Below are 57,671 nucleotides of genomic sequence, written 5' to 3'. Positions count from 1 at the left end.
ATCCTCTCCAGATTCATAGGTAGTCAATTTTTCATGACCTGGTCTGTTGGGGCGTAATAAACTAGAAGCGATTAAACCGCCTAAAACAAAAATGACACCTACTATGACGAATAAAGCTATATTCCCGAAGTCTGTTAGGATTTGATTGCTCATAAAAATAGAAAATTCGAGGTTGAATTATTTCTTTTGTTTAAATTTCGGGATAAAAATACTAACCATATAAACACTATCATAACATGGCCGTACTTTTTGAAACATTTTTAGAATGGAAAGAGTATTGTGTAAAGAAAAATATTCCTCTTTATCAACCTGTTCTTGAGTATGAAATCAGAGAAAAGGAGCGCACCAAAGATGAAATCCAAACTGCACTAAAGAACGCTTTCCTCGTCATGAAAGATGCTGTAAAAACAGGTCTTCATGAAGATATGACCTCACGATCTGGCATGATCGAAAATGGAGGTAAAAAGGTAATGAAAACTCCAATCAACGTACTTTCTGAAGAATTCAAACTTTTAGTAGCACGTGCTTTAGCAGCCAAAGAAGTCAACTCCTGCATGGGCAGAGTAGTAGCTGCTCCAACTGCTGGTGCATCTGGGATTTTACCTGGCGTACTTGTCACTTTACAAGAGTTACACAACATTGAGGATGAAAAAATCTATGAAGGATTGCTCATCGCTGCTGGTATTGCTCTAATTATGGAGAAAAAATCGGGTATTGCAGGTGCTGTTGGCGGTTGTCAGGCTGAAACAGGAACTGCTGCTGCAATGTCCTCTGGTGCAGTGGTACATTGCCTCGGTGGTGATATTGACATGATTTTTAATGCAGTAGCCATCACTACTCAATGTATGTTGGGCTTGGTATGCGATCCTGTAGCAGGCCTTGTAGAAGTTCCTTGTGTGGTAAGGAATGCTAGTGCTGCTGCGATTGCCAACTCTTCAGCTCAAATTGCGATTGCAAATGTCAGTGGTGTTATTCCTGTTGATGAATGTGTAGACGCAATGGGAGAAGTAGGACAAAGTATGGAAGACCGCTATAAAGAAACTGCTTTAGGTGGTTTGGCGGCTACTCCTACAGGAAAGAGTATTTCCAAAAAAGTACTAATTTCGGATATTGATATTATTGACTCTACAGAAGAGTAATAAACCCAATTTCCTTAAACACAAAAAGGTTGCTTGTAAAGTTATTGACTCACAAGCAACCTTTTCAGTATACATAAAAAGTATACTTTATCTATAGTTTTCGATTGACAATGAATTAGAGGATATATCCCTCAAATTTCTTATTCAATTCCATCTTATTTCTAACTTTTTCCTCCTCAACATACAAGTCAAGATTTTTGATTGCAGTCTCAAAACGGTCTGCATAGTTTTTATGCTTTGTAGAATGAGATGAATTGTTTTTCTTTTTAAAGTTAAAAGTTACCATAACACCATAATTAACGAATAACAAATTGGACTAAAAACTTATAAATATCCAGATAAAGCTTTTGTATAGATTAGACAATTAGATTTAAGATGTAGACAAAAAAGTTTTTATTTTTTTTCATTTTTTTTGATTTCTTCCCAATACTTATCCATCTCTTCTAATGAAAGCCCCTCAAAATCAACATTATCATGTCCCATTTTTTCTTCCATTTTATTGAATCTATCTATAAATTTTTTATTCGTTCTCTCTAATGCATCTGAAGGGTTCACATTCAAGAAACGGGCATAATTGATCATTGAGAACATTACATCTCCAAATTCATCTTCAATTTTATCCAAATTATCTGCTCCATTATCGTGAGCAACAACCTCTTCCTGCAACTCTTGTAATTCTTCTTCTACCTTTTTATAAACATCTTCCTTGTTATCCCATTCAAAACCAACCCCTGCTGATTTATCCTGGATTCTTAATGCTTTCAACAGTGCAGGCAGTGATTTTGGTACTCCTCCCAACACTGTTTTATTTTTATTTTCTTTCTCTTTCAGCTTAATCAATTCCCAATTTCGGCTTACCTCCTCAGCATCTGCCACCTCAACATCACCGTAAATATGCGGATGTCTTACGATCAATTTCTCACAAATAGAATTAAGCACACTCTCAATATCGAAATCTCCTATCTCAGAACCGATTTTGGCATAAAAGACCAAATGAAGCATTACATCACCTAATTCTTTTTTTATTTCTGCTTTATCGTCTTCAATAATAGCATCAGAAAGTTCATACACTTCCTCTATTGTAAGGTGTCGTAATGACTCTAAAGTTTGTTTTTGATCCCAAGGGCATTTTTCCCTCAAATCGTCCATGATATCCAATAACCTTTTAAATGCTCTTAACCTTGGATCTTCAATCGTCCTATCTCCTTTCATTCTTTTTTACTTTTATTTCAAAAGATTCCGTTTAATATTGTCAATTAGAAACACATTATTGTACTAATCAAGTAAAAATTGAAGAAAGAAATCAGAAATCAATAAATTCTATATGAAAACGAAATCAGCACACCCTCAAAATCAATCAATGACCCATACCGAAATTACAGAACGTTTATCTAAATATACGACTCCTGAGGCTGCAACGATTTTTGCCCATTGGATATTGAAATATCAGATTTATGTGACTATAAAAGGTGGAAGAAAAACCATCAACGGCGATTACAGGCCTCCACAAAGAGGACATGGCCATAAAATCAGTATTAATTCTACTTTAAACCCTTATCAGTTTATTATTACTTTTACACATGAAGTGGCTCACTTGCTCACTTGGAACAAGTATCAAAATCATGTTGCCCCTCATGGAAAAGAATGGAAAAGTAATTTTAGAAGATTATTGGATATACTATTGAACAATAAAATTTTTCCTTCAAACTTGATCGAAGAGGTTAAAGAACATAAAAAAAATCCTTCTGCTTCGAGTGGAAATGACATTTCTTTGAAAAAAGCACTGGCATTTTATGATCATGAACAAGACCACTCTACCCTGTATTTAGAGGATATTCATGACAATGATGCCTTTTCTATGGAAGATGGAAGAATTTTTATCAGAAATAAAAAATTGCGTAAATATTATTTATGCACTGAAAAATCAACGGGCAAGCAATTTAGAATCAACTCCTTAGCCAAAGTGAAACTTCTCAACAACTTAAATCACGAGAAAGCTTGTTAACGACTGTTTAATTAAAAATGAAATTTTCTTTGGCAGATAGTTTGATTAAACAACTTTTTTCCCCACTTTTGCATCGCTTTAAGCGAAAAAGGTACTTTTGAAGTATCTGGTGTTGTAGCTCAGTTGGTAGAGCATCGGACTGAAAATCCGTGTGTCGGCGGTTCGAATCCGCCCAACACCACAAGTCTAAAGGTTAAACAAGACTCTAAAATAGTTTCCCGGTGTTGTAGCTCAGTTGGTAGAGCATCGGACTGAAAATCCGTGTGTCGGCGGTTCGAATCCGCCCAACACCACAAAAGCAAAGCTTATCCATTTGGGTAAGCTTTTTTTGTATCCTATAGTTAGTTTTTTATGTATTTAGAAAATTAATTTCTATTTTATTTATAATTTAAATCACTAAAAAACAACAGATTAAAACTAACATCAAAAATAAATTCAAAATATGTTTGGCGAATTCAAAATTATCCCACATATTTGCACCCGCTATCACACAAAGATAGCACATAGAGAGTTGGCAGAGTGGTCGAATGCGGTGGTCTTGAAAACCATTGTACCGCGAGGTACCGGGGGTTCGAATCCCTCACTCTCTGCAAACGCAAAGCATCAAATCATACGGTTTGATGCTTTTTTTATGCCCTTTTGAAAATGACAGTTGAATATTTTTTATTTTGTAAAAAGTAATCAAATCAGTAACTCATTACTATGTCATCTCCTCTCCGAACATTTACTATTCTATTCTCCTTAATTATTTATTTAAATATAGCTAATGCCCAAAAAGGTGATTCACTTTGGGGTGTTTGGATTGATGAATCTATTGATCAAAAAGAAAGGGTAAATGCACTGAATGAATACTCCGAACATTATCTAAAAATTAATGCAGACAGTGCCCTTCACTTTATCGAAATGTCTGTCGCTTTTGCCAAAGAAAACGGAATTATTGAGCAGCAAACCTATATGCAGTTGGGAAGAGTTTTAAGAAGAAATTCAAAAAATGAAGAAGCTATACAAGCCTACAAGGAGGCACTAATAATCGCAGAAAAAACGGATGATAGTCTCTCTATCGCCAATTCGCTTTACCTTATAGGTGTGAGTTATTATTATATGGGAGACTATGACCATGCTATTTCGTATTACAAGGAAAGCAAAAAGAGGGTAGAAATGATGGGTAATAAAAGAGGAGTAGCCAATATCTCTTCTAATATCGGTATCATCAATATGAGTCAAAATCAGTATGACAGTGCCGCTGCTAATTTTGAAGAAAGTATTAGACTTTACATTGAAGTCGATCTACCACACAAGACAAATATACCTATGCTTAACTATGCTTTACTCAAAGAAAGATTAGGGGATTACCAAGGAGCAATGGATTTATATATGAAGAGTTTGGCAATTAACGAGAAGGAAAAGGATGAAAGCTCTATCGCCTATGTTTATACTAACATTGCTCAGATGTATCAAAAATTAGGTGATAATGATAAATTTTTTGAATACAATGAGAAAAGCCTTGAGGTATGGACAAAACTCAACAACAAAAGAAATATTCTCTATAACCTCACCAATGTGGGTTCTATTTATTTTGAAACAGGGGAATATGATAAAGCATTATCGGTTTTCAATAAATGTGTTCCCCTATCTGAAGAAATTAAGGACAAAAATGGAATTGCGAATGTTCTTCTCAAACGAGGAGTATTGTACATTACAATCAATCAACTTGATAAAGGAATAAAAGATATCAACACTGCTTTTGACTTATATAAGCAACTGAAGGATGTTGCAGGGATAGCGAAATCACATCAGGCTCTAGGAAGATATTATACTGTTATTGGTAAAAATAAATTGGCGATCACCAACTTTGAAAAAGCCTATGAACTAGCGATTGATTCTGATATTGAAATCCAAAAAAATGTAGCCGAAGACCTTTACAAAGCGTATGAAAAAGCTGGTAATAAAACCCTCGCTTTTGAAGCTTACAGAAATTATATTATTGCTAGAGACAGCATTGGTAATGACAAAAACCAAAAAGAAATTGTACGAAAAGAATTAAAGTATAATTATGATAAAAGGGCACTAGCGGACAGCCTTGCTTTTGAAAAGCAAAAAGCGATTCAAACGGCAAAACTTGAAAAGAGTACTACACAACTCCGTCTTTCCTTAGTTATCCTTCTGATTGTAATCATATCAGTAGTTTTACTTTATAGAAGGAATCAGACTATCAATAATCAAAATAACACTATCACTTCACAAAATAAAAAACTTACCACCCTTACCGATGAGTTGAAAGGGCTGAATGAAAATTTAGAGAAAAAGGTAGAAGAAAGAACCTCTGAAATTACAAAGATCAACAAAGAACTAAAGGCAAGTGATGAACGCTACAGCTATGCTTTGGATGCTTCTAATGATGGTATATGGGATTATAATGTAAAAGATGATAAGATTTCTTTTAGCCCTGCCATTTATACAATGCTGGGGTTTGAACCTTATGAGTTTCCTGAAACGAGAGATAGTATTTATGACTTACTGCATTCTGAAGAAAAAAAGATAGCAACCCGAAAAACTCACCACTTGTTTGCCATAAGACAAAAATCCGATTTTCTGGAAGATGAATACCGCTTGATAGGCAAAAATGGAAAAATAGTTTGGGTGCAATCGAAAGGAAAAATTGTTGAAAAAGATGAGCAAAATAAACCACTCCGAATAGTGGGCACGCATACCGACATCACTGTTCAAAAGCTGAAAAATCAAGAAATGCTTGAAGCCATTTTAAGAACGGAAGACGCTGAAAGAAGTCGTATTTCTAAGGAAATCCACGATGGCTTGCAACAGACGCTAATTATCAGCTTTATGAACATCCGATATTTTAGAAGTAAAATGAAAGATATTCCAGAAAGCATTAAGGAGAAGTTTGAATTGGGGTGGAAATACTTAGAACGATCTATAGAAGAAGCCAGAGGAGTCGCTCATGTTCTGATGCCGAAATCCATTGTGGATTATGGCGTTTTAGCGGCTTGTCAGATGTTGATAGATGATATGAATAATTCAACGGATGAAATTACTTTTGATTTTCAACATAACTTAGCGTCTGAACGACTTCCAAACCAACAGATAGAAATTACGCTTTACAGAATATTACAGGAAAGTCTGAATAATGTCATGAAATATGCCAAGGCTTCTGAAGTCAATATTCAGTTGTATGATTATGAAGATACCTACTCATTGACGGTTGAAGACAATGGAATTGGTTTTGACACTTCCAAATTAAAAGACAAAGAAGGGCATGGTTTCAGAAACATCAGAAACAGACTAGATGCCATCAACGGTTCCTTGGAAGTAGACAGTAGAGAGAATGAGGGTACAACTATTATTGTTGAAATTTCAAAGACGATTTAAAAGTCAATCAAGTTGGTTCCTATTACGTAAAGGATTAATCCTGCAATATTTTTACTCCCTGTTTTTACCAAAAGGTTCCGTTTGTGTGCCTCCACTGTTTTCATACTTACAAACAAAGCTTCTGCAATTTCAGTATTAGAATATTCTTTTAGAATCAGTTCCAACACCTCTTTTTCTCTTTTGGATAATTTCACCTCAGTAACCATTCTTTTAGCGTGAGGCTTTGTTTTTTGGATACTATTGATGATTATTTCCGTGACTTTAGGAGAAAAATAAGTACCGCCAGTTGCTACTGTTTTAATTGCCATCAATAACTCTTCCTGCTTACAGTCTTTCAGTAAATAACCACTTGCCCCTTCAGCTAAAAACTGTTTCACATGTCTATGGTCATCCATCATGGTCAAACCTAAAACTTTTATAGCAGGGTGAAGACTACTCACCTGTTTGGCTAGTTCTATACCGTCCATTTCCGGCATATTCAAGTCAGTCACTACAATATTGGGTTGGGATGATTTTAATTTTTCAAGACAATCTAAACCATTCTCTGCTTCTCCGATACATTCTATTTCTGAAGATTTTTCAAAATAGGTTTTTAAACCTTCACGGATCATTTCATGGTCGTCTACTAAAAATATTTTAATCATAGTGTTTTTTAAAATGGAAGAGCTTTTAATTTTCTATTAAATATAACCATCACTTTTTAATGTTGTTTGAAAAAGTAAGGGAAACCCTAGTTTTTCTATTTTCAGAATTTCACCATCGGTTAAGGTGAGCACTCGCCGTAGCTTTGTAATATCAAAAATCAATCAAATCATCAAGAAAATGAAAAAAGATATCATTGCTAAAGTAGCGTTAGCTTCAGTGCTATTATCTGGCTGTAATACGACCCTGCCAACTACTGAAACTGTTAAAGAAACCAAAACAGATTCTAATTCAATGGATACTAGGATTGGGAAATTAGACTTTACTCATGGTTTTGAAAATGGTTATCCTACAGAAGAAACTGTACATCTTTTGTTTGATGAAATGGATTTCCAACGTGCTACCCAAGCGTATATTTGGGCCACACCTTATGTTTCTTTTTTACAATGGCAACATTCTTTTCATCATGAATTAGGCTTAAAAAATGGACAAATAATTCTCCATGAATCCTATAAAGATAGAGTGGGTGGATTAACCTATAATGCCACCACTCCCTATGCACTTACATTTATAGAAGTGCAAGATGATCCTTGGATTATGGAAGTGCCTGAAGGAGGTGTTAGGGGATCTATGTCAAACATGTGGCAAATTGGTTTGGCTAGTTTTACTGAACCTACTAAGTTCTTGATATTAGGACCTGAAACGAAAATGCCAGAAGGTGATTTATCAGAATATAAAGTGGTAAGGTCAAATACTAATTCAGTCATGACAGGTCTTCGCTTAATGTCACCTGACAAAGAGGAAAGAATGAAGGTATTGGACAATTACAATATCTATCCTTATTCAGAGCGAGAAGATCCACATCCTAGAGGATATATTGAAACCAATGAAAGACCTTGGATGGCAGCTGCACCAAGAGGTTTGGAATATTTTGAACGCTTAGCGGAAGGCATCAATGCCAATGGTCCTATTCATGAAAGAGACCGTTTCTTTATGGCGATGTTGAAACCGCTAGGTATCGAAAGAGGAAAACCTTTTGAACCTACAGCTTATCAAAAAGAAATTCTAACAGAAGCCGCTTACGTTGGGGAAGCAATGACGAAAGCGATAGATTTTGATGGAACAGAACGCCTTGAGGATGCTCCATACATGGAGGGATCAGTGTGGGAAATTGCTACTACTTCTCCTCCAAACCAACGTCGTGAAAATATGGATGCTTTAGACGGACGTGCCGCTTGGTTCTATGAAGCCGTTTCGAATGACATCGCTATGCATGGTATGGTCAATGGTGGATATGGTCAAGTTTACCTTACTTCTTATAAAGATGCGGATGGCGATTGGTTAGACGGTGGACAGAATTACCGTTTACGTCTTCCTGATAATCCTCCTGCCAAAGCATTCTGGTCGGTGACATTGTATGAAGTCAATACTCGTACACTCCTACAAAATGAGATGCAAAAAGCAGATCTATCTTCAAGACAAGATTTAAAAGTAAATATGAACGGCTCTATTGACCTTTACTTTGGTCCAAAAGCTCCAAAAGGATTTGAAAGCAATTGGATTCAAACCGAAGAAGGTCGTGCGTGGTTCCCTTACTTCAGATTCTATTCTCCTGGAAAAGAAGTTGTAGACCGTACTTGGGTACTGCCTGATATTGAGAAAAAGTCATATTAAGAAAATACCTTTATTTAATGATACCATTAAGCCCTCTTCGGAGGGCTTTTTTTATGCCAAAAATTTAAATATCAAAAACTAAGGGAAACCCTAATTTTTCAGATCTAACCTTTCCCTAAAGGATAGGAATGAGAATACAACCACCTTTGTAATAGATAATTAAACAATCTCATTTATCAATCTAAACAATAAGAAAATGATTAATTTAAATTCAAAAAAAGCGGTAATTGCAAGTCTTATGGTAGCATCTAGTTTTCAGGCATTAGCACAAACAGATCACCCTAATAGTAAGATGAATGCTTTACCACAAACGAACCCTTGGTTAACTGAAAGTGTTTATCCTACCTCACATCATAACCCAGCACAAACGGATGTATCACCTATTGCAGGTCCAGCATTTAGTATGCAATTAAATAAAGATCAAGTAAAAACTATCCCTGCCGTTTTCAACTCCAATCCTACCACGAAACATATTGGAAAAGATAGAATTATCATGATTAGCAGTGTAAATGGAGTTAGAAAAGTACTTGCTACTGGCGATCAGTTCGAGCAGGTTTCTTTCTTACCTTACCCAGGCTTAGAAGGTGCTAATCCAGATGAAATAATGGAAGTAGTAGAACGTATGGACAAAGCACGTTTTGCCCATGATGATAAAGCCATTTTAGCAGAATCAAAAAATATGGCAGAGCTTGGTTTCACCTTTAAAACAGTAGCCAATGGTGTATATAACTTGTTTGATAATGAGGGCTACCACTACTCTATGTATAGCGGTGTAAACATTATGAAATCAACAGATAATAATGATGTAAATACACCTCAACAATTGGTAAAAACAGCCAATATTACAGACGGTCTTCCTGCTGATCTAGCAAAAAATGTAACGAGAGCCGTTGGTTTTGGTATGACTTACGATGGACACTTGGCGGTTGCCGCTCCAGGAATGGTAGGTTTATATTCTCGTGATTTAGATCTAAAAGGTTATATCACGTTCCCTGGTGAAATTGTAGATAACAGTATCGCTTTCGACGAAACAGGTATTTACGTGGTGACTTCTGAAAATATGTACAAGGTAGTATGGACAGGAAAAAAACTATCTTATAATGAAAAAGATGGTGGTTGGAAAGCACCTTATGATACCATGGACGGTGAAAAAGCAGTCGCTATGGGTGCGTTATCTCGTGGTAGTGGTACAACTCCTACTTTAATGGGCTTCGGTGGTGATGAAGACAAATTGGTTCTTATCGCTGATGCTGATGAAAACGGAACAAAACTAGTCGCTTTCTGGCGAGATCAAATCCCGTCCAACTTTAAACAAAAAGAAGGTACAAAATCACGTAGAATTGCGGATCAAATCAGAGTAGATGTCAGCGATCTTACTATCGAACCTTCTCCTGTTGTAATGGGAAATAGAGTCGTTGTTATTAACTGTACCTTCCCTGAGCCTTCAGAAACAAGAGGAGATATTTTTGGTAATGCGATGACATCAGGTGTCACTCGTCATGCTCCAAGAGGTATCCAACAGTTTGTTTGGAATACAGAAGAAAACAAATTCGAAAAGTCATGGACTAATATGACGATTGACAATACAGACACAATGGTACCTCACGTTTCAGCCAAATCTAATGTCATTTACTTTGCCAACAAAGTAGGTTTGAACTATGAATACACTGGTTTGGATTGGAACACTGGTGAAATGGTAGGTCGTTGGAAAATGCCAACTGAAAGTGCTTACTACAACAACTGGGGTGGTATCGGTTACTTCCTTGAAGATGGTGACTTAATCCTTGGTGGATTCTTCAGTGCGAAACGTATTAATTTTGAAAAATAATAATTCTCATATCAATTTTTAGAGAGAACTACGATCATGCGTAGATATATTTTTGAGCCCTCTTCGGAGGGCTTTTTTTTGTATTCAATTCTATCAATTCAAAAACTAAGGGAAACCCTAATTTTTCAGATCTAACCTTTCCCTAAAGGATAGAAACTGAGATATAACCACCTTTGTAATAGATAATTAAACAATCTCATTTATCAATCTAAATTCTAAGAAAATGAAAAAATTCATCACTTCAATTGCTATTTTACTTTTAAGTTTAATGTCCTTATATGCTCAGGATAAAAAAGGACCTTCAGCAGAAGAATTAGCTAAAGCCAATAATCCTTTGGCGGACCTAGTTGCTTTTAATATTCAGCATTATGCTCGTCCGGCTCTGAATGAAACAACAGGTGGCGCTGCAAACTCCACTTGGATGCGTTTTGCCATGCCTACAGGTCGTGTGTTATGGAGATTATCAGCTCCATTGGAAACTCGATTTATCAATAATGAAACGACTAATTTCAGTAAGTCGGGCTTAGGTGATATTGACTTAACAGCTTTCTATTTAGGTGTAATGAAACCAAAAATCACTTTTGGATTTGGTCCATCTGCAAGTTTCAATACGGCAAGTGATGCCACTTTAGGAAGTGGTAAAAATACATTAGGTGCTGCTGCTGTTGTTTATGCTATTGCTAGTCCTCAATTCCAATATGGTGGGCTAGTAACATGGAGAACAGATATCGGTGGAGATCCAAGCCGTGATGGTGTGAACTTATTAGCGGTACAACCTTTCTACTTCTGGCAATTAGGGAAAGGATTATACTTCAGAGGTGCACCAATCATGACTTTTGACATGGAAACTGGTAACTATGCAGTTCCAATCGGCTTAGGTGTTGGTAAAGTTGTTAAACTAGATAAAACGGTTTTAAACTTCTTTGTTGAACCACAACCAAGTGTGATTGTGCATGGAACAGGTCAACCTACATTCCAAGTTTATGGAGGATTAAATATGCAGTTCTAGAAAACAAAAAGAGTATATTATAAACGAAGAGGCTGTTCAAAATAAGGACAGCCTCTATCTTCGTAAAGAATCAACAAACTATTATTTTATCTTTAAATCACCCAACCTCGTTTCTCTAGGCCCCAAATATGATTTCTTCAATCCTCCAAAATCCATCACCGCTTTATCCAACACTACACCCGGATCTAAATAATAAATCTTCAACGTATGTTTTCCTGGCTTAGTGATATAGTGAGAGGAAGTATGAATAGATGAATTTCTCCTTACATTATTTCTCCATCGATCACTATCGATCTCTGCTCCCACATAAATCGTTTTAGGTGACTCATCATCTACAGAAATAGCGAAGCGATGCAATTGAAAACCATTGATAGGGTAAGTGGGTAAGACATAAGTGGAAATATCAAAACGGCCTGAATTGAAAGTATAAAACTCGTATTCCACATGAGCGTATTTATCGTTTCTTGCCCAATGTCCTGCTGTTTTAGCTTGATTATTATCAATGGTCAATGAGGCTCCTGTCATTCCCAAGCCTTGATTAATTACCCAATTCACTTCTTCCTTATTTACTTTTTGATGGTATTTCTCCAATGGAATCGAAATCACACCATTTTTCTCTACAAATACCCCTTGAAGGCTGTCGGAATTAATTTTGGTATCAAATGCTTTTACATAAATAACTTGTTCTTCCTCTCCGCTTGTAATACGAATGCTTCCCGTTGAATTAAACTTTAGTTTTGTCCAATCTACCGTTACTAAAATACGTTCCTCTACTGCCGTAGCTCCTGAAGTCTTACTCAATTGAATCCAATCTTCGCTCACTTCTATAGACCACTTTAGAGGTTCCCTTCCTTTATTAAAAACATCGATATAATAGGCTTCTTGATAATGTGAGGTGAATGCTGGAAGGCACAAAAGCTTATTGATTCCATTTGAAGGCTCATTCTCTTCTACCATTACTCCTAATCCTGCCTTCCAAGGAATATCTATTTTAGTTGTGGGAGGAAGCTTCGCAAAGGTTACTCCTTGTGATTGAATCTCTGAGATAATACCTTTCCACTTTCCATCCAAGAGCAATCCATATTCATCTGTCAGCCATTTTGTGCTATCATGATAGGCTTTGACTTCTGCTATCAATTGATTTGTTCCTGAATGTTGTAAAGAAGCATACCATCTATTTTTATGGGCTAAAAGCAATTTATGATTCATAAAATGTGCTCCACGAACGGGGTAATACACCAACTCAAAGAAGGCTTCTTGATCTTTCTTCGGTATTAATTTCCTCAACTGATTTGCACGATGACTTAATGTTTTAAATTCCGAAAGTCTTGACTCCGCTTCTCTGTAATTAGTAAAACTGATATCGGTATCTTCAATTCTTTCTCTCCATCTTGAACTTGAAAACTCTTCTCCCCAACCCATAAATTCAGGTTTTCTTGTAAAATTGATTTGATAATAGTCATACATCAATTCGGCACATTGCTTTCCTAATTCATCTCCAAACATCTCTTGATACCATTGGTACATATGATCAAATACAGTCTCCCTTTTTATTGAATTGACATCCCATGCTAAATCAAGGAAAAACTGCGTGTTGTATTCCGTTGGCTTGATATCACCTACATTGACCATCCACACTCTATCCGCTTTATAATCATAAGCCTTTTTCATTTCTTGATAAATCAATGCGGGATTTGTGGTGCTCAACCACGTATATTCATGAGGATTCCCTAAGTAAGCAATATGATAATAGACGCCACTTCCTCCTGACCTTTTCTGTTCCAAAGGATCACTGAGCCTGCGGATATAGCCATAGTTATCATCTACCCACATCAATGTAATATCATCAGGGACTTCTAAACCATTATTATAGAGATGAAGCACCTCGGCATAAGGCACAAATATTTGAGGAATTTCTTCTGCTGACTTTCCAACGTGTTTTTCCAAAATTGATCTTTGATCTTGAATGGCTTCTTCTACCAATTCTATTTTTTTTTCCACTGAAAAACCTCCTTCCATAGCATGATCATGAATACCTCTGATTCCGATGGTGTAGAGATTTTCATAAGGTGCATTTTCCGAAACTCTTTGATCCAATACCTTGCAGATTCCTTCTCTGTTGGTTGCATAATTCCACTCCCCCATGATCTTTTTATCCCATTCTGTAGCATTATTAAATAAGACAGGTTCGCAGTGAGACGACCCCATAATAATACCGTATTGATCAGCCACTACTTTATTATCGGCATATTTATTAAAGGCGCCAGTACATTCGTGCATAGCAGGCCAGAGATAATTGGCTTTTAAGCGTAACAGCAATTCGCAAACTTTGGCGTAAGTCTTTGGACCAATATCACCCAACTCCTTCTCAAAGTTTTTAGCACTCCAGGGGTGTAGCCCCCAATCTTCATCGTTGATAAAAATCCCTCTATACTTTACATCCGGTGATTTGCTTTTAAATCCTTTGTGATTGACGTAAAGTGATTTCTTTTTCTCTACCGAAACGTCTGCCCACCAATACCAAGGAGATACACCCATCTGCTTAGACAATTCGAATATTCCATAAGCCGTTCCTCTTCGATCACTTCCTAATATCACCAGTGCTTTTTTCTTTTTATTCCAAGGATTGGGAATTACCTGAATACTGTACTTTTCCCATTGGTTAGTCAGTCCAACAGTATCGATTAAGTCCTTCTCCACCAACTTCGAAATCGTTTGACTTTTGTCTAAAGCACCGATAATAATCACATTGTCTTTAACTTGTTTTGAGGTAGTCACTTGAGTCCTTTTTCCACTTACCAACTGAAGGTCTTCTACAAAATGCTTTACTGCAGTTTGTACCACTTGATGGTCTTCTTGAGCAAATAGTGTGGTGGGTACTTTTCCATTTTGGATCAATGGAAAATCTGATGATTGATATTTTTCAGAAACTAAACTTTGAGCATTTACTGAATAACTCAAGAATAAAAAGATGAAAAAATTAAAAAAAGGTTTCATGGTTCCGTTGGTGGTTTACATAAGTAATAATTCACCTTAAAGATCCTCTGATAGACTTTTTTATTCAAAAAAAGGGGGCATTCAAAAATTATACAAAGACATAAAAATTTATTACATCACCTCTACCTTGCTCTTTCTATATTCATAAAAAGGGAAAAATTTATCAGATTAGTTTAATACTGAAAATGAACAAATTACTTATCAGCATAGGGGTATTTTTTTATCTTTCTATCCAACTCAACGCTCCATTAAAAGCTCAAGAAGATAGTCTTTCACATTATATTCAATTATACAATACAGTTATACAACATGAATCTGCTCAAACTGAAGAGCTCCAAAATTGCTATCATTATTTCACCGTAAAGAAAGACTCTTCTTGGATGATAAAAACCCTTTTAGGACTTTCTGATCATAATGCCAGAACAGGAAATTACAACGATAGCTACACACATATCTGGAAAGCTTTAGATCTCGCTGAACAATACAATCAATTCACATCACTCTATGAAGTCCACAAACATGTCGCTAGACTTTACAATGTTTTTGACAAGAATGATCAAGCTTTCTTTCATGAAAAAAAAATGCTTCAGTATGCAAAACTAGCCGTTGAGAAAGGTGACTTGACTCCTCAATCTATTGTTTCATGTTATTATAATTTCACGCTACATTATCGTATTGAAAGAGATTATCAAAAAGCAATTCATTACTTAGACACCTGCTATATACTTGCGGAACAATTGAATTATACGGAGAAACAAAAAGTTTATTTGGATACAGAAAAAGGAAATATTCTCATGCTTCAAGGGAAGCTAAATGAAGCACTTTCCATTTTACTTAAGGCTAAAAGTCATTTTGAAAAGCATAATCCATTTTACCTCACTATCATTTACTATTACTTGGGCAATGCTTATATCAAACTTAAAAACTGGCCTACTGCTGAAAGTTATTTTAGAAAAGCTTTAAAAAATATTGAAGTGAGAAACGCTCATTACGACACGAAAGCAGAATGTTTGAATCTTTTGGCTTTTACATTAAATAAACAACAGCAATATAAAGAAGCGTATCAACTAATGAAGAAATCGAAAGAAGTCAATGATCAACTTTTTAGTGCAAAAAGTAACCAAAATGCAGGGTTGTTAGATATTAAAAATAAGTATTTAGAGGAATTGAAGGAAAGGGATCAACTCTTACTACAAAGGGATAATGAACTCGCTCATCAGAAAGCAAGAAGTCTTCAATATTCTATCCTTTTTGTTATTGTATTGGCTCTTTTCACCATCATTATTTTAATCATTTATCTAAGACAAAAACAACAAAAGTTTAGAGCTGAGAGGGAAAAGCAACAGCTTGAAGCGATCCATCAGGAAGAAAAAAACAGGGCTTTATTTGAAATCAAAAATAAGGAATTGACGTCTTTCACTTTACAGTTAATTGATAAGGAAACACTACTCAATGACCTGATGAAAGCAATAAAAGAACATGCTTCTGAAAATAAAACACTCTTAAGACTCGTAAAGATGAATACCAAACACCGTATTGAACTTTGGAATGAGTTTGACAAACGATTTATTGATGTGAATAAAGACTTTTATGATAACCTAAAAAGTAATTATCCAGAATTAACCTCAACCGAATTGAAACATTGTGCACTGATTAAACTGCATTTTTCGGCTAAAGAAATGGCACAACTACTTAATATTTCTATCAATGGTGTCAATACATCAAGGTATAGAATCCGAAAAAAATTAGGACTAGAAAGAGAAGATAATTTAGCAAGTGTAATTGACCAATACTAACTTATTCTACTCCAGTTCGTTACTGATTTTTTCACTAAGAGTGATTGTTGATGCTTGATGATTCCGTGTTCCTCTTTCTCCAAATCTGGGTCCTCATCTATTATTTTTTCAGCGATACCTCTTACAAATTGGAGTAAAGCCGCATCCTGCCCAATATCAGCATGTCGCAAATCCAACACACCACTTTGCTGCGTTCCCTCAATATCTCCAGGGCCTCTTAGTTTCAAGTCAGCATCCGCTATTTTAAAGCCGTCGGTCGTATCAACCATCGTCTGAATACGGACTTTTCCATCTTTAGAAAGTTTGTCTCCAGTCATCAGCACACAATACGATTGCTCCGCACCTCTACCAACACGACCTCTCAATTGGTGTAGCTGAGCTAAACCAAATTTCTCCGCATTTTCAATGATCATAATGGAAGCATTCGGAACATTTACACCAACTTCAATTACGGTTGTAGCCACCATAATATGCGTTTTTCCATCAGCGAAACGTTGCATTTCAGCATCCTTGTCGGCGGGTTTCATTCTACCATGGACGATACTGACTTTATATTCTGGGAATGCTCTTGATACCGCCTCATAACCTTCTTCCAGATTTTTATAATCCAAAGTTTCTGATTCCTCAATCAAAGGATAAACGATGTAAGCCTGACGACCTAATTCTATTTGTTCCTTCATAAAACCAAATACTCTCAATCTCCCTTTTTCAAATTTATGCCAAGTAATAATCGGTTTACGCCCTGCCGGTAATTCATCAATAATAGATACTTCCAAATCACCATAAACGGTCATTGCCAACGTTCTTGGAATTGGAGTAGCCGTCATCACCAACATATGAGGCTTGGCTTTACTTTTCTTTTTCCAAAGTGCGGCTCTTTGTGCTACTCCAAAACGGTGCTGTTCGTCGATTACACAAAGTCCCAAATTGTAGAAATCTACTTTATCTTCAATCAAGGCATGCGTTCCGACAATGATTTTCAATGAACCATCTCTCAACGTTTCATCGATTACTCTTCTCTCCTTTGTTTTGGAGGATCCTGTCAATAATGCAATCGTCACTCCCATTTCATCTGCAAAGGGTTTTAATCCATTATAATGCTGTTGGGATAAAATTTCTGTTGGAGCCATCAAAGCAGATTGAGCATCATTATCCAATGCCATCAACATGCACATAAAAGCAACAATTGTCTTACCACTTCCCACGTCTCCTTGTAGTAAACGGTTCATCTGATAGCCACTTCGCATATCATTATAGATCTCTCGAACTACTCTTTTTTGTGCACCTGTAAGATCAAAAGGTAAGTGTTCTTTATAAAAAAGATTGAAAGTTGGAATCTTATCAAACACCTGACCTCTAAATTTATCCGTTCTTTTTCCTGCTTTTGAGGCAATGATTTTTAACTGAAGGAAGAAAAGCTCTTCAAACTTTAAGCGTTGTTGAGCTTGTGCTAATGTTTCTGGTGATTTAGGGAAATGAGTCCAGGCAACTGCCAAACCTTTTGATATTAAATCATTTTCCTTGATAAGGTATTCTGGTAAAGTCTCTGAAATCGATCGATAAACATTTTCAAGAAGCGTCCTTGTTAATTTTGCCAAGGCTCTACTATCCATCCCTTTGTTTTTCATCTTTTCAGTAGTATGATAAACTGGTACCAAACCACCTTTCTGATTTCTTGGAGTAGACGGGTCGTATTCGTCTAATTCTGGATGTGAAAAAGACATTTTTGCTCCATAGCGTTGCGGTTTTCCGTAAAGCACATACCACTTGCCAACAGCTAATTTCTTCTCAATCCACTTCGCTCCTCTAAACCATACCAACTCTATTTCACCCGTTTCATCGGAGAAAGAACCGACCAATCTTTTTGATCGACCTTCACCCACAGAATTCATAAAAGTCAACCTGCCGACTACCTGTACATAAGCATTATCATTGATTACTTCATTGATTTTATAAAACCTCGTTCTATCCTCATGACGGAAAGGATATTGTTCTAATAAATCACCAAAAGTATACACCCCCAACTCCTTATTGAGAATTTCCGCTCTAACACTCCCCACTCCTTTGAGGTATTCAATTTTTGTATCAAAGATATTATTCACTTGCTTCGACTAGGTTTCCTTAAAATTATTGACAGTCAACAGCTCGAAATTAGTAGATTATTGCGAGAATATATTAATTTTAAAAAACGCTTTTTTATTAAATCATTATACTGCCGTTTACAATGCGATTATTACTCATCGTAACTCTTTTTTTTCTAAATCTCCTTTCTGTATTTTCCCAAACTCCAATTGCTGATATTAATGCTTGGAGAGAGAAAACTAGAAATACTACTTTCTATAAAATGGAAGTAAGAGAATATGGCATATACAGAATTACATATACCGATCTCTTAGGAGCAAATTACCCTGTAAGCTCAGCCCTTCTTTCTGAAATAAGACTGTTTAGAAGAGGAGAAGAAGTAGCAATCAATATTCAAGACAACAATGGTAACAATCGTTTCGATAATGGTGATTATCTAGAGTTCTATGGACAGCCTAATGATGGAGAAACAGACAGACACCTTTTTAGGAATACAAATGATTTTGTAAATCCTTATGAGCCTGTTTACTCTAAAACAGCTGTTTACTTTTTAAGCTCCTCTACATTATCAGGAAGCTCTCCATTACGTATTCAAACCAGTAATGTGAGTAGTAGTGGTGCTACCTCAACAGATTTTCATTGGCATACCGAAACATACAGAGATACCCCAACTGAAAAAAGCTTTAACTTCAGAACCTCTTTTAGTCAAGGAGCTTCGGCCAACCCTAGCTTTAGAGAGTCTGATAGAACGTCGTTTAGTTCTGCTTTTAGAGGTCCTCGTTCTTGGACCACCTACAACACAAGGAATAAGAATCAAAACATATCGGAGCTCAGTTTTCAATTAAGAATCAATAATCTCTATACTTCATTGACGAATGACGCTAATTTTAAATTAGAAAGTAAACTCATGAACTTTTCATCAAGAAATTCAGGAGCAAACATTCGCTTTGAAATTGGCAATACGTCCAACTCTACTGTACCAAAGCTTGATAACATTAGTATCTCTAAATACGAAACTAGTAACAACCTTGAGATCGCTTTAAGCAATTCTGATTTTCAAAATAGTAGTACACACGTTCTTCTTGTGGACCAAAATAATGGTACTGGATCAGATAATAATCAGATTGGTGTCCTTTATTTTAACCTTACTTATCCTCAAAATCATTCTGCAATTTCTACGACAAGCGACCTCTCTTTCTTCCTTTTCCCTGATACTAAAAAAATCATTGCAGCACCCGAAAATAATGGAGGAAACTTCTACGATATTACTTCTATTGAAAGGCCTGTCTTATTGCAAAAAAATAGAATTGGAACTAGCGATCAAGCTGTCATAAATAACACTAACGGTCGAAGGGTCAATTTATATTACAGTTCCTCTACAAAGGCTGTTACGAATCTTTCACTTGCAGAATTTGAATTTGGCACCAATAACCTTGATTACAATTACCTAATTATATCTCACCCTGCACTGATGCAACCTAGTGCTACTTACAGCGACCCTGTTGCAGCCTATGCAGATTATCGAAGTACTCAAGGAGGAGCAAACACTGTTTATGTTTCAGACATTATAAAACTATACAATACTTTTTCGTGGGGAGAACAAACACCTCTTGCTGTTAGAAACTGTATTGATTTATTGAGAAATCAATCATTAGAATATATACTTATTCTTGGTAAAGGAATAGACCTTGACGCTGATCCGTATGAAAAAACACTTTCGGGATCGAGAGCCTTTCATTATGTTCCTACTTACGGATACCCTGGTGCGGACAACGCCTACACTATGGGATTTGATGGAAAAGAGGAAGGAATCATTCCTGTAGGTAGAATTGCGGCACACACACCACAAGTCATCGAAAATTACCTCTTCAAAGTACAAGAACATGAAAGTATTTCCTTCGATGCTCTATGGCGTAAAAATGCTCTTCACCTTAGCGGTGGAGCAAACGCGAGACAACAATTAAGCTTTAAAAATACAATCGACGATTATAAAGATATTTTTATTGATACTTTACAAGGTGGAGATGTTCAAACGCAAAGTAGAGAAAATGAGGGAGCGGTTGAATTCATTGATGTTTCTGAAATTATCAATGAAGGGATCTCATTAATGACCTTCTTAGGTCACTCTTCTGCTCAATCTGCTGATATAGATATTGGAGAGGCTAGTGATCCATCCAAAGGGTATCAAAACAAAGGACGCTATCCATTTATCAATATGATTGGATGTGGAGGAGGAAATCTATTCACAACCTCAAAATCATGGGGTGAAGATTGGATTGAAACACCTGATAAAGGGGCAATTGGTTTTATGGCTAAGTCTGGCTTGGGTAATGAGGATGATCTCCGAAGGTATGGATACGACTTTTATGAAGCTTTCTTCCAAAATCAAGTGGGACTACCTTTAGGCTACCATCTCTTGGAAGCTCAAAAGTTAATGTTGACAAGTACTTCTATTGTAAGACAGGCTATTGTAGAGCAAACAGGATTACAAAGTGATCCATACATCAAAATCTCACCAAGCAAAGTTGACTTTTCTGTTCAATCAGATCAAATTATTGCTATTGGCCAAAATGGAAATAGTATCAACGCTACTGATGACTTTTATAAACTAAAAATTACAATTGATAATTTCGGGCATACCTCTTATAAGGATAAACTCTATATTCAAGTCAATAGACAATATGGAACGGGAGTCTCTTCAAGAAATACTTATATAGATTCTATTAGTGCTCCTTACTATACTATAGATACTTTAATCTCTGTAATCAATACTCCTGAAGATCAACAAAACGGCAATGGTTCTAACATAATCACTGTAAAAATTGGAGACACTCTTACCCCTAGTGGACAAGTAATAACAACCATCGATGAATTAAACCTTCTCAATAATTCTGCTACAGTGAATGTCAACTTCTTTAGTGAAAATGTCGCTATTATTTTCCCTCAAAATAATGCTGTAGTTCATGACGATCAAATTTCAATTTATGCATATGATTACAGTATTGAGAAGACACAAAAAGAAGTGTTATTTCAATTGGCAACAGATAGTGCTTTCAGTAACGTTATTCTAACAGAAACAATAGATAATCAAGAACAGCTCTTTAGATGGAATGTCCCTTTGTTGGAAAATGTTCCAGCTGATACAACAGTATATTACCTAAGAACAAGACTTGAAAATGTTTCTAATCCCAATTGGCATACGATTTCATTTACTAAAATCAAAAAAACATCTGGTAACGGTTGGAACCAAAGCACTATTTACCAAATGCAGCAAAATACAATTGATGGTGCACTCCTAACAGGTAATGAAAATAGCCTAAGATGGGATTTCCCAATAGATGATGCTATTATTAATGTGAAGTCAGGAGGTGCTTCGTATACCAATGGTCACTTTTATCAAGTACAATTAGACGGTCAGACCTATCTTGAAGATGGAGTTTGTGTGAGAAGTGGTGATAGTGGAGATAAATTATTGTTCTTAGTTTTTGATCAAGAAAATGGAAGTTTCAAGGGAGCACAATCTTTTGATTGGGAACCCCTTCAATGTGGAGAAGGTTTTCCTCCCGTAGCAGTTCTGTTTAATTCCAATGATATTCGAGGAGGAAACATAGTCGGAAGCTCTCCGAAAACTAGAAATGGCCCGTATTCATTATTTATTGATCCTACATATAAATTCCAGTCTATCGTTCCAGGTGATTATGTACTGACGATTATGAGTGGAAACTTTGATTTCCAAGGAGACTTACCTACTGATCAGTCAAGGCTTGATGCCTACCATAAACATTTGGAGGGTTTTGCTGAAATAGGTTTAGACACTTTGGATATGCAAGCCAATTTAACACAAAGAGGCTTAGCTTTTATAGGTTGGAGTAGATTCCAAATGAGTCCAAGTAATTCTCGTGTTTTCTATGCCAATTCTACTGGCGAATTATTAGATCAAACATTTACCATACAAAGAGATGTAAAAACAGCGTCTGTTACAACTCCTCCCATTGGTCCATCCAAACAATTCTCACGAATGTGGATTAATGCCGATTTACCAGGACCATTCAGTCAAGTGGAAACCACTCTCTTTGGTGTAGTCCAAGACGAAAATGGAACTATTTCTACTCCTGACTCCATCTCTACATTTAAAGGTATTTCTGGAAGCAATGGCATTGATTTGGACTCTCTGAAAGAGCTCAAAAATTATGATTTCATTTCACTGAGAACTTATCTAATGGATACAAGTTCACAACGCCTGATTCCTCAATTATACAATTGGAGAGTAGCGTATACAACCGTACCGGAAGGGGTTATGATTTCAAAAGAAACAGATAACCCGGAAAAACTTCAGCAAGGTCAGAATACCACTTATGAATATGAATTCCATAATATTTCTTCTCAAGCATTTTCTGATAGTGTATTGGTTGAAGTTAATTATCTTTCTGTTGATAATTCTTTTAGTAGTTTCGTGGATTCAATTTACCTTCCTCCACTTCCTCCTAATACTTCTCAAAATATAGATATTACTACTGATTCATGGAGTAAAAACGATCCAAGTAAACGATTATTTGGGTCAACAAATATTAGTGCAGTAGCCAATTCTGATAAGAATCAATTAGAAATTTTCTACAACAATAATAACTCTAGAACTAATAATATCTACATCACTTCGGATTCTATCAATCCATTGATTGAAGTACTATTTGATGGAACTCGTATCATTGATGGAGACATTATCTCTCCAAGTGCAAATGTAAATATTAGTCTGATTGACGAAAACCCTTTCATTTCATTGGAAGACAACCTCATATCAAACAATGATACGATTATCACTGTTTTTATTACTCCTCAAGATGGAGCTACGGTACCGGTCAATCTGGCCTCTTCCACCACTGAGAGTATCAATAATCAGAATCATATCATTACTAACTTTAGCATTAGCGAATCTGTTCCCCTAGAATTATTGGATAGTGATGGCATGCTTTCTTCTGGTAGGTACTTATTGGAAGTGAACGCCAAAGACCCTTCAGGTAATAACTCTGGGTATGCAAGTACTGATGAAAAGGCTCCAAAGCTTACTATAAACTTTGAAATTAATAAGGAAGCCAGTATTACCAATTTTTACCCTTACCCAAATCCTTTCTCTGATAAAGTAAGGTTTGTATTTCAAGTAACAGGAGTTGAGGTTCCTAATGAAATGAAAATTCAAATCATGACAGTAACAGGAAGAGTGGTACGTGAGATTTTTAAAGATGAACTAGGTCCTATTCGGGTAGGTAACAATATCACCGAATATGCTTGGGATGGAAAAGATGAATTTGGCGATCAATTGGCCAATGGAGTCTATTTGTACAGAGTGATTATTCCACAAAAAAACAATGGGGATTTTAAACACAACAGTACTTCGTCTGACTACATGTTCAAACACAATATTGGAAAGCTTTATTTATTAAGATAATCACATGGAATTGTAACACCTGAATACTTTGGTAGTTGGCCATAATTCCAACTATTTTTAGAAACCCTAGCTATTGGATAAATCAACCAAATACATAACAGAATAGCTAGGGTTTTTCTTTGCCATTTTACTTTCAGCTTCAAGTAAAACATATTCATTTGAAAGCATAAAATGAAACAAAAAATTGGATATAGAGGGGCTAAAAAACGCTCAACCTCCTGCGAACCTGCTCCTGCCTTTTTTAAAAATATGGTTACAACATAACTAAGGATATACCCTAAGTACACAAAAACAAACACTCTTATTCTCTTATCTTTTGAATAGAACAATAAAACGGTTAATCCTAATAGTAAGAAAGGTAAAAACAAGAATAAATAAGGTAAACTACTAGACGTCGGGATAAAATACCTACTAGTTACATCACTAAAATCGTGAATTATATTTCTCAAAAAAATAAGATCAAATTGAGCTTCCTCTCTTACATTTAACCCTCCAAAACCCTCAGAAAACCATAATAAAAATGGAAGTATAACTACTATCACATGCAGAAAAAATAGTTTTCTGTTCTGCTTTCGAGTTCTTCTGTAAACTAAAGCTATTCCAATCCAAAGAAATATTAAGACATATAACCCTGCCACTCTTTGTAATGGCATCATACTACCAACAAGAGTAAGCAATACCCAATGTATATTCAGGGATGATTCTGTTAATTTTATCAGGAAAAAAATATAAAGTGATACTAATAGAATGAAGAAGCTTTCTGACCAAATGTATTTTTCACAAAGAATAAATGATGTAGAGGATGCCACTAGAACTGTAAAAACTATTTGAAAGAATCGACTGGGTACTTTACTTTCAAAAAGCTTTATCCAAATAAAAATTGAGAATAGTAATGAACTATAATTGATTACTAAAAGGTATTTCTCTTTCAAACCTACAATAGCAATTAAGATAGAATATAAAGGAGGCCATAAAAGATTCGGATTACCGAAAGCATCTAAAAATTCCCCATGCATTTTCCAACTTTCTGCTGATGCTAAATAATGACATGAATCTGGAGAAAGAGACAAACCATTCCTTAGACTTAAGAAAGAGTAAACCGAAAATAATAGGAAACCAATCCAATAATTACAAGTCTGAAAAACTATTTTCCGAAAATTATTCATTTATTTTGTTGATCAAGAAACATCTAAAATAGTTTATTTTGAAGATAAAATTCAACGCAACAAACATTCCTTTATTCTTATCTTTATTCATTTTAATCATCATTATAGCCTGGGTTTACCAAGATCTACTTTTTTCTCCCAATTCTTTTTTAATGCAAAAAAATGGTGACGGGCTAAAAAATTACTTTTTATTTGCTTGGGTTGCGAAATATGGAAGTCTATCTGGATATACTGGTACAAACTATCCTTTCGGTGAGACAATACTGTACACCGATAGTATGCCTATATTCAGCTTATCGTTATTCTATCTGAGTAAACTTTTTCCTTTCATTTCAGAATACAGTATTGGTATACTTCATTTGAGTATGCTATTACTATTTCCTATTTGTCTTTTTTACCTCTATAAAGTCTTCAGACATTATGAAGTAAATCATTGGATAGCCTCTTTAGGTGCATTGCTGATTACCTTAAACTGCCCTAGTAATAGTCGAATTCTTCTTCATTTTGGGTTATTTTTTATTATTCTCTTTCCTATTCTCCTCTATCAAACTATCACATTCAACAATACTTTTTCAAAAAAAATAAAGTTATTTCTCTTCCTACTTTTCGGGTATTATATTCATGGATACACCGGAGCTATTTGGAGTGGAATTATCATCGTCTATTTCTTAATTACTTTACTTTTAAAAGAGCAAAAAAAGCTAGCACTTCAAGGTTTTATACTTTCAACGCTTCCCACAATTATTTATTCTTTAAGTGTTTCTGTCATAGATAATCACCTTTGGAGAACAAAACACCCTTTAGCACTATTTGATTTTAAAATCACATTGAATCATTTCTTTGGTAACATTCTACAAAGAGATATTGTAATACATGAATCTCTACAGTTCAATTACTGGTTCTGGGTAAGCTGTTTTCTTGTCCTTTTTGCAATGCTAAAAAACCGCAAACCATTGAGAAAGTTCATACGAATAGAGTATAATATATTTTTACTCCTTGGGCTTGCTTATATTTTTTATGGCACTTCCATTCCATTAAAATTTCAAGTTGTTCTAACATCAATTCCACAATTGGAACAACTCCGGGATCTTCAACGTTTTGGATGGGTAGCCTACTTATGCATTTCTTTTCCATTTATTATTTATCAAAACAAATACTACTCTACACTATTAGTAATTCCCTTACTTTGTGTTGGTATATTTGAAGGCATTCAGTATAACAAAAAAATAGTAGAGAACATTGATGCTCTATCAAACCCTTTTCAATACCGATCTCCAGTACAAAACTATACTTCATTAAAAAAGAAATACTCTTCAATATTAGCTTTACCTTTTCACTTTAAAGTCGATGTGAATAATACTGAAATAGATCAAATGACTATTGAGCAATATCATTTAGTCTACACTACAGGTATTCCTTCAATCAATGCTTACCTGTCTAGATTAAGTTATGTTGAAGAAAACTTAAAGCAACTCTTTACTTTACCAAGCCCTCATTCTAAAAACATTCTCAAACAATATTTTAATGAGAATGATTCTATTCTAATTATAAAGGCCAAAGAGAGTGTACAACTTCCAAATAATATACCTTTAGTGGAAATTGGAGCATTAGATCAAATAAAACTTTACAAGGGGTACACCAAAGATTTCTTAAATAGTGAGGTGAATTATGACTCTATAATCAGTAAAGCTCTTATTTATGAAAGCTTTGAACATGAAAATAATGATGACGGCTTTTTAAGTCATGGTGTGAAAATCGGTCATACTCACGGAAAGGTGTTACTTTATGAGCAAAACCAACTGCAACTTGACACTTCCTTTCACTATAACCTTGGCATTTGGGTGAAACATTATCAAATGGATAGTCTCTACTTGAATTCGCTTCAAATTGAACAAGGTCATCAAGTTTTAGCACAAGAAAGCCTTGGAGGGTATTTCACTTATATGGATGAAAAATGGGGAGGTTTTCAATTAAAATTCAAACCTATAAATAACACATCCCCTATAAAGGTATTTTTAATTAGTCGTCGTGAGAAAAATGTTTACTGGCATGAAAAACTGTACAATATTCCAGAAAAGAAGAAAATCAGAGAACAACCCATTCTATTTGATGATCTGACTATCAACAAAATACCTATAAACGAAAAAAGTGACTAGAAACTTTCTTTTCTTGGATTAATACCATTCAAAAAATTGTATAAAAAAAGTACCTCATTTTTTAAAATAAGGTACTTTTTCTATTTCCTCCTATAAAAGGCTTATTATAATCTTAAACCTAAAATAGTAATATCATCACGTTGAGGAATAACGCCCATATGTTCATCTAATGCTTTTTCTAAAGCTGATTTTTGTTCAAGCATTGGCTTGTCAGCATTTTGTTGAAGCATTTCGATTAATTTAATCTTACCAAACTTCTTACCGTGTTTGTTATTTTGATCTTGTAAACCATCTGTTGTAAGGTAGATAGAAGACCCTTTCACTACATCAATTACAGTGTTTGAAAAACTGATCTTAGATGACTTTCTCTTATGCACACCACCAATTGATTTATTGTCACCTTTGTACTCTAACATTTCAGTACTTCCAGGTTCCATAATATAAAGAGGTCTCTTAGCACCAGAGAATACGATACGATCTTCTCCTGTCAATGTTCTTTCAATCATACACAAACAAACATCCATACCGTCATCATTACTCTTGTTTTCTTGATGAAGGGCATCGATTACACCTTCATTCAACATATCAAGAATTTTTGCTGGATCGTAAACCTGTTTCTGATTAATGATTTCATTTAATAATGTGTTACCAATCATTGACATGAAACCACCTGGTACACCATGACCTGTACAATCTAGTGCGGCGATAAATATTCTTTCAGCAACGTCATTTTTTGAGAAGTTGACTGATGCTAAATTTTCTTTTCTTTCATCAATTTTAGAGAACCAATAGAAGTCACCTGATACAATATCTTTAGGCTTAAAGAAAATAAAGTTCTCTAATAAACCTGTCTGCATCTTAGCATTCGATGGTAGAATGGCTCTCTGAATAGTTTGAGCATAACGAATACTATCTGTAATGTGCTTGTTCTGATTTTCAATTTCTTGATAAGCATTCGCATTCGTTAAGGCAATAGCAACATAAGAAGCTAGAGTTCTTAAGATGTTCAACTCATTTCTTGAATATGCATTCCTGTCGTAACTTTGAACTGTTAGTACACCAAGTGATTTCTCAGTAATCAATGGTAGATAAACTAATGATTTAGGAACTTCCGATGTTTTAAAATCAGGAGTTTCTCTTAAGAAATTTTCTACCTCATTGTCATAATCATTGATTACAATTTCCTCACTTGATTTATAACATAATACCGAAAGGCTATTTTTCTTATCCATGTCATAACTGAACAATGGTAAGCTCAATCCATTTTCAAGGAAGTTGATATATTCGATCTTATCATATTTCTCTCTGTAAATACCAATACCGAATACAGCAGCATCCATTAAAGTATTTACATAAGCATAAGCCGTCCAGTTAATAGATTCTAAATCTAGAATCGCTGTAATTTTCTGACCGAATTCTGATAAGACTTGAATGTTATCGTACGCTTTCTCGATTTGAGTTTTAGCAGATTCAAGAGCATCTCTTTGTTTTTCGATCTCCATCTTCTGACCTAAGATCTCATCGTTCTTATTCGCAAGCTTCTTGTTTTTACTTCTGTTTTGAATGTAACCCGTTACAATTACACCGATTACCACAAAGAGTAACACCATCATGATGATGTACACCTTACGCATTGTTTCAGCCTCTTTGATCTTACTCTCCTGTAATTCTTTATCACGCTCCAAAAGCTCTAATTCTTGCTCTCTTTGGCGAGTACGGATTTCATTTTCCTGAAGTCTTAATTCATTCAGCTTCTTGGTTTTTACTAATTGATCAATCTCTTTGGATTTCTTCTCTGCCTCAAGTGCATTCAAAGTAATTAGTAATTCCTGTGCTTTTTTATCTTTCTCTAATTCATTTTGTTTCAACTGAAACTCTTTCAATGACTGCTCTTGTTGTAAAAGCTCAAGGTCTTTTGCTTTACGAGCATTTTCCTCTGCTAGCTTTTTCATTTGAGCTTCTGTCACTTTTTGGTCCATGATCAAAAGGTCAATCTCTTTTTCCTTTTGCTCTGCAGCGATTCTGGCTTCAGTGATTTCATTCAAACGTCTTCTCTCTGCACCAATGATACTATCTTTTAAAACATTCAAGCTACTGATTGCTTGGAAGGCTTTCTTGTAGTCATTTGTTCTTACGTAGTTATTCGCAATTTTCTTGTAGTTCTTTTCCAACTGCTCATAATCACCCGCCATACGTGCATACTCCGAAGATTTATTAAAGTATTTACGTGCTTCAGCAAAACTACCACGTCCTTGATATACCGTCGCTTTATACGAATAAGCTTGTGCAATTGGACCAGGTTGACCTTGTTTGATTCTGATATTCAATACCTCATCATAGGCCTTTAAGGCATCATTATGACGAAGGTTTTGGTTGGATAAAGTACCAATGTTAATCAGTAGGGTAGTATTCTGAACGTCAGGTTTACCAAACTTTTTATTCACGGCTAATGCATCCTGGAAATACTTAAGAGCTTTTTCACTCTTTCCTAATTTCTGGAAGCAGTAACCAATATCGTTAAGTGGTACGTGCGTACCTTCTTCATCACCTAGGGTTTGTTTATGGGAAAGAATTTCAAAGTTTACGTCTTTGGCAATTTCATAATTGCCTCTTCTCATCTCTATTGAAGCAATTTTGGATAAAGCATTGTTGTAAGATTGAAGATCTTCTTTTCTGTTATTGAGAGCGTATTGCCCTTTGTAGTATTCTGCACCTTTGCGGAAGTACACTAAAGCTTCATCATAGTTTCTCAGCAAAAGATAAGAGTTACCTAAAAGGTACCATATCTCAGTCTGACGCTCTAGGTCGTTCATACGCTCGGCTACTCTCAATGCTTTCTTCTCATAATCGATGGCATTTTCGTAAATACCCCAATCTTGATACAAGAAACACATCTCGCCATAGGCGTCGTACAAAGGTATATCTTGATCTTCTTGCTCAAAGATTTTAATGGCTTTTAAACCATAATCTATCGCAACATCAAAATCTCTTCTGAGCTTGTGCATTGTTGAATACATCATCAATGCCTTGGCTCTACCAAGATTGTAATTTACCTCGTCGGAAATCTTTAAAGCTTTATCAATGCTCTCTTGCATTGATGTGAAATTACTTTTGTCTAATTCTAAATGGGCTAACTGGATTAATTTATCAACTTTAGTCCTTCCGTTAGGAAGCGTCGATATTTGGGACTTCAACTCATTGATGTCTTGTGAGTAAGACTGAGTAGAGATGAACAGAAATCCAAAAAGTACTAAAATTAAACGAGCTAATTTTTTTGTTAACATAAACCTTGCTAGTCTAAATCTTCTTGATAATACCTATATATAAAAAACCAATAGCGGTGATCTACTTAAAAATAAAGGCGGTTTTATGAATATTCTTAAATGTACATAACATCAAGGCTATGTACAAAGCTTTTGCTTAAATTTTATTTGTAAATATTACACGTTAATTCAATAAAATATTAGAATAATGCTATTTCACCAATATTTCTAGTATCGGTTCCATCGCTTTTCTTACTACCTTGCTTTTACATGAGAAGTTATTTACTATTATCGTAAATACTAATAAATCGCCACTATTCGTATTGATATAGCCGGCATAACTCTTCACTCTCCTCATAGAACCACTTTTACCGTATACCTTTCCTTTCGCCTGATTATAACGGCAAAAATATTTTAAAGTCCCCGAAACTCCTGTCACCGCTAAGGAGTTGTAAAAAGTTGTATACTGAGGAGTACTGTAAATCTTCTCTAAAGCAGAAGTCATATTTGAAGCTGAAAAAGCATCAAACGGAGAGAGTCCACTTCCATCTTCCAAGTAGATTCCTGAGGTGATGACACCGATAGAATCTAATTTATTTAAGACAGAATAAGTAATGCTATCTGCTACAATTGACTTTGTCTTCTCATTACTAACGTACTTTGCAACGGATTCCGCATATAGATTGATACTTTTTTTATTTGTTTTATCAATTATCCAAGAAAGTGGCTTTGATTTCACCTCACCCACTCTTTCTGATGCAGGTAATTTTTGTTTACTATATTCCACTCTCAAACGTTCTTCACCCACAATAACTCCCTGACTACTAAGCGTATCTGCTAACATCCAAATAGCATGATAATCAGGATCTGTAACTCCACCTTTCACCCTGAAGTTAGATCGATGAGGTGGTAACGTTCCTCTGATAATATGACTGTTGGAATAAGGTGATGAAAATAAAAAAGAATTATCTCCTGTTCCTTTTTCACCTGCAGTTACTTCAGAAGTAATATTAAGGTAAGGAGGGTGAGGCTCTACTTTATTGATCTTAGCCACTGTACCTGTAGCACCCGTTTTAAGATAAAGCTTAAACATATTATCATTTAAGTTTAAAGAAGCAGCTCCTACTCCATAGTAGTTACCCAAATCTTCCCAGACCCAATTTGGAGGCGTAGTTCGTGTGCCATACAATGAGGCATCGGCTATAATTTCGCCTTTAATTTCTTTCAATGCAGGTAAAGATGCTTTCACTGCACTATCTAACGCTATTAGTGTAAGTGTAGGATCTCCTCCACCATGGATAATTAAATTTCCATTTAAAATTCCGTCTTTAAAATCACCTGTATAACTGATTCCTGTTACGAATTGAAAATCCTTTCCTAACTGAAATAATCCTGCTGAAGTTGTAAATAATTTGGTGATAGAAGCAGGAGTCAAAGCTCTGTCTTCATCATATTTAAATTCAAAATCATTGCCTTTAATTGATTTTACATGGAAAGAAACAGAAGCTCCTTTCATCCAATCATGGGCTAAAAACTTCTGAAATTCCTCCTCCAAAATTTTATTTTTAGTTTGAGCAATAGCTTGTGAAAACAAAAATTGGAGAATTAGATTAAAAAATAATATCTTACTGACTGTGAGAAAGGATGATTTAATTAGATTAGTATTCATGTTTACTTCGTTTATCTCGCAAATTCTCGGTAAATTTGACATTTGAAACAAGTTAGTATAAACTATTTATTTGTAACTAATTCAAAGTCGATTAAATAGAAAAATCACAAAATTAAATACATAAACATTTGATAGAAAAAGTAATTCCATTAGAAGATGTTACTTTGGTTGATTTCTTAGGAGTTGACAACAGTAATATCAAAGAATTATCAACAGCTTTCCCTCATAGTAAAATCATAGCTAGGGGAAATGAGATTCGTATACAGGGTACGAGTGCTGAAATTATCAAGGTACACAAAGCCATTAATGAATTACTCATTCATTATAAAAAGTTTGGAAAAGTGACTGTAGATAATGTTTTGGATTATGTAGAAATGAATGCGGATCTACATGATGAGGACATTAAAGATGAAATATTACTTTACGGAGCAAAAGGAATTGCAATCCGACCTAAAACAAGCAATCAGCAAAAACTAGTCAATGCCATAAAGAAAAATGATCTCGTTTTTGCCCTTGGGCCAGCAGGTACAGGTAAAACATATGTGGCAACTGCCTTAGCGGTAAAAGCATTAAAAAATAAGCAAGTAAAACGTATTATCATTTCTCGTCCTGCCGTTGAGGCAGGTGAAAGCCTTGGTTTTTTACCAGGTGACTTAAAAGATAAAGTTGATCCTTACTTAAGACCTATTTATGATGCACTCGATGATATGATTCCATCTGAAAAATTAAAGTTCTATATGGAAAACAGAGTCATTGAAATCGCACCATTAGCCTACATGAGAGGTAGAACGCTCTCTAACGCGTTTGTATTGTTAGATGAAGCACAAAACACAACGGAGATGCAAATGAAAATGTTGCTTACTCGTTTGGGACCGGACTCAAAAATGGTAATTACGGGTGATGAATCTCAGATTGATTTACCTCCAAGACAACGATCAGGGTTAGTAACGGCATCAAGAATACTCTCTAATGTACCAGGCATTAAAGTAATGCATCTTACTCAAAAAGATGTTGTAAGACATAGATTAGTAAAAAGTATTATTTCTGCTTACAAAAAAGTGGAAGATAGAAAGAAAGAAGAAAAAGAGAGTGCTAAGAATGACAATAAATAAAGGAGCGAAAATTACTTTATTATTAATAGCTGTAGCATGGCTCCTAAAGAGTATTGAATGGTCTTTAGGAGTCGATCTCTTTCATTTTGGAATTTATCCCCGTAACCGATTAGGGATCTTTGGAATTTTTCTCCATCCTTTTATTCACGGTGGCTTCAAACACCTTTTTTCTAACACTGTTTCATTTGCCATCCTCTGTTTTTCACTGTATTTCTTTATCCCAAAAATTGCCTCAAAAGTCTTAAGGCAACTTACCTTATATACAGGCATTATGGTTTGGCTCTTTGCTAGGCCATCCTTTCATATTGGGGCAAGTGGTGTGATCTATGGTATTGCCTCCTTCCTTTTTTTCATAGGCATCTTTCAGAAAAACCCCGGTTCTCTTATTATTTCACTTTGTATTGCCGTTCTCAACCACGGTATGCTTGTAGGCCTAGTTCCTAATGAAGAAGGTATTTCTTGGGAATCTCACCTATCGGGGTTCATTGTAGGTTGTGTACTTGCTTACTATTATAGACATGTGGAAACAGAATTTTCAAGAAAGAAAATATTAGAAGTAGAAGATGATTTTTCATTTGAAGGTTATAGAAACTTAGAAAATAAAGGTTTCAAGTATAACTATAAAGAAAAGGAAGACAGTCAACGCTGATAATGTTATTTCCTAAATAGAGTTAAGCTACTTATTTTGGAATAGATTAATTCTTCATTCCTCAATCTTGTACCTTATATTTAGGTACCCTACTTATATTTTTTAGATGAAAGCTTTTATTTTAAAATAGGTAGATGATTAAAAGGTGTATTACACATCACTTTAATATATAAAGTCAAACGACAATCAAATTTTGATATGATTTTCAACTTATTTCGGAAGTTTAGACTCCATAGAGGTAGTGAAGAGTACGGTAGAGTAAAGCGGATTATTATATATACTTTACTGATAAATGCTGCTTTCGCTATTTTATTTAAATATGTTGAAGCTGTTTCATGGAACGAAGCGATCTGGCAAACTTGGCAAACCGCCACCACTGTTGGATATGGTAACCGACCAGCGGAGACATTATTTGGACGAATTATTACCATGGTTCTAAGTACTGTTAGTATTGCATTTGTTGGAGCAATGTTCAGTGCTGTATTTGATTATAAGGAATATCACAAAACACAAAAGAAATTAGGCTATATGAAAAATCCATTTAAAGATGGGTATGTAATTTTTAACTTCCCAGCCACTGCCATCGCTAAGAATTTTATTGAGGAATTAAGAGCTATTGAAAAAGATGTTGGGATATGTTTTGTCGATAATAATATCGAATCATTACCCCTAGAAATTCAAGAAATACCTAACATACACTTTGTTAAAGGCTGTCCTTTACAAAAAAGTACTTACTTGAATGCCAACATCAATCAAAATAAAACAATCATTGTATTTCCAAATGCGACCAATGTTTCTTCCGCTGACGGAGCAACGAAAACGACGGTTGATTTATTGGAACGTTTTGTCACTGATGGAACAAGAGTTTTATTTGTATTAGTTGAAAAAGCCAATACTTGGATGTTCGATGATAATAATGCAACCTATATTAATGCCGACCTTTCAGTTTTAGCTATTGTACAAGAGTGCCAAGACCCTTATTCGGCTATGGTTGTAGAGGATTTATTATATAATACCAAAGGAGCTAACCCTGCCACGGTGGAAATTAATAGCCTAGATGGTATAAAATGGATGGATCTTCAATTAAAAATTATGAAGGCCAGCGTGAAACTAAATCAGCAATGTAATGTTATTGCTTTAATACAAAATGGTAAGACAGATGCCTGTCCAAACCCTGATACTGTACTCAATAAGGGGGATATGCTGTCGATTGCTACCTATTCCAACTTCTCTTGGAAGGAGATTGAAAGAGAAATTCTAGTACTACAAGATTGACAATCAATAAGAATCATTTAGAAATCTTCTCGATTATTTTTGCAAATCATTTTCCTTTTATATAAAACTTGATTATATTTGCGATCCGAAATCATGAATTGAATTTGAAAAAACCTTATTAAAAGGAAAATATAATGATCGAAATTAAAGTAAAAGATAACGAGTCTATCGACCGTGCTCTTAAACGTTTCAAAAAGAAATTTGAGAGAACAAAAGTATTACGTCAATTACGTGCACGTGCTTACTATGAGAAGCAATCAGTAGCTGACCGTAAAAAAGCTATCAAAACAGCTTACAAAATCAAAATGAGAACTGAGCAAGGTGCTTAATCTCTTTTTTTGAGTTCTCAATAAAAGCCCATCAATTTTAAAATTGATGGGCTTTTTGCTGTAAAAAATTTTCAAATTCTAAATTTTAAGTGTAATTTAGACGCAAGTACTCTTCGAAATATAATTGTGTATTGAGTAATAATAAATTAGTATTTTGAGATTCATAAATTAAAATGAATAGAGTTTTCGACGAGTACGAACAGCAGGTATATTTATATGACAATACTCCAATCTTTTTTAACTTATCTAGAATTTGAAAAGAAAGTAAGTTCCCATACCATCACCGCTTATAGAATTGACTTAGAACAGTTCCAAGCTTTTTTGAAAGAAGAAGATGGAAATGCGTCACTCGAAAAAGCAACTAAAGCTGAAGTTAGAATTTGGGTAGCTTCATTAATGGAATCGGATTTGAGTCCAAGAAGTATTAATCGGAAAAGTACTTCTCTAAAAAGTTTCTATAAGTACTTAAAACAATGTGGTATCATAGAAATTGACCCTGCCAAGACTTTACATGTATTAAAAACCTCGAAAAGAATCCCTCAGTATGTCAAACCACAAGAAATGGATAATATGCTCAATGGAGAAGTTTTTGACGACTCTTTTGATGGAATAAGGGATAAACTAATTTTTGAGTTCCTTTATGGAACTGGATTAAGAGCAAATGAGTTATTAAGCATACAAGTCAAAGATCTAGACTTTTATAAGAATACTGTAAAAGTCTTAGGAAAACGTGATAAGGAGCGTATCGTTCCTTTACATGCAGTATTAGTACAACAACTTAAAACTTACCTTAGCAATAGAAAAGAACATCAAAACCCCGATCTATTCCTACTACAAGATGGTGCCACCTTGAAGTACAGTCAGCTTTACAGCCTTGTAAAGCACTACTTGGAGTTGAATACAACAGCAGGAAAAAAAAGTCCACATATTTTAAGACATTCTTTTGCAACAAATATTTTGGAAAAAGGAGCAGCCTTAAACGACGTAAAAGAACTCCTTGGACATGCCAATCTTTCTGCCACTCAGATATATACACATTCTTCGCTCCAAAGAATGAAAAAAGTACATGCACAAGCCCACCCTAGAGCAAAGAAAAAAAGGGTTTGAATACTGAAAAAATGTTGTAAATTCATACAACCAAGTTGGAAAAAAGCCGTAATATAGATTATAAGATAAACGGTAAAATTAATACTTTTAGCAGGGTGTTATACGACACATTGTTTTGTACAAATGAGAAAATTGTACAGCATCTTTTCACAGTTAAAATTTTTCATAACACATAAAACTGTAAGAATATGAAACTCGACATCCAATCAATACATTTCACAGCAGATCAGAAATTAATCGATTTTATTGAGATTAAAATTAATAAATTGGAAACTTTTTATGACCGTTTTACAGGAGGAGAAGTATTCCTAAGGGTAGAAAAAAATGGTGACAACAGTCGAGATAACAAGGTAGTTGAAATCAAGCTACATCTTCCAGGAGATATTCTAGTTGCTAAAAAGCACGGTGTATCTTTTGAAGTAGCAACAGACGAAGCAACTGAATCTTTACGCCGCCAAGTAAAAAAATATAAAGAGAAACTTTTAGATAAATCAGGAGCTTAAGCTCAAACCACCTCATTTGTAGAAAACGAGGCTAAAAGTTCAATATAAAAAGATGCTAAAGGGCAGTTCATTGTAAGATGGACTGCCTTTTTTATTTTGCAGTTTAAAACATATTACAAACTAAAAAACCTCCACATACTGCAAAACAATAGGGGAGGCTCAGTAAACGAGGATATAAATAATTTTTTCAACATTGATATATAAATCAAATGTCCACCAAAATAAGCTCTTTGGTGCTCACCTTATCAAAATAGCATTAAAATACTCCAATAAGGCGAGTATAAAACGCTGAATATTCCTCGTTTACCAATACTAAATATTATTACAGACACATACTAATCCTTTAAGATTGTTTAGAGTAATCTAATATTTCTTTGCTTAAAGGGTAATATTAGGTTCAAAATCAAAAAATTAGCGAAACTACTTTCTACTCAATGGTTTATACTTAGATTGTCTTAAAATTTTGTTAGCATTATCGTCTGCCATCAATTTAGGTAGCGTTACTTCAGGATTCGCTTTCATATAACTGCTAACAATTCTCCATCCTAACCACCTTCCTATTCTTCCTGGGCTCTCTCCTGATATTTCTGATGTTGTGGGTCTATCATCAACGTAACGCTTCACTGCCATTCGCTCAGACTTATACAAGAGCTCATTTTCGACAAAGTGAGACCATATATACCCTTCATTGTAGTTGACTTCTACTAATTGCTGCTCAGTATACGCTACTTTTATGGTATCTGGAACATAAGGTAATACTTCATCCACAAACTCATAAGCCTTTCCCCAAGCAATCATATGCGACAAGACAGTCCTATCATTCGCATTTACCTTATTAAATCGATTTGAAAGGATTTGAATCGTAAAAGGAACTAAATAGTCAGGAGAATAACGCTTTAGAATATAATTAGGCACCTCAGGTACTCTATAAGTTGCCGTTTCACCTTCAAAGTAATCCAGACCTATCACGATAAAATCACCGAAGTCAATGACGTCACCACCGAAGCCCCAATTAGCAAAACCTGAAACTGAAGTGTAAATTTTGGGCGGCACAAAATCAGGGAAGTGGTATTTTATATATTTAAATGCTTGTTCAAACTCTTTCTTTTGCTTTTCGAAATCGCCAAAAATTCTATCTGCATCTAATTTCAAAGTATCATTTTCTACCTTCTGTCTAAAATCCCAAAGTGCATCTACCAAATAGGTTCTTGAAGGGTAAAGTCCCGCTTGAAGGAAATACTTTTGTTCTATTTCAGGATTTTCAATCAGATACTTTACAATCTCATCCTTACTTTTCAAAGCAAAAATTTCCTGCTCCAATCTCCTTACTTCTACATTGACCTCAATATTTGATACATCAGGAACTTCCTTCTTTTCAGTATCATTATTACAACTTATAAAAGTCAATAACAGCAACACTCCTACTAAAAAATGGGAATACATATTTCTCATAAAAAATCCGATCCGTTTGATTTATTAATTTAGCGGTCAAATATAAACAAGTACTAAGAGAAAAGTAGTGAATAGGATTTATTATTTCCCCTAAAAAAGAAAAAGCGCTACCATGGAAAACCATGATAACGCTTTAATATTTTAAAGTTCTGAATAAAAATTCAGAAGCATATTATCCTGCAAAAGCAAAGAATACTAACCAAACAACGATTAATACGCTTAGTAAGATAGGTAATGAGTAACGTACAATATAACCGAAGAATGAAGGCATTTCCACACCTGATTGTTCAGCAATTGATTTCACCATAAAGTTAGGTCCGTTACCAATATAAGTCATTGCACCGAAGAATACTGCCGCCACTGAGATCGCTGTAAGTTCTAATATAGCTTCAGCATTTGGAGATCCTTGTACAATACCATTTGTAAAGTCAATCACATCTTTCACTACACCAATATCAGCACCCTTAGAGGCCATTGCGGCAGTAAAGAAGTTCAAGTATGTTGGAGCATTATCCAAGATTCCTGATAAAGCACCTGTTGCCCAATACAATGAATTGTGTGTGATCAATGCTGCACCTTCTGGAGACTTCGCAAAGTTGGCTACTAACTCAAGTGCTGGCATCATTGTACCGAAAATACCAATGAAGATAAAGGCTACTTCACGAATTGGCTCGAAGTTAAATTCGTTACCATTGATTGCCTCTTTATCTGCTAATTTGAAAGATAAAAATCCTACTGTTAGCATAATAAGTTCTCTAATAAAAGAGAATAATGTAGCTCCCTCATGATGTTCTAAATCCGCTAAGAATCCAATAGAAAAACCATCATGTGTTTGAAGAATACCTGGTAACCAACCGATTTTTGAAGGGTCTAAGAATACTGCACCTACTAAAACAGCTAACCATGCAAAGTTTTTAGAACCTGTAATATTTACCTTGTTCGTATACTGTTTTTCTTCCTCTCCAACATGTAATAAGTTTCTTTTGTTGATGAAACGTTTATCAAAGAAATAGAAAATTAATGCTAAAACTGTGATAGCAAAGGCCCACATTGGTAAACTGTGCACTAATGTCCACTCAAAAGGCACACCTTTTAAGAAACCTAAGAATAATGGAGGGTCACCAATTGGTGTTAATGCTCCACCTACATTACTCACAATGAAGATGAAGAATACAATGTGATAAGGTTGAAGTCTTTGTTGGTTTAGACGCATAAATGGTCTAATCAATAGCATTGAAGCCCCTGTTGTACCAATGATATTTGATATAACTGCTCCAAATACTAATAAAATAGTATTGACCATTGGCGTACCTTTTCTATCTACTTTAATCATGATACCACCTGAAGCGATATACAAACCTGATAGCAAGGCAATAAATTGGAAATACTCAAAAAATGCATGGATTGGTGCGTGAGTATTGTGTAAACCGAAAATGTAATACAGCACTACAACCGATGCTAGACCTACCGCTACTTTTGGATAGTTATGATGCCAAAATTTTTCGTAAAAAAGTGGTCCTGTAGCAATCATCGTTAATAATGTTGCAAATGGAATAACTGACCAGGCAGCAGCCTCTGGATGACCTCCTCCACTTGCTAGGGCTGGAGCTACTCCTACTGTCATACCTACTCCAATCGACAAAAGTAGAAGTAATAATTTCTTTTTCATAATTGTGTATTATATCGTACTTGATGCTTGATGCAACTAGAAAGATTGTTGTTTTTAATTAGTATTTACTTGAACGCCAATCGCATAAGTTGAAATTCTCGTATTCTTTTAATATTTATCCTCTGTAACTGCAATGCTATTTTAGAAAAAATAGAGAACTCAAAACAATGATAAAATTCAATAAATCTATTTAAGAGAGTTCATTAAGATAGTTTTAACAATTCTTTAACCTCTTTTTAGATCTAAAACGTTAACCGTAGATAATTACTCACATTTTATTTTACTGTATTGATTTTCGTTTAATATTGTTTGAAATACAACTTTACCTTGTAAATCCATATAAAGTAGTATGTTTAATTTTGCCTGATGTATATATTGTTTACCAATAAATAATGGACGCTGAATATCCCCCATATTTTCTATGGATTCAAATTCAGGGAATATTACATCTCCAAACTTGGAAGTGTAAACTCCAAACTTATTTTTCTTTACGTATCGGATCCAAAATTGGTCATCACTTAGCGCAAATAATTCATAACTCTCACATTCTAAAGCTATAGTATTGTTCACAACATCTAGTAACTTCCATTTTTCATCTTCCCATACAAAAGCTAACCCATTATTGATGGGTTTCATTTTTTCATAGTAGAGCTTTGCTGTTTTGGCATTTGATAGAGAAAGCAAACCATATTTTCCAGCTTTTTTACCCATCCATAATTGTTCTCCTTCCTTTTTCAAGTGCGTTCTCTGCAAAGGTTCATCAAAAATTGGAGGAATCCTAAAAGAAGAATCAGGTACAAATAAACCATATTTCCCTTTAGATTTTAAGTGGAATACGCCATTATCATATTTTATGGACGAATATCCCTCATTATAAACCTTTTTTCCTTTTACAGAATAAAGATATTCTAACGAACCATACTTTGCCGTTACCACTCCTTCTTTATATACATTCAGTTTACTGAATTGAGGTGTCATGATCTGAGACCCACTCTCATTCAATAAAGCATATCTATTATTCCTTTTACTTTTAACGGATAAAAAAGCAGGACTTAATGAATCTTGTTGGATATGTGTAATGTTCCATTCCTTATACTTATGAAGTGACAAGGTCTTTTCTGATTGAAAAAACTTCACCCAATATTTCTTTTCCTTCTCTATCAATAAGTCTAACTCCTTATTTAAAAAAGAAAGAGTATCCGAATCATGTTCGCTTATTTTTGAACCATCCCATTGATAGGCATTCCACTTACCATTCCATTTTGATATCACTCCTTTACCTTGAACTAAGACAGGTTGAAGCATTGAGTCAATTTTGATTTTCATGTCATAATTGATCAGTTGCCATAAAGAATCATTTCTTACCAGCCAACCTCCTTCATTTGATGTATCTCTGATTTCATCGTAAGTCACTCCCTTACTCCATTTTTTTCCATTAGGAGAATAAATAGACCACTTGCCTGCCTCTGAGAGTGCATACCATTGGTCTTTCAATAATTTATAGCCTTCGAACTTGAATATAGAATCTGCGGTAGAAATATTATTTTCAAAAATATCTGATTCCGTATAACTGGCCCATCGTCCTTTTTTCATCACCAGTACTATATTATCAGAAATATGAATCAATTGTCCTGCTTCAACTGGAAATTTAATTTCTCCGTCTAATGAAATTAACCCCCAACGAGATTTCTTTCTTACACCAAATAACCTATTACTCACTCTCAACACTTGATCATAAATAGTAGGCATCCATTCTCCTTCATTCAGAGCATAAATACCATATTTATTATTTTTTCTCACACTCACCAACCCTTCTTCTAATGGTATTATCTCTTCATACTGACATGCTACAACTGCTTTACCTTTTCGGTCTACCCAACCTATTCCAGCTTCTTTTTTCACCTCAAAGTAGATATTTGTTGTACCGTGACAATTATAATCTGATGACGCACTTACAAAGTCTCCTTCAAGGTAAGGACGACCATTTGCATCAATAAAAATAACCTCCTCGTTGCTACAAACAGGAAATACTCTCTCCTTTTCATTTAAAATGGATCCATAGTATTCTTTTTCAGACCATGATGGGTAATGGGTTAAAATACTATCTTTTTCAATTGAAAAATACCATAAGTGGGCTATTGCTGAATCTGCATAAATACTTTGGGGGTAGTCTCGGACAAACTGTTCATAGTCACTTCTAGATCTATTCTCTGTTCTTAATTTATAAAGTTGACCTTCTACCTTTTCCCTGTATTTATTATTAGGGTGTTCTAATAAGAATTGAGCTAAAACCTTTTCATCAGCATCTTTTGTCTTGGAATGATAAACCAATAGCTCATATTGATGTTGTGCTTCTTCTGCTTGTTTTGCTTCAGGGTAAGTTCTTACAAAAGCTTCATAAGCATTATAACTATGTTCTTTTTTAGCATTTTCAAAACCAAGACTATCTCTAAGTTCGATAGCCCTAGGGATGTATAAAGCGTGAGGAAATTTTTGAATATAAGTAGCAAAACCTTGTTCTGTCATACTGTCTAAAGTGTGATCAAAACCCGTTTTTTCTACATTCTGAATCCAGTTTTTAATAGAATCTTCAGTCACATAGCTTTTAGACCAAGAATTAATCTGATCATCAGATGCAGCATTCCATAAGGTATCAGCACTTTGAAAATAATAGTAAGCTGAGTCTAAGTTAGAGACCTTGGGAACATGAAAGAAATAAAGCCCTAAGTAAGATTGCAAAACAGCATCTGTAACTTCTGCATTTTTTTCCTTTTGTATTTTTTTCTCAATTTTGATATACTCCCCTTTTTCTAATAGCTTCCAAAATGATTTTACATTTTGAGCAAAAAGCGTATTAGTGCAAGCACAAAAAAGTAGCAGTAGAAAGTAAAATTTCATCTTTCTAATTCCTAAATAAGGTGATACTTTATCCAAGATTTGTCTGATTGCTATTTAGTTTAAATTGTTCGATAATAATATTCGTTATTACTATCCGTTACCCCGTACCTATTTACAGCCCCAAAGTTAAGATATTCTACGAGTAAGTACTAAGTCAAAAGTAATTTATAGGTAATCCCGTTTTATTTTTTGTAAGTACAATACAAAAAAATGAAATAATAGTGATGTCCGTTTCATCTATTTAACCTGTCATAATTACAAAATAGTACTAGGTGTCTTGTATCTACTCACCGAAGTTCAGGGCTAAAAAATGCTTAACCCTAAGCTTAAACACCCCTACATCGAACAAATTAATTTGAAAACACTATTATTCTTTGCAATAATTACAAACTTTCAACTTTCAAGTGAAGTTATTACTACAATGTTGTTAAGAATTAAACTCTACGCTTAACTTTGTGACGAAGTTAATAAAAAAGTAAATGTCGAAATCAGGACTACCTTTCTTTGTAGCAAAAAGATATTTCCTATCTCAAAGAAATATCAAAAGCATCCCTCTAATGCTCATTGTATTAGTGGTTCAAATGTCTTTTGGGTTAATTATCTTTTTGGGAAAGGCCATTGGAGTACTTTTTACATTCTCCCCTAAACGTATTCGTAGGACGTATAAAGGATTAGCAGAACGATTTATTAAACAAAACTTCATACAGACGTTATCTAATATTGCGATGATTGGTGTGGGTTTTGGTACTGCTGCCCTAGTTATTGTACTTTCATTATTTAATGGAATGGAACAAACGTTGACGGGGATGTTCAATAGGCACAACCCTGAGTTAAAAATCATTCCTGCCGAAGGAAAGTCATTTCCTTACACTTGGTCGTTTCGTAATGAAATTGAAAATGTGGAAGGAATAAAAGCCATAACTGAAGTAATTGAAGATAAAGTTCTGATCCTTTACAACAACAAACAGAAAGTAGTAACTATGAAAGGGGTAAGTGAAAATTTTGCACTTCAAACTCAAATTGACACTACCGTTGTTTTAGGAACAAACAAACTATTTAGTAATGACACAAGGTATGTTTTGGTAGGTTCTGGAGTATATCAGGAGCTAGGGCTTCGACTAAGAGACAGTATGTATCCGCTTCAATTTTGGTATCCAAAAAGAAAAGGAAAAGCATCTCTAGATCCTGGAAAAGCATTTAATAAAAAGATAATTCAAGCAGGGGGAGTCTTTGTAGCTGAGCCACAATTTGATCAGGCTACCGTTATTGTTTCTTTAGAATTTGCCAACTCTCTTTTGAATTATGGCAACCTAAGAACTGGATTAGAAATTAAAACAACAGACGAATATACAGCGGATAAAGTCAAAAGTAACCTTCAAAAAGTATTGGGAGATGACTTTATCATTAAAACTAGACCTGAACAACAAGCTCAAGTATTAAGGGCTTTAAAAATTGAGAAGTTTTTTACTTATGGAACATTTGCGTTGATTTTAGGTATCGCCTCTTTCAATGTTTTCTTCGCTTTGGCAATGCTATCTATTGAGAAAGCACATGACATGAGCATCTTGAAATCAATGGGAGCCACTAATAAGATGATTGGTAAAATTTTCTTGTTTGAAGGTGGGCTAGTCGCCTTATCAGGTGCCATTTTTGGTTTGCTTTCAGGATATGTTTTCTGTTTTTCTCAAGAAAAATTCAAATGGATAAGTACAGGGGCTAATAATGGCATTTTAGATGCTTACCCTGTTGAAACCAGATGGATCGACTTCCTAATCATCTGCCTAACAGTCACTACTATCACGGTCTTTGCTTCAATTATTCCTGCCAAAAATGCAATGAAAAATGCAGGCAGATAGCAACTGTTGTAAGTTTTAAGATTCAAATATTAAAATAAAATATAGGATGAGTTTAATTGAAAAAATCAAAAGTTCTGTCAAAGAGAACCTTGATGAGATTGTTGCCAATAGAAGACATCTTCATGCGAACCCTGAATTATCATATCAGGAATTTGAAACAGCCAAATACGTAGCCGAAAAGCTTAGAAGTTATGGTGTTGAAGTGCAAGAAGGCGTAGCAGAAACGGGAGTAGTTGGTCTAATCAAAGGTAATAATCCTGATTCTAAAGTGATTGCATTAAGAGGTGACATGGATGCTCTTCCTATTATTGAAGAAAATGATGTTCCTTACAAGTCTAAAAATGAAGGGGTAATGCATGCTTGTGGCCATGATGTACACACGACTTCTCTTTTAGGTGCAGCTCAGATTTTACAATCAATTAGCAGCGAGTTTGAGGGAACAATTAAACTAATTTTTCAGCCTGGTGAAGAAAAACTTCCTGGAGGAGCTTCACTAATGATCAAAGATGGAGCACTTAAAAACCCAACTCCTTCTAAAATGATTGGTCAACATGTAATGCCATTTATTGACTGCGGTAAAGTGGGTTTCAGAGAGGGAATGTATATGGCAAGTGCTGATGAGATCTATTTTACTGTAAAAGGTAAAGGTGGACATGGAGCTATGCCTGAAAAAAATATTGATCCTATTGTCATCACTTCTCATATTATTGTAGCCTTACAACAAATTGTAAGTAGATATGCTGCTCCTAAAATCCCTTCTGTTCTATCATTTGGTGACGTGAGAGCATTTGGTGCTACCAACGTGATTCCTAATGAAGTAAAAGTGAAAGGTACTTTCCGTACCATGAACGAAGAATGGAGAATGGAAGCACACGAACGTATCACTAGTATTGCTAAGGGAATTGCAGAAGGTATGGGTGCTACTGTAGACATGGACATTCAAAAAGGATATCCTTTCTTGGTCAACGAACCTGAGTTAACGAGAAGAAACAAAGCAGCTGCGATTGAATTCTTAGGAGAAGAAAACGTAGTGGATTTAGACATCTGGTTAGCCGCAGAAGATTTCTCTTATTATTCTCAAGAAATGGATTCTTGTTTTTATCGTTTAGGAACAAGAAATGAGGAAAAAGGAATCGTATCATCAGTGCATACACCTACTTTTGACATTGACGAAGATGCATTAGAAATTGGTGTTGGGTTGATGGCCTGGTTAGCTTTGAATGAATTGAATTTCAAAGGATAAGGATTTTAAATTTAAGAGTAAAGAATTAAAAATCATGGTATCACGGTAGTGTCAAAACAGACCGCCTTTTACCTCTTCATTCTTACCTCTTACCTCTCTTTATTCCTCAATAAATTGCAATAAAAATATAATCACTTTTGAAAACCTTGTATAATTGCGCATTGTACAAGGTTTTTGTTTGAAATCACATAGATCTTCTTGACTGAAAAAAAGACAGAATGTCAATGTATTAGCACTGTTGTCAGTGATTTCAGGACAGTTTGACTTGAATATCAGCCTTGGCAATATTGTTGAAAAGCTACGTGATGTATATTTTAGACTAGAAAAAATACCGAAATGGCAGAAAATAAAGAAAAAGAAAATATCGAAAACAAAGAAGAACAAGTAGAAGAAACTAGTTCTGAAAATACTGAAGAACAAACAGAGGAAACAACAGAAGAGCAAGCTGAAGTTTCTGAAACTGACAAACTAGCACAAGAGTTAGCAGAAATGAAGGATAAATACCTTCGTTTATACTCAGAGTTCGATAACTTCCGTAGACGTACTGCGAAAGAGAAAGTTGACCTTACAAAAACTGCTAGTGAGAAAGTACTTTCTGCAATCATCCCTACTATTGATGATTTAGAAAGAGCAATTGCAAATACAAAATCTGAAAACGAAGAAGTGAAGCCTGTGCTTGACGGCGTTGTGATGATTAAAGATAAAATGCTTAAAACTTTAGAAGGACAAGGTTTAAAACAAATGGAGGATGCTACTGGAAAAGAGTTAAACACTGATTTCCATGATGCTATCACTCAAATCCCTGCTCCAACGGAAGAGTTTAAAGACAAAATTGTTGACGTTGTAGAAAAAGGTTACACGTTAAATGATAAAGTAATCCGCTACGCGAAGGTAGTAGTCGGTCAATAAATTTATAAAACCTCTTTATGGCAAAGACAGATTATTACGAAGTTCTTGGTGTCAGCAAAGACGCTTCGAGTGGTGAGATAAAGAAAGCATACAGAAAAGTAGCAATTAAGTACCACCCGGATAAAAATCCGGGTGATTCAGTAGCTGAGGAGAAATTCAAAGAAGCAGCTGAAGCTTATGAAATATTGAGTGATGATCAAAAACGTGCTCAATACGACCGTTTCGGACACCAAGCTTTTGATGGTTCTGGTGGCTTCGGTGGCGGAGGTGGAGGAATGAATATGGATGACATATTCTCTCACTTCGGCGATATCTTTGGTGGTGGCGGTAGCCCGTTCGGCGACTTCTTCGGAGGTGGCGGTGGCGGAGGTCGTCGTCAAAAAAAAGGTTCTAACTTAAGAATTAAACTTAAACTTACCCTTCAGGAAATGGCCAAAGGGGTGGAGAAAAAAGTTAGAATCAAACGCTATACTTCATGTGAACACTGTAATGGAACAGGTGCTAAAAATGGTACTGACTTGGAAACTTGTCATACTTGCCATGGTAGTGGACAAGTTCAAAAAGTGGTCAACACTATGTTGGGACAAATGGTTTCTCAGACTACTTGTCCAACTTGTAATGGTGAAGGTAAAATCATCAAAAACAAGTGTGAGCACTGTGATGGAGAAGGACGTGTTTATACTGAAGAAGAAGTAGCTATCAATATCCCTCCTGGAGTGGATGATGGCATGCAACTTTCAATGAGAGGCAAAGGTAACATGCCAAAAGGTGGTGGTGTTGCAGGTGACCTTCTTATTGTGATTGAAGCCATTGAAGACGAGCAACTTCATAGAGACGGTGAAAACATTCACTTCGAATTACACATCAGCTTTATGGATGCTGCTTTAGGTACTACGGTTGAGATTCCTACATTAACAGGTTCTGTAAAAGTGCCAATCGATGCAGGTACTCAAAGTGGTAAAGTGCTTCGATTAAGAGGAAAAGGTATTCGTGACATCAACGGTTATGGTGTTGGTGATCAATTGATTCATATTTCAGTTTTCACTCCAATCAAACTTTCTTCAGAGGAAAAAGACATTTTGAAGAAGTTGAAGGATCACAAAAACTTTAGCCCAACAAAAGAGCATAAGCAAGAAAAACGTAAGAACTTCTTCTCAAGAATGAAAGATTTCTTTGCTCAATAGGCGTTTAAAAAACTCCATTTAGATGGATAGTTATATTAAAAATCACTTCACTGTCGTGCACATTGAAGTGATTTTTTTTCACTTCCCTCTTAATAACTCCAATTAAAAATTTATTGCAAATAGTAGAAAGTCAGCGGTCAAGTCCTTCATTAGATTAAGGAAAATGGAGATCTAAATTACCGGTTTTGATAATTCTGATGATTATATTTGCACAATTAAAAGTAAAAGTGAATTTCAAATGTTAACTCGTCAAACACAAATACGCATTAATTATGCTGATACTGACCAAATGGGCTTTGTTTATTACGGTCATTATGCCAAATTCTTTGAGATAGGAAGAACGGAAGCATTAAGAAGTTTGGGGATGAGTTACAAAGAAATGGAAGCAGACGGTGTAATGCTCCCTGTATTGGAGAACTACTCTAAATACATCAAACCGGCTAAGTACGACGACCTTTTAACCATTACCACCAAATTAGTGGAAAAGCCTACCGTGAAACTCCAATTTGAATACGAGATCACAAATGAAGAAGGTGAATTACTCCACAAAGGATGGACAAAACTCGCATTTATGAGTAAGTCTACTTACCGACCGTGCAGAGCACCACAACGATTTTTAGACTGTATTGCTCCTTTCTTTTCAGAAAATTAGAATATTTTGACGAAGAAAGACTTAAAAAATAAAATAAAGGAACAGGATTTTTATCAAAAAATCTTTCACTATCTCACAAGCACAAGAGTACCGCATACACAAGTATCTTTTTATACTTTTATAAAGGCACTTATGCTAAGGATAGAGCAGAATGATCTTTTGCAAAGAGGTCAAGCGATAGCATTTAGCTTCAGTCTTGCCATGCTTCCTTTTATCTTATTTTTCTCTACGCTCTTGTCCTACGTGCCAAGTAGTCAGGTAGACATGATGTTCAAGATCTTTAGAGAAGAGATGTTACCACAATATGTTTATCAAGCCATAGAAGGCCCCATTCAAGACTTAACAGGTAGATCAAGGGGTGGTTTATTATCTTTTGGTTTCTTAGGGGCCACCTATGTAGCCACTACCGGTATGCGAACATTGATGAATGCATTCAATAGTTGCTATCACCTCGAAGATAAAAGATCCATGTTTGAACAGTTTAGAGTAGCCCTTAATCTCACTATTCTATTCTTGATGACATTATTCCTTTCTTCCTTTTTATTGATTTCAGGAAAACATTTCTTAGAGCATCTACACGACATAGGTTTTTTGAATAATCAGTTCACACTTTATTCACTATTAACCCTACGCTTATTTCTAATCATCTTCATCTTCTTCTTGAATATCACTTTGATTTTCAAATATGCTCCAAGTGAAGTCATGAAAAAGAGAATATTCAACCCAGGATCTGTTGTGGCCACCACCTTATCCATAGCCGTTTCCTTACTATTTGGATTGTACCTTGATACATTTAACTCCTATGATATTTTATATGGATCATTGGGTGCTATCATGGGAATGATGGGATGGATTTACACAATAGCAATGATTCTTCTAATAGGCTTTCAAATTAATACAACAATTGAGGAAGCTCGACTTTGGGCTAAGGATAATGAGCCTGAGGACTTTACATAAAAATTTAATTTTATTTAGATTTTTTATTTCAAAAAAGATTGGATTATTCAAATTGACCGTGCATATTTGCACCCGTCCAATGACACAGAGAGTTGGCAGAGTGGTCGAATGCGGTGGTCTTGAAAACCATTGTACCGCGAGGTACCGGGGGTTCGAATCCCTCACTCTCTGCAAGTAAAACCTTCAGAATTCGTTCTGAAGGTTTTTTTTTATGTCTACTATTTTCTGTATTTTGACATTACTTGAAAACCCTATTGATACTATTTTACCATCATCACTCTTCCATAAAAAAAATCTCTCCTTTTCATGCATCTTTTTTAAAGGAAAACCGTATATGTAAATAAGTGTCAAATAAAAAGAAATAACAATATCAACTATGTCAAAGAAATTAGTAAAATCCACATCAAATTCAGTTTTTGCCGGTGTCTGCGGTGGTCTTGGTAAATATTTTAATATTGATCCAACAGTAATTCGTATTGGTTTTGTAGCCAGTATGTTTTTCGGATTAGGCTCACCAGGCTTAGTCTATTTAGTGATGGCTTTCATTATGCCTAAAGACGATACCTACTTCTATTAAAATGAATTGAAGTTGATTATAAATAGAAAGAGATGAATTCCTTACCAGAATTCATCTCTTTTTTTATTTAAACGCTTATAACGGCTTATTCATCCAGAAGGCATCTACTGATGACTAATTTTTGAATATTAGAGGTTCCCTCTCCAATAGTGCAAAGTTTTGCATCTCGATAATATTTTTCTACAGGATAGTCTTTGGTAAAGCCGTATCCCCCAAAAATCTGAACAGCTTCATCTGCACACTTTACAGCCACTTCAGAGGCATAATATTTTGCCATTGCTGAGGCTTTATTGATATTCTCCCCTCTTTGCTTCTTGATGATCGCTTCTTTAATGAGCAACCTAGCTGCTTCCACTTGAGTAGCCATGTCAGATAACTTAAAAGAGATCCCTTGGAAAGAAGCAATAGACTTTCCAAACTGTTTTCTTTCCTTGGAATATTGAATTGCACACTTCAATGCACCATTCGCTATTCCTAAGCCTAAAGCAGCAATGGATATTCTTCCTCCATCCAATATTTTTAAAGCTTGTACAAAGCCTTCTCCAACCTCTCCTAGTACATTTGAAGCTGGTATTCTACAATCCTCGAAAATCATCTCAGTCGTTTCAGAAGTTCGCATCCCAAGCTTTCTTTCCTTTCTACCTCCAGAAAAGCCTTTGGTACCTCTTTCCACAACAAATGCTGTCATGGCATGTTTATCACCTCTTTCACCTGTACGAGCCATTACAACAGCTATATGACCCGATTTACCATGTGTGATAAAATTTTTGGATCCGTTAAGCACCCATTCATCTCCGTCCTTTTTAGCAACGGTCATCATATTGCCTGCATCTGAACCCGTATTCGGTTCTGTCAAGCCCCATGCACCAATCCATTCGCCAGAAGCTAACTTCGGTAGCCATTTTGTTTTTTGCTCTTCACTACCAAACATCAAAATATGATTGGTACATAAAGAATTGTGAGCTGCTAATGACAATGCAATTCCTGGATCAAAATACGCTAGTTCGGAAATTGCTGTCACGTACTCATTGTAACCAAGACCTGTTCCTCCGTATTCTTCTGGAACCAAAATTCCCATCAGTCCTAGTTCTCCCAATTTATGGAAAACCTCTACAGGGAAATGCTCATCATCATCCCATTGATCTCTGTGTGGAGCGATATGTTTTTCGCCGAAACGCTGCACAGAGTCAGCGACCATTTTTTGGGTGTCTAAACTTTCTTGTACCATAGTGTTTGTTTTTATGTGTATGTGGTTAGTAAGGTTTATTGGATGCAAATCCCTTAAAATCAATAAGGAATAAACGTGCATCAGTGGTATTAAAATATATTGTTTATATACTGTGTTTTAAATCTCAAGAATAGTAGTTTTAAGTATTCTTTTGTATAAGCTATAAAAAATTAAACCTTTAATCAATTTATAAGTGCATTTTTTACAACATATTCCTAAGTATTTTTTTATCATTCTTATCAATTGGACTATTTCAAGTTTCGGTCAAGACATGAAAGCCGTAAAGTCCAATATCAATACATTATGTTCAAAACAATTCAAAGGCAGAGGCTATACTTTTGAAGGAGACAAAAAAGCGGCTCAATTTATTACTCAACAATTCAAAAAAATAGGAATCACACCTTTCCCAAATCAAAGTTCTTATTATCAACCTTATACTCTACCTGTTAATACTTTTCCTGGAAAATTCTCATTGAGTATTAATCAAAAAAAAATGGAATTGGGAGTCGATTACATTCCTGCTGCTGATGCCGGAAGTGGTCAAATCAAAAACGCAACTCCTTTTTATATCGATGAGCAAATCTTTCATAATGATGATGCCCTTAAGGATTTCTTAAAAATAAATCTCAAGGGAAAGGTTGTAATATATAACGAAAAACATGAACAGCAACGCTTTACTTGGAATCGAGTTATTTTAGAGAAGATGCTCCAAGCAGATGGAATCGTAGTGCTTTATAAAAACAAGTTTAACCACAGTGTAGGTCGATGGCAACTCCCTAAACCCCGGTTTTACATCAAAAAAGAGCACTTCAATGAAAAAGTTCATTCTATTTCCTTCGAATCCGAAACAGAAATGCATGAGCATTACACCTCTCAAAATGTAATAGGCTACATTAAAGGAAAAGAAAATTCTGAAAAATATATTATCATTTCTGCTCACTATGATCATTTGGGAAGCATTGGCAAAAAGTGCATTTTCCCTGGAGCTAACGACAACGCTTCCGGTGTAAGTATGATGATTGAAATCGCTAAATATTACATAAAGAATCCACCGAGCAACTCCATAGTATTTATTGGTTTTGGAAGTGAAGAGGCAGGCTTAGTGGGATCAAAATACTATGTCGAGCATCCTTTTTTCCCTTTAGAACAGATACGCTTTGTAGTCAACCTAGATCTCTTTGGAAGTGGCGAAGATGGAATGATGGCAGTCAATGGAAGTGTCTTCAAAAAAGAATTTCAACTTTTAGAAAAAATAAATAATGAAAATGGCTACCTCTCCAAAGTAGCTCAAAGAGGAAAAGCAGCAAATTCAGATCATTATTTCTTCTCAGAAAGTGGAGTTCCAAGTTTCTTTTTCTATTTAATGGGAAGTTCCTGGACCCACTATCATGATGTATATGACAAACCTCCACTCCCTTTATCAGGCTTCAAAGGTGCCTACAAACTAATTATCGACTTCACAAATGCCTTACAAATAGAAGATTATTAAACTTTTTATGGCATGATTAATAGAAGTTTACAAAATGAAGGCTCTCTTATGAATAAGGTTCGTTAACTTTGCAAAAAGTTGGACCTGGTGCAATCGTATGTGCTTGGTTCGTTTATAAGATAGAATTAAGATTATGTACGACGATAAAAAGAAAAAAAACTTTTCAAGATATAATAAAAAACCAAAGCCTAATGCTGCAGATATCATGTATGGTATTCAACCCATCGTGGAGGCATTAGAGGCTGGAAAGCAATTTGAAAAGCTTTTTATCACAAGAGACTCTCACAACGAATCGATTGCTGAGATTCACAAAATGGCCACTAAAGCAGGGATTGTTGTTTCAAGAGTTCCTGTAGAGAAACTTCAAAGAATTACTTCTAAAAACCACCAAGGCGTAATTGGTTTCGTTCCTGCTATCGATTATGTTGACCCGCAAAATGTTATTGCTTCTACTTTTGAAGCAGGTAAAACACCTTTAGTTTTGGTATTGGATAGAGTCACTGACGTTAGAAACTTTGGTGCTATTGCCAGAACTGCTGAATGTGCAGGGGTAGACCTGATTATCATCCCTAAAAAAGGTTCGGCTCAAATTGGTAGTGATGCGGTTAGAACTTCAGCCGGTGCACTAAATCATATTCCTGTAGCAAGAGTAGATGATTTACAATCTGCCATTTTAGATATACAAGGCAGTGGACTTCAAGTAGTATGCTGTACTGAAAAGGGTTCTAAAGATGTTTATTACGTAGACATGGAGATTCCTACCGCTATTGTAATGGGTTCTGAAGAAGACGGTATCTCTGCTGACATTATTCATATGGCCGACAAATTGGCTAAAATTCCTATGACAGGTAAAGTAAGTTCATTAAATGTGGGTGTTGCAGCTGGAATTATCATTTTTGAGGCAAACAGACAAAGAATGATGGCACAGTAAGAGTTTTTCTTATCTTTGCAGTCAAATTATAAACTATAAAAAAACATAGTATGCAATTTACAGAAAATTGTAATTCTATTTTCTCACAAAGTATTGAGAAATACCATATTAAAGATCACGTGGATACTCCTATCGAAAACCCTTTCGAAAAGGAAGATATTCAGCATCTTTTATATTTAAAAAACTGGATTGACACCGTACAATGGCATTTAGAGGACATCATTCGTGATCCTAATATCAATCCTGATGAAGCTTTAAAGATTAAAAGAAGAATTGATGCTTCAAACCAAGAACGTACAGACGTTGTTGAGTTTATCGATAGCTGGTTCTTAGAAAAATATAAGGATGTTCAGCCTGTGGAAGGTGCAAGCATCAATACGGAAAGCCCTGCTTGGGCAATTGACAGATTGTCGATCTTGGCATTGAAAATCTATCATATGCAGGAAGAAGTAGACCGTGAGAGTGCTACTCCTGAACACAAAGCGGCTTGCCAAACAAAATTGGATATTCTTTTAGAGCAAAGAGTAGATTTATCTACTGCTATCGAAGAATTAATCAATGATATTGCAGAAGGTAAAAAATACATGAAGGTGTACAAGCAAATGAAAATGTACAATGACCCTTCATTGAACCCTGTATTATACAAAGAAGGAAAGTAATTCCTTTCTATCATAACATAAGAAGTTGTTCTATTTCCTTTATTTTTACTGGAAAAAGAACAACTTCTTTTTGTAAGTACTAAGCATCAAATATGTCTACAAAAATTCTATCCTTACGATTTTCTGCAATGGGTGATGTGGCAATGACAGCACCTGTTTTAAAAGAAATTTTAGCTCAAAATGAGGATTTAGAAATCGTTATGGTTTCTCGTCCCTTTTTGAAACCCTTCTTTGATGATATTCCAAGGTTAACCTTCTTTGGAGCTGACTTGAACAATAAATACAAAGGCTTTAAAGGATTAAGAGCATTAGTCAAAGACCTCAAAAATCTTGGCCCTTTTGATGCTGTTGCAGATTTACATTCCGTACTTAGAACTTTTATCATTGGTGGTTTATTCCAATTATCTGGTCATAAAGTCATCAGAATTGATAAGGGTAGAAAAGAAAAAAAGGCATTAGTAGCATCAGGTTCCAAAGCATTAAAACCTCTCAAACTCACTGTGGAAAGATACGCTGATGTCTTCCGTAAACTAGGATTCAATGCTTCTTTATCTCATCAATTGCCAACAAAAAAAGAAGGTGATATGTGTGAGGAAAATAGCAAGCTTCTTGGCACTAAAACCACTTCATGGGTTGGTATTGCTCCTTTTGCTCAACATAAAGGTAAAATTTGGGGAGAGCAAAAAGCAGTAGCACTGGGTAAGCTTTTAGCTGAAAAGAAAAATGTAAAAGTAATTTTCTTTGGTGGACCTGGTAAGGAAGCTGAAATTTTAGATGAATGTGTAAAAGAAGTTCCTAACAGTATCAATTTGGCAGGAAATGTAAAATTGAAAGAGGAACTAGAAATTATTGCCCATCTTGATGTCATGGTCAGTATGGACTCTGCCAATATGCACATGGCTTCATTAGTGGGTACTGAATGTGTTTCTGTTTGGGGTGCTACACATCATTATGCTGGCTTCTTAGGATACGGTCAGTCTACTGAAAATATCACTGAGATCTCAGTGAAGGAATTGGATTGTCGTCCTTGTTCGGTATTTGGTAATAAACCTTGCACAAGAGAAGACTATGCTTGTTTGGAAGGCATTACTCCCGAAATGGTCTACAAAAAAGTTGTAGACGCTATAGATAGAGACTAATTATGACTTTAATAAACATTCTTGATCTAATAGGAACCTTTGTATTTGCCATTTCTGGAGCACTTGCTGCTTCTGAAAAACGCTTTGATATTTTCGGAGCCTTATTCGTAGCAAGTGTCACTGCAGTTGGAGGGGGTACTACAAGGGATATGATGTTGGGTGCGACCCCCGTTTTTTGGGTGACAGACACCAATTATCTGCTCATTATTTCCATGGCAGTAGGTTTCACATTTGTATTCAAAGAAAAAGTTGCTCGATTAAGAAAAACACTTTTCCTGTTTGACACTATGGGTTTAGGTGTGTTTACGTTTATTGGTCTAGAAAAGGCTCTCTTACACGATATCTCACCTGCTATTGGTATCATTATGGGAACTTTTACGGCAGTATTAGGTGGTATTATTAGAGACACGCTTTGTAATGAGGTACCACTTATTTTCAGAGATGAAATTTATGCTACGGCCTGTATTATTGGATGCTTGGTATTTATTGGGTTTTCCTTCTTGGGCATCAGTAGTATCATCTGTACTTGGAGTTGCATCGGAACTGTTATTGGTATTCGTCTATTAGCCATAAAATATAAAATTGGCCTTCCTAAAATTTAAACTGCATACTTTCATTCCAACTATTTGAATAACAAAATTCTCTTTATATTGTTGATAGTAAATAAATATCACAATTATTCGTGCAAAAAATTTAAGTAGGACAAAACCATAATCATGAAAAGTATCATCTTAGGAACACTATTATTTTTAACCTTCAATACATTATTTGCTCAAGTTCCTTCTAAAATTGAGTTGAAAGTAGAAGGACTGAGAAATACCAAAGGACATATTCTTATTCAAGTGGTTGATAAAGACTTATCATCTATTGTTGAATTAAAAGAGAAAGTGGTAGAAGATGTTGTCGAAATTTCGATTCCTGATATCAAACCAGGTATCTATGGTATCAGAATCTGTCATGATGAAGACAATAACGATGAAATGACTAGTAATTGGATTGGTATCCCAAAAGAAGGATTTGGTTATTCATGGGATAAAACGGTAAAAATGAAAGAACCTGATTTTGAAGAATATGCCTTTACTCTTGAAAAGGATAATGATGCTAAAGTCAACATCAAACTTCAATACTTATAGAAAATAAATGCAGTAGACATATGAACATTTGTTAATTTGTTTGAAAGTTTAAAGTAAAGTGTACTTTCATTTTTCATTTAACACAAAAACACGCAAAGTTTATTTATCTTTGTCACAACAAAACATAAACAGTCGATATTAAAAAAAACTGATATTGACCTTTTTACAGCAGATCATTGCCTTACTATAAGGCTCATAACATAAAGTTCATTATGGAAATCGTATTATTAACCGTTGGTATTCTAGGTGCATTTTTCATTTTAATGTCCGTAAAATTAATTTTTAAGAAAGACGGTAAGTTTGAGGGAACTTGTGCTTCACAAAGCCCATTCCTCAATCCAGAAGGTAAAACTTGTAGTTTCTGTGGAAATGATCCTAGCCAATGTAAAAACAAAAAGCAGTCTGCATAAAGATTCCTTTTATAAAAAATAGATGAAGAGGCTGTCTCATAACTCATCAGTTAT

The 57,671-nt window shown here is 35.1% G+C and carries 42 protein-coding genes and 4 tRNA genes (1 of these 46 running past the window's edge); 33 read left to right on the top strand and 13 right to left on the bottom strand.

Annotation, left to right across the window (positions count from 1 at the left end):
* A protein-coding gene (locus PL77_RS06595; RefSeq protein WP_044203078.1) for an NADH-quinone oxidoreductase subunit A crosses the window boundary here: on the bottom strand, nt 1–153 show its 5' portion. The gene continues 333 nt to the left of window position 1, outside the view; the window shows 153 of its 486 coding nt (coding positions 1–153); it begins with the start codon at nt 151–153; its stop codon lies beyond the left edge, outside the window.
* 83 nt (nt 154–236) lie between these two features.
* Here PL77_RS06595 and sdaAA point away from each other — a divergent pair, with 83 nt between their 5' ends.
* A complete protein-coding gene (sdaAA, locus tag PL77_RS06590) occupies nt 237–1,139 on the top strand; it encodes an L-serine ammonia-lyase, iron-sulfur-dependent, subunit alpha (protein ID WP_044203076.1) in 903 nt (300 codons plus the stop codon).
* A 115-nt stretch (nt 1,140–1,254) separates the two neighbouring features.
* Here the strand turns inward: sdaAA and PL77_RS31740 are convergent, their stop codons facing one another.
* Together PL77_RS31740 and mazG are read right to left on the bottom strand one after the other, a co-directional pair.
* Nucleotides 1,255–1,425 (bottom strand): hypothetical protein, encoded by a 171-nt coding sequence (locus tag PL77_RS31740; protein ID WP_156152273.1) that lies wholly within the window; start codon nt 1,423–1,425, stop codon nt 1,255–1,257.
* Between the two features lie 107 nt (nt 1,426–1,532).
* Nucleotides 1,533–2,351: a nucleoside triphosphate pyrophosphohydrolase gene (gene mazG / locus PL77_RS06585; protein WP_172665812.1), complete on the bottom strand. Its 819-nt coding sequence runs from the start codon at nt 2,349–2,351 to the stop codon at nt 1,533–1,535.
* Nucleotides 2,352–2,463: 112 nt separating this feature from the next.
* Here mazG and PL77_RS06580 point away from each other — a divergent pair, with 112 nt between their 5' ends.
* The 5 genes from PL77_RS06580 (at nt 2,464) to PL77_RS06560 (ending at nt 6,531) form a co-directional block, all read left to right on the top strand.
* Nucleotides 2,464–3,144, top strand: a complete 681-nt coding sequence (locus PL77_RS06580; RefSeq protein ID WP_052444225.1) for a SprT-like domain-containing protein — start codon at nt 2,464–2,466, stop codon at nt 3,142–3,144.
* Between the two features lie 108 nt (nt 3,145–3,252).
* A tRNA-Phe gene (locus PL77_RS06575) sits at nt 3,253–3,325 on the top strand.
* Nucleotides 3,326–3,364: 39 nt separating this feature from the next.
* Nucleotides 3,365–3,437, top strand: a tRNA-Phe gene (locus tag PL77_RS06570).
* Between the two features lie 212 nt (nt 3,438–3,649).
* Nucleotides 3,650–3,734: transfer RNA gene (locus tag PL77_RS06565), tRNA-Ser, on the top strand.
* A gap of 112 nt (nt 3,735–3,846) precedes the next feature.
* Nucleotides 3,847–6,531: a tetratricopeptide repeat protein gene (locus tag PL77_RS06560; RefSeq protein WP_044203074.1), complete on the top strand. Its 2,685-nt coding sequence runs from the start codon at nt 3,847–3,849 to the stop codon at nt 6,529–6,531.
* Here the strand turns inward: PL77_RS06560 and PL77_RS06555 are convergent.
* A complete protein-coding gene (locus tag PL77_RS06555) occupies nt 6,528–7,175 on the bottom strand; it encodes a response regulator transcription factor (RefSeq protein ID WP_044203071.1) in 648 nt (215 codons plus the stop codon). The two genes, PL77_RS06560 and PL77_RS06555, sit on opposite strands and share 4 nt — an antisense overlap.
* A gap of 178 nt (nt 7,176–7,353) precedes the next feature.
* Between PL77_RS06555 and PL77_RS06550 the strand changes: the two genes are divergently transcribed.
* The 3 genes from PL77_RS06550 (at nt 7,354) to PL77_RS06540 (ending at nt 11,684) form a co-directional block, all read left to right on the top strand.
* Complete coding sequence (locus PL77_RS06550; protein WP_052444224.1) at nt 7,354–8,847, top strand: DUF1254 domain-containing protein; 1,494 nt, start codon at nt 7,354–7,356, stop codon at nt 8,845–8,847.
* A gap of 196 nt (nt 8,848–9,043) precedes the next feature.
* The gene (locus tag PL77_RS06545; RefSeq protein ID WP_063768998.1) at nt 9,044–10,675 is read left to right on the top strand and encodes a hypothetical protein; all 1,632 of its coding nucleotides are present in this window, start codon (nt 9,044–9,046) and stop codon (nt 10,673–10,675) included.
* Nucleotides 10,676–10,898: 223 nt separating this feature from the next.
* Nucleotides 10,899–11,684 (top strand): hypothetical protein, encoded by a 786-nt coding sequence (locus PL77_RS06540; protein ID WP_044203069.1) that lies wholly within the window; start codon nt 10,899–10,901, stop codon nt 11,682–11,684.
* 81 nt (nt 11,685–11,765) lie between these two features.
* On the opposite strand, the gene PL77_RS06535 is transcribed toward PL77_RS06540, so the two are convergent.
* Nucleotides 11,766–14,681 (bottom strand): glycosyl hydrolase 115 family protein, encoded by a 2,916-nt coding sequence (locus tag PL77_RS06535; RefSeq protein ID WP_044203068.1) that lies wholly within the window; start codon nt 14,679–14,681, stop codon nt 11,766–11,768.
* Nucleotides 14,682–14,866: 185 nt separating this feature from the next.
* Between PL77_RS06535 and PL77_RS06530 the strand changes: the two genes are divergently transcribed.
* A complete protein-coding gene (locus PL77_RS06530) occupies nt 14,867–16,477 on the top strand; it encodes a tetratricopeptide repeat protein (protein ID WP_044203066.1) in 1,611 nt (536 codons plus the stop codon).
* Here PL77_RS06530 and recG read toward each other — a convergent pair.
* On the bottom strand, nt 16,474–18,579 hold the full coding sequence (gene recG / locus PL77_RS06525) for an ATP-dependent DNA helicase RecG (protein WP_044203063.1): 2,106 nt from the start codon (nt 18,577–18,579) through the stop codon (nt 16,474–16,476). The two genes, PL77_RS06530 and recG, sit on opposite strands and share 4 nt — an antisense overlap.
* Before the next feature lie 122 nt (nt 18,580–18,701).
* Between recG and PL77_RS06520 the strand changes: the two genes are divergently transcribed.
* Nucleotides 18,702–24,002, top strand: coding sequence for a C25 family cysteine peptidase (locus PL77_RS06520; RefSeq protein WP_044203062.1), 5,301 nt, complete (start codon nt 18,702–18,704; stop codon nt 24,000–24,002).
* On the opposite strand, the gene PL77_RS06515 is transcribed toward PL77_RS06520, so the two are convergent.
* Nucleotides 23,987–25,168 carry a hypothetical protein gene (locus PL77_RS06515; protein WP_044203061.1) on the bottom strand — a complete coding sequence of 394 codons (1,182 nt, stop codon included), beginning with the start codon at nt 25,166–25,168 and terminating at the stop codon, nt 23,987–23,989. The two genes, PL77_RS06520 and PL77_RS06515, sit on opposite strands and share 16 nt — an antisense overlap.
* 152 nt (nt 25,169–25,320) lie before the next feature.
* Between PL77_RS06515 and PL77_RS06510 the strand changes: the two genes are divergently transcribed.
* On the top strand, nt 25,321–27,324 hold the full coding sequence (locus PL77_RS06510) for a hypothetical protein (protein WP_044203059.1): 2,004 nt from the start codon (nt 25,321–25,323) through the stop codon (nt 27,322–27,324).
* A 104-nt stretch (nt 27,325–27,428) separates the two neighbouring features.
* Here PL77_RS06510 and PL77_RS06505 read toward each other — a convergent pair whose 3' ends face one another.
* Nucleotides 27,429–30,608 carry a tetratricopeptide repeat protein gene (locus PL77_RS06505; RefSeq protein WP_044203057.1) on the bottom strand — a complete coding sequence of 1,060 codons (3,180 nt, stop codon included), beginning with the start codon at nt 30,606–30,608 and terminating at the stop codon, nt 27,429–27,431.
* Nucleotides 30,609–30,798: 190 nt separating this feature from the next.
* Nucleotides 30,799–32,256 carry a D-alanyl-D-alanine carboxypeptidase/D-alanyl-D-alanine-endopeptidase gene (gene dacB / locus PL77_RS06500; RefSeq protein ID WP_172665811.1) on the bottom strand — a complete coding sequence of 486 codons (1,458 nt, stop codon included), beginning with the start codon at nt 32,254–32,256 and terminating at the stop codon, nt 30,799–30,801.
* A 128-nt stretch (nt 32,257–32,384) separates the two neighbouring features.
* On the opposite strand from dacB, the gene PL77_RS06495 reads away from it, so the two are divergent.
* The 6 genes from PL77_RS06495 (at nt 32,385) to hpf (ending at nt 37,231) form a co-directional block, all read left to right on the top strand.
* On the top strand, nt 32,385–33,368 hold the full coding sequence (locus tag PL77_RS06495) for a PhoH family protein (protein WP_044203052.1): 984 nt from the start codon (nt 32,385–32,387) through the stop codon (nt 33,366–33,368).
* Entirely contained in the window at nt 33,355–34,017 is a 663-nt protein-coding gene (locus PL77_RS06490; protein WP_044203050.1) for a rhomboid family intramembrane serine protease, read from the top strand. The genes PL77_RS06495 and PL77_RS06490 overlap by 14 nt, the downstream gene beginning before the upstream one ends.
* Before the next feature lie 198 nt (nt 34,018–34,215).
* Complete coding sequence (locus tag PL77_RS06485) at nt 34,216–35,292, top strand: potassium channel family protein (RefSeq protein WP_044203048.1); 1,077 nt, start codon at nt 34,216–34,218, stop codon at nt 35,290–35,292.
* Between the two features lie 134 nt (nt 35,293–35,426).
* The gene (gene rpsU, locus PL77_RS06480) at nt 35,427–35,621 is read left to right on the top strand and encodes a 30S ribosomal protein S21 (protein WP_044203046.1); all 195 of its coding nucleotides are present in this window, start codon (nt 35,427–35,429) and stop codon (nt 35,619–35,621) included.
* 216 nt (nt 35,622–35,837) lie between these two features.
* Nucleotides 35,838–36,728, top strand: a complete 891-nt coding sequence (locus tag PL77_RS06475; protein ID WP_052444223.1) for a tyrosine-type recombinase/integrase — start codon at nt 35,838–35,840, stop codon at nt 36,726–36,728.
* A gap of 188 nt (nt 36,729–36,916) precedes the next feature.
* On the top strand, nt 36,917–37,231 hold the full coding sequence (gene hpf, locus PL77_RS06470) for a ribosome hibernation-promoting factor, HPF/YfiA family (RefSeq protein ID WP_044203044.1): 315 nt from the start codon (nt 36,917–36,919) through the stop codon (nt 37,229–37,231).
* A gap of 420 nt (nt 37,232–37,651) precedes the next feature.
* Here the strand turns inward: hpf and PL77_RS06465 are convergent, their stop codons facing one another.
* The 3 genes from PL77_RS06465 to PL77_RS06455 form a co-directional block, all read right to left on the bottom strand.
* Nucleotides 37,652–38,683: a hypothetical protein gene (locus PL77_RS06465; protein WP_052444222.1), complete on the bottom strand. Its 1,032-nt coding sequence runs from the start codon at nt 38,681–38,683 to the stop codon at nt 37,652–37,654.
* A gap of 172 nt (nt 38,684–38,855) precedes the next feature.
* The gene (locus PL77_RS06460; protein WP_052444221.1) at nt 38,856–40,307 is read right to left on the bottom strand and encodes a sodium:proton antiporter; all 1,452 of its coding nucleotides are present in this window, start codon (nt 40,305–40,307) and stop codon (nt 38,856–38,858) included.
* 309 nt (nt 40,308–40,616) lie between these two features.
* Nucleotides 40,617–43,250, bottom strand: a complete 2,634-nt coding sequence (locus tag PL77_RS06455; protein WP_156152272.1) for a WG repeat-containing protein — start codon at nt 43,248–43,250, stop codon at nt 40,617–40,619.
* 479 nt (nt 43,251–43,729) lie between these two features.
* On the opposite strand from PL77_RS06455, the gene PL77_RS06450 reads away from it, so the two are divergent.
* The 8 genes from PL77_RS06450 to PL77_RS06415 all read left to right on the top strand — a co-directional run bounded on the left by PL77_RS06450 (nt 43,730) and on the right by PL77_RS06415 (nt 50,628).
* Nucleotides 43,730–45,106 (top strand): FtsX-like permease family protein, encoded by a 1,377-nt coding sequence (locus PL77_RS06450; protein ID WP_052444220.1) that lies wholly within the window; start codon nt 43,730–43,732, stop codon nt 45,104–45,106.
* Nucleotides 45,107–45,152: 46 nt separating this feature from the next.
* Complete coding sequence (locus PL77_RS06445; RefSeq protein WP_044203040.1) at nt 45,153–46,349, top strand: M20 family metallopeptidase; 1,197 nt, start codon at nt 45,153–45,155, stop codon at nt 46,347–46,349.
* Between the two features lie 336 nt (nt 46,350–46,685).
* Nucleotides 46,686–47,258: a nucleotide exchange factor GrpE gene (locus PL77_RS06440; protein ID WP_044203038.1), complete on the top strand. Its 573-nt coding sequence runs from the start codon at nt 46,686–46,688 to the stop codon at nt 47,256–47,258.
* Nucleotides 47,259–47,275: 17 nt separating this feature from the next.
* Nucleotides 47,276–48,442, top strand: a complete 1,167-nt coding sequence (gene dnaJ / locus PL77_RS06435) for a molecular chaperone DnaJ (RefSeq protein WP_044203037.1) — start codon at nt 47,276–47,278, stop codon at nt 48,440–48,442.
* A 238-nt stretch (nt 48,443–48,680) separates the two neighbouring features.
* A complete protein-coding gene (locus PL77_RS06430) occupies nt 48,681–49,094 on the top strand; it encodes a thioesterase family protein (RefSeq protein WP_044203035.1) in 414 nt (137 codons plus the stop codon).
* A 6-nt stretch (nt 49,095–49,100) separates the two neighbouring features.
* Nucleotides 49,101–50,051, top strand: coding sequence for a YihY/virulence factor BrkB family protein (locus PL77_RS06425; protein WP_256380332.1), 951 nt, complete (start codon nt 49,101–49,103; stop codon nt 50,049–50,051).
* 86 nt (nt 50,052–50,137) lie between these two features.
* Nucleotides 50,138–50,222 (top strand) — tRNA-Ser (locus PL77_RS06420).
* A 205-nt stretch (nt 50,223–50,427) separates the two neighbouring features.
* Complete coding sequence (locus tag PL77_RS06415) at nt 50,428–50,628, top strand: PspC domain-containing protein (RefSeq protein WP_044203030.1); 201 nt, start codon at nt 50,428–50,430, stop codon at nt 50,626–50,628.
* Between the two features lie 85 nt (nt 50,629–50,713).
* On the opposite strand, the gene PL77_RS06410 is transcribed toward PL77_RS06415, so the two are convergent.
* Nucleotides 50,714–51,856 (bottom strand): acyl-CoA dehydrogenase family protein, encoded by a 1,143-nt coding sequence (locus PL77_RS06410; protein ID WP_044203028.1) that lies wholly within the window; start codon nt 51,854–51,856, stop codon nt 50,714–50,716.
* Between the two features lie 193 nt (nt 51,857–52,049).
* Here PL77_RS06410 and PL77_RS06405 point away from each other — a divergent pair, with 193 nt between their 5' ends.
* The 7 genes from PL77_RS06405 (at nt 52,050) to PL77_RS06375 (ending at nt 57,617) form a co-directional block, all read left to right on the top strand.
* Entirely contained in the window at nt 52,050–53,345 is a 1,296-nt protein-coding gene (locus tag PL77_RS06405) for a M28 family metallopeptidase (RefSeq protein ID WP_156152271.1), read from the top strand.
* A 133-nt stretch (nt 53,346–53,478) separates the two neighbouring features.
* Nucleotides 53,479–54,276 (top strand): 23S rRNA (guanosine(2251)-2'-O)-methyltransferase RlmB, encoded by a 798-nt coding sequence (gene rlmB / locus PL77_RS06400; RefSeq protein ID WP_044203025.1) that lies wholly within the window; start codon nt 53,479–53,481, stop codon nt 54,274–54,276.
* A 50-nt stretch (nt 54,277–54,326) separates the two neighbouring features.
* On the top strand, nt 54,327–54,935 hold the full coding sequence (locus tag PL77_RS06395; RefSeq protein WP_044203022.1) for a DUF4254 domain-containing protein: 609 nt from the start codon (nt 54,327–54,329) through the stop codon (nt 54,933–54,935).
* Between the two features lie 92 nt (nt 54,936–55,027).
* The gene (locus PL77_RS06390) at nt 55,028–56,074 is read left to right on the top strand and encodes a glycosyltransferase family 9 protein (protein ID WP_044203020.1); all 1,047 of its coding nucleotides are present in this window, start codon (nt 55,028–55,030) and stop codon (nt 56,072–56,074) included.
* Nucleotides 56,075–56,076: 2 nt separating this feature from the next.
* Nucleotides 56,077–56,676: a trimeric intracellular cation channel family protein gene (locus PL77_RS06385; RefSeq protein WP_044203015.1), complete on the top strand. Its 600-nt coding sequence runs from the start codon at nt 56,077–56,079 to the stop codon at nt 56,674–56,676.
* A gap of 114 nt (nt 56,677–56,790) precedes the next feature.
* Nucleotides 56,791–57,207, top strand: a complete 417-nt coding sequence (locus PL77_RS30315) for a DUF2141 domain-containing protein (RefSeq protein WP_052444218.1) — start codon at nt 56,791–56,793, stop codon at nt 57,205–57,207.
* 212 nt (nt 57,208–57,419) lie between these two features.
* Nucleotides 57,420–57,617 (top strand): hypothetical protein, encoded by a 198-nt coding sequence (locus tag PL77_RS06375; RefSeq protein ID WP_044203012.1) that lies wholly within the window; start codon nt 57,420–57,422, stop codon nt 57,615–57,617.
* Nucleotides 57,618–57,671 lie beyond the last annotated feature (54 nt).

Origin of the sequence: Flammeovirga sp. OC4 (assembly GCF_000812565.1) — a bacterium.
Classification (GTDB): domain Bacteria; phylum Bacteroidota; class Bacteroidia; order Cytophagales; family Flammeovirgaceae; genus Flammeovirga.
The sequence above is the reverse complement of the archived record's forward strand: the minus strand, read 5'-3'. Positions and strand labels throughout refer to the sequence as shown.

Bases quoted from the DNA above. Each gene is read 5' to 3' on its own strand.
- sdaAA (WP_044203076.1), top strand. From the start codon at position 237: ATGGCCGTACTTTTTGAAACATTTTTAGAATGGAAAGAGTATTGTGTA.
- PL77_RS31740 (WP_156152273.1), bottom strand. From the start codon at position 1,425: ATGGTAACTTTTAACTTTAAAAAGAAAAACAATTCATCTCATTCTACA.
- mazG (WP_172665812.1), bottom strand. From the start codon at position 2,351: ATGAAAGGAGATAGGACGATTGAAGATCCAAGGTTAAGAGCATTTAAA.
- PL77_RS06580 (WP_052444225.1), top strand. From the start codon at position 2,464: ATGAAAACGAAATCAGCACACCCTCAAAATCAATCAATGACCCATACC.
- PL77_RS06560 (WP_044203074.1), top strand. From the start codon at position 3,847: ATGTCATCTCCTCTCCGAACATTTACTATTCTATTCTCCTTAATTATT.
- PL77_RS06555 (WP_044203071.1), bottom strand. From the start codon at position 7,175: ATGATTAAAATATTTTTAGTAGACGACCATGAAATGATCCGTGAAGGT.
- PL77_RS06550 (WP_052444224.1), top strand. From the start codon at position 7,354: ATGAAAAAAGATATCATTGCTAAAGTAGCGTTAGCTTCAGTGCTATTA.
- PL77_RS06545 (WP_063768998.1), top strand. From the start codon at position 9,044: ATGATTAATTTAAATTCAAAAAAAGCGGTAATTGCAAGTCTTATGGTA.
- PL77_RS06540 (WP_044203069.1), top strand. From the start codon at position 10,899: ATGAAAAAATTCATCACTTCAATTGCTATTTTACTTTTAAGTTTAATG.
- PL77_RS06535 (WP_044203068.1), bottom strand. From the start codon at position 14,681: ATGAAACCTTTTTTTAATTTTTTCATCTTTTTATTCTTGAGTTATTCA.
- PL77_RS06530 (WP_044203066.1), top strand. From the start codon at position 14,867: ATGAACAAATTACTTATCAGCATAGGGGTATTTTTTTATCTTTCTATC.
- PL77_RS06520 (WP_044203062.1), top strand. From the start codon at position 18,702: ATGCGATTATTACTCATCGTAACTCTTTTTTTTCTAAATCTCCTTTCT.
- PL77_RS06515 (WP_044203061.1), bottom strand. From the start codon at position 25,168: ATGAATAATTTTCGGAAAATAGTTTTTCAGACTTGTAATTATTGGATT.
- PL77_RS06510 (WP_044203059.1), top strand. From the start codon at position 25,321: ATGCAAAAAAATGGTGACGGGCTAAAAAATTACTTTTTATTTGCTTGG.
- PL77_RS06505 (WP_044203057.1), bottom strand. From the start codon at position 30,608: ATGTTAACAAAAAAATTAGCTCGTTTAATTTTAGTACTTTTTGGATTT.
- dacB (WP_172665811.1), bottom strand. From the start codon at position 32,256: ATGAATACTAATCTAATTAAATCATCCTTTCTCACAGTCAGTAAGATA.
- PL77_RS06490 (WP_044203050.1), top strand. From the start codon at position 33,355: ATGACAATAAATAAAGGAGCGAAAATTACTTTATTATTAATAGCTGTA.
- PL77_RS06485 (WP_044203048.1), top strand. From the start codon at position 34,216: ATGATTTTCAACTTATTTCGGAAGTTTAGACTCCATAGAGGTAGTGAA.
- rpsU (WP_044203046.1), top strand. From the start codon at position 35,427: ATGATCGAAATTAAAGTAAAAGATAACGAGTCTATCGACCGTGCTCTT.
- PL77_RS06475 (WP_052444223.1), top strand. From the start codon at position 35,838: ATGACAATACTCCAATCTTTTTTAACTTATCTAGAATTTGAAAAGAAA.
- hpf (WP_044203044.1), top strand. From the start codon at position 36,917: ATGAAACTCGACATCCAATCAATACATTTCACAGCAGATCAGAAATTA.
- PL77_RS06465 (WP_052444222.1), bottom strand. From the start codon at position 38,683: ATGAGAAATATGTATTCCCATTTTTTAGTAGGAGTGTTGCTGTTATTG.
- PL77_RS06460 (WP_052444221.1), bottom strand. From the start codon at position 40,307: ATGACAGTAGGAGTAGCTCCAGCCCTAGCAAGTGGAGGAGGTCATCCA.
- PL77_RS06455 (WP_156152272.1), bottom strand. From the start codon at position 43,250: ATGAAATTTTACTTTCTACTGCTACTTTTTTGTGCTTGCACTAATACG.
- PL77_RS06450 (WP_052444220.1), top strand. From the start codon at position 43,730: ATGTCGAAATCAGGACTACCTTTCTTTGTAGCAAAAAGATATTTCCTA.
- PL77_RS06445 (WP_044203040.1), top strand. From the start codon at position 45,153: ATGAGTTTAATTGAAAAAATCAAAAGTTCTGTCAAAGAGAACCTTGAT.
- PL77_RS06440 (WP_044203038.1), top strand. From the start codon at position 46,686: ATGGCAGAAAATAAAGAAAAAGAAAATATCGAAAACAAAGAAGAACAA.
- dnaJ (WP_044203037.1), top strand. From the start codon at position 47,276: ATGGCAAAGACAGATTATTACGAAGTTCTTGGTGTCAGCAAAGACGCT.
- PL77_RS06430 (WP_044203035.1), top strand. From the start codon at position 48,681: ATGTTAACTCGTCAAACACAAATACGCATTAATTATGCTGATACTGAC.
- PL77_RS06415 (WP_044203030.1), top strand. From the start codon at position 50,428: ATGTCAAAGAAATTAGTAAAATCCACATCAAATTCAGTTTTTGCCGGT.
- PL77_RS06410 (WP_044203028.1), bottom strand. From the start codon at position 51,856: ATGGTACAAGAAAGTTTAGACACCCAAAAAATGGTCGCTGACTCTGTG.
- rlmB (WP_044203025.1), top strand. From the start codon at position 53,479: ATGTACGACGATAAAAAGAAAAAAAACTTTTCAAGATATAATAAAAAA.
- PL77_RS06395 (WP_044203022.1), top strand. From the start codon at position 54,327: ATGCAATTTACAGAAAATTGTAATTCTATTTTCTCACAAAGTATTGAG.
- PL77_RS06390 (WP_044203020.1), top strand. From the start codon at position 55,028: ATGTCTACAAAAATTCTATCCTTACGATTTTCTGCAATGGGTGATGTG.
- PL77_RS06385 (WP_044203015.1), top strand. From the start codon at position 56,077: ATGACTTTAATAAACATTCTTGATCTAATAGGAACCTTTGTATTTGCC.
- PL77_RS30315 (WP_052444218.1), top strand. From the start codon at position 56,791: ATGAAAAGTATCATCTTAGGAACACTATTATTTTTAACCTTCAATACA.
- PL77_RS06375 (WP_044203012.1), top strand. From the start codon at position 57,420: ATGGAAATCGTATTATTAACCGTTGGTATTCTAGGTGCATTTTTCATT.